55 protein-coding genes and 1 riboswitch (1 of these 56 running past the window's edge) are annotated in these 57,671 nt (G+C 35.1%); of the genes, 23 read left to right on the top strand and 32 right to left on the bottom strand.

Going from position 1 to position 57,671, the window contains the following annotated elements:
• From ACEN2H_RS11150 to ACEN2H_RS11135, 4 genes are all read right to left on the bottom strand, one after another.
• Nucleotides 1-95 carry the start of an ABC transporter ATP-binding protein gene (locus tag ACEN2H_RS11150; RefSeq protein ID WP_441732429.1) on the bottom strand. The gene continues 1,735 nt to the left of window position 1, outside the view, so the window shows 95 of its 1,830 coding nt (coding positions 1-95); the start codon lies at nucleotides 93-95; its stop codon lies beyond the left edge, outside the window.
• Nucleotides 96-99: 4 nt separating this feature from the next.
• A complete protein-coding gene (locus tag ACEN2H_RS11145) occupies nucleotides 100-1,827 on the bottom strand; it encodes a phospho-sugar mutase (RefSeq protein WP_441732428.1) in 1,728 nt (575 codons plus the stop codon).
• Nucleotides 1,828-1,957: 130 nt separating this feature from the next.
• Complete coding sequence (locus ACEN2H_RS11140; protein WP_441732427.1) at nucleotides 1,958-2,914, bottom strand: glycosyltransferase family 2 protein; 957 nt, start codon at nucleotides 2,912-2,914, stop codon at nucleotides 1,958-1,960.
• Nucleotides 2,915-2,920: 6 nt separating this feature from the next.
• Complete coding sequence (locus tag ACEN2H_RS11135; RefSeq protein WP_441732426.1) at nucleotides 2,921-3,454, bottom strand: DUF4199 domain-containing protein; 534 nt, start codon at nucleotides 3,452-3,454, stop codon at nucleotides 2,921-2,923.
• Nucleotides 3,455-3,688: 234 nt separating this feature from the next.
• Here ACEN2H_RS11135 and ACEN2H_RS11130 point away from each other — a divergent pair, with 234 nt between their 5' ends.
• From ACEN2H_RS11130 to ACEN2H_RS11120, 3 genes are all read left to right on the top strand, one after another.
• Nucleotides 3,689-3,940 carry a type B 50S ribosomal protein L31 gene (locus tag ACEN2H_RS11130; RefSeq protein ID WP_007136285.1) on the top strand — a complete coding sequence of 84 codons (252 nt, stop codon included), beginning with the start codon at nucleotides 3,689-3,691 and terminating at the stop codon, nucleotides 3,938-3,940.
• A gap of 149 nt (nucleotides 3,941-4,089) precedes the next feature.
• Nucleotides 4,090-5,265 carry a GlmU family protein gene (locus ACEN2H_RS11125; RefSeq protein ID WP_441732425.1) on the top strand — a complete coding sequence of 392 codons (1,176 nt, stop codon included), beginning with the start codon at nucleotides 4,090-4,092 and terminating at the stop codon, nucleotides 5,263-5,265.
• Nucleotides 5,266-5,582: 317 nt separating this feature from the next.
• Nucleotides 5,583-7,046: an alanine/glycine:cation symporter family protein gene (locus tag ACEN2H_RS11120; RefSeq protein WP_441732424.1), complete on the top strand. Its 1,464-nt coding sequence runs from the start codon at nucleotides 5,583-5,585 to the stop codon at nucleotides 7,044-7,046.
• Between the two features lie 249 nt (nucleotides 7,047-7,295).
• On the opposite strand, the gene ACEN2H_RS11115 is transcribed toward ACEN2H_RS11120, so the two are convergent.
• Nucleotides 7,296-8,684 (bottom strand): hypothetical protein, encoded by a 1,389-nt coding sequence (locus tag ACEN2H_RS11115; RefSeq protein ID WP_441732423.1) that lies wholly within the window; start codon nucleotides 8,682-8,684, stop codon nucleotides 7,296-7,298.
• 462 nt (nucleotides 8,685-9,146) lie between these two features.
• A complete protein-coding gene (locus ACEN2H_RS11110; RefSeq protein ID WP_441732422.1) occupies nucleotides 9,147-9,338 on the bottom strand; it encodes a hypothetical protein in 192 nt (63 codons plus the stop codon).
• A gap of 590 nt (nucleotides 9,339-9,928) precedes the next feature.
• Here ACEN2H_RS11110 and ACEN2H_RS11105 point away from each other — a divergent pair.
• Together ACEN2H_RS11105 and ACEN2H_RS11100 are read left to right on the top strand one after the other, a co-directional pair.
• Complete coding sequence (locus tag ACEN2H_RS11105; protein WP_441732421.1) at nucleotides 9,929-11,563, top strand: ABC-F family ATP-binding cassette domain-containing protein; 1,635 nt, start codon at nucleotides 9,929-9,931, stop codon at nucleotides 11,561-11,563.
• A 266-nt stretch (nucleotides 11,564-11,829) separates the two neighbouring features.
• Nucleotides 11,830-12,963: a hypothetical protein gene (locus tag ACEN2H_RS11100; RefSeq protein ID WP_441732420.1), complete on the top strand. Its 1,134-nt coding sequence runs from the start codon at nucleotides 11,830-11,832 to the stop codon at nucleotides 12,961-12,963.
• 109 nt (nucleotides 12,964-13,072) lie between these two features.
• Here the strand turns inward: ACEN2H_RS11100 and ACEN2H_RS11095 are convergent, their stop codons facing one another.
• The gene (locus tag ACEN2H_RS11095; protein ID WP_441732419.1) at nucleotides 13,073-13,357 is read right to left on the bottom strand and encodes a GNAT family N-acetyltransferase; all 285 of its coding nucleotides are present in this window, start codon (nucleotides 13,355-13,357) and stop codon (nucleotides 13,073-13,075) included.
• 685 nt (nucleotides 13,358-14,042) lie between these two features.
• Between ACEN2H_RS11095 and ACEN2H_RS11090 the strand changes: the two genes are divergently transcribed.
• Both ACEN2H_RS11090 and ACEN2H_RS11085 read left to right on the top strand, forming a co-directional pair.
• Nucleotides 14,043-14,717, top strand: coding sequence for an alpha/beta hydrolase (locus ACEN2H_RS11090; RefSeq protein WP_441732418.1), 675 nt, complete (start codon nucleotides 14,043-14,045; stop codon nucleotides 14,715-14,717).
• Nucleotides 14,718-15,042: 325 nt separating this feature from the next.
• Nucleotides 15,043-15,408 carry a sulfite exporter TauE/SafE family protein gene (locus tag ACEN2H_RS11085; protein WP_441732417.1) on the top strand — a complete coding sequence of 122 codons (366 nt, stop codon included), beginning with the start codon at nucleotides 15,043-15,045 and terminating at the stop codon, nucleotides 15,406-15,408.
• Between the two features lie 53 nt (nucleotides 15,409-15,461).
• On the opposite strand, the gene ACEN2H_RS11080 is transcribed toward ACEN2H_RS11085, so the two are convergent.
• Complete coding sequence (locus ACEN2H_RS11080; protein ID WP_441732416.1) at nucleotides 15,462-15,977, bottom strand: DUF2892 domain-containing protein; 516 nt, start codon at nucleotides 15,975-15,977, stop codon at nucleotides 15,462-15,464.
• A gap of 163 nt (nucleotides 15,978-16,140) precedes the next feature.
• Here ACEN2H_RS11080 and rpmH point away from each other — a divergent pair, with 163 nt between their 5' ends.
• Together rpmH and carB are read left to right on the top strand one after the other, a co-directional pair.
• Nucleotides 16,141-16,302 (top strand): 50S ribosomal protein L34, encoded by a 162-nt coding sequence (rpmH, locus tag ACEN2H_RS11075; RefSeq protein WP_074723512.1) that lies wholly within the window; start codon nucleotides 16,141-16,143, stop codon nucleotides 16,300-16,302.
• 157 nt (nucleotides 16,303-16,459) lie between these two features.
• Complete coding sequence (gene carB / locus ACEN2H_RS11070) at nucleotides 16,460-19,312, top strand: carbamoyl-phosphate synthase large subunit (protein WP_441732415.1); 2,853 nt, start codon at nucleotides 16,460-16,462, stop codon at nucleotides 19,310-19,312.
• A gap of 68 nt (nucleotides 19,313-19,380) precedes the next feature.
• Here the strand turns inward: carB and ACEN2H_RS11065 are convergent, their stop codons facing one another.
• The 7 genes from ACEN2H_RS11065 to ACEN2H_RS11035 all read right to left on the bottom strand — a co-directional run bounded on the left by ACEN2H_RS11065 (nucleotide 19,381) and on the right by ACEN2H_RS11035 (nucleotide 26,594).
• Entirely contained in the window at nucleotides 19,381-21,816 is a 2,436-nt protein-coding gene (locus tag ACEN2H_RS11065; protein ID WP_441732414.1) for a zinc-dependent metalloprotease, read from the bottom strand.
• A gap of 143 nt (nucleotides 21,817-21,959) precedes the next feature.
• Nucleotides 21,960-22,850: a dienelactone hydrolase family protein gene (locus ACEN2H_RS11060; protein WP_441732413.1), complete on the bottom strand. Its 891-nt coding sequence runs from the start codon at nucleotides 22,848-22,850 to the stop codon at nucleotides 21,960-21,962.
• 49 nt (nucleotides 22,851-22,899) lie between these two features.
• Complete coding sequence (locus tag ACEN2H_RS11055; RefSeq protein ID WP_441732412.1) at nucleotides 22,900-23,334, bottom strand: GNAT family N-acetyltransferase; 435 nt, start codon at nucleotides 23,332-23,334, stop codon at nucleotides 22,900-22,902.
• A 9-nt stretch (nucleotides 23,335-23,343) separates the two neighbouring features.
• Nucleotides 23,344-24,210 (bottom strand): DUF808 domain-containing protein, encoded by an 867-nt coding sequence (locus ACEN2H_RS11050; RefSeq protein ID WP_441732411.1) that lies wholly within the window; start codon nucleotides 24,208-24,210, stop codon nucleotides 23,344-23,346.
• A gap of 64 nt (nucleotides 24,211-24,274) precedes the next feature.
• On the bottom strand, nucleotides 24,275-24,958 hold the full coding sequence (locus ACEN2H_RS11045) for a nitroreductase family protein (RefSeq protein ID WP_441732410.1): 684 nt from the start codon (nucleotides 24,956-24,958) through the stop codon (nucleotides 24,275-24,277).
• Between the two features lie 323 nt (nucleotides 24,959-25,281).
• Nucleotides 25,282-25,932: a dienelactone hydrolase family protein gene (locus ACEN2H_RS11040; RefSeq protein ID WP_441732409.1), complete on the bottom strand. Its 651-nt coding sequence runs from the start codon at nucleotides 25,930-25,932 to the stop codon at nucleotides 25,282-25,284.
• A gap of 26 nt (nucleotides 25,933-25,958) precedes the next feature.
• Nucleotides 25,959-26,594, bottom strand: coding sequence for a phosphoribosyltransferase (locus tag ACEN2H_RS11035; protein WP_441732408.1), 636 nt, complete (start codon nucleotides 26,592-26,594; stop codon nucleotides 25,959-25,961).
• 529 nt (nucleotides 26,595-27,123) lie between these two features.
• Between ACEN2H_RS11035 and ACEN2H_RS11030 the strand changes: the two genes are divergently transcribed.
• The 9 genes from ACEN2H_RS11030 (at nucleotide 27,124) to ACEN2H_RS10990 (ending at nucleotide 33,927) form a co-directional block, all read left to right on the top strand.
• Complete coding sequence (locus ACEN2H_RS11030; protein ID WP_441732407.1) at nucleotides 27,124-27,312, top strand: hypothetical protein; 189 nt, start codon at nucleotides 27,124-27,126, stop codon at nucleotides 27,310-27,312.
• A gap of 3 nt (nucleotides 27,313-27,315) precedes the next feature.
• Complete coding sequence (locus tag ACEN2H_RS11025) at nucleotides 27,316-27,675, top strand: ion channel (protein WP_441732406.1); 360 nt, start codon at nucleotides 27,316-27,318, stop codon at nucleotides 27,673-27,675.
• A gap of 54 nt (nucleotides 27,676-27,729) precedes the next feature.
• The gene (locus ACEN2H_RS11020; protein WP_441732405.1) at nucleotides 27,730-28,083 is read left to right on the top strand and encodes a hypothetical protein; all 354 of its coding nucleotides are present in this window, start codon (nucleotides 27,730-27,732) and stop codon (nucleotides 28,081-28,083) included.
• 195 nt (nucleotides 28,084-28,278) lie between these two features.
• Nucleotides 28,279-29,175, top strand: coding sequence for a MerR family transcriptional regulator (locus ACEN2H_RS11015; protein WP_441732404.1), 897 nt, complete (start codon nucleotides 28,279-28,281; stop codon nucleotides 29,173-29,175).
• A gap of 35 nt (nucleotides 29,176-29,210) precedes the next feature.
• Entirely contained in the window at nucleotides 29,211-30,680 is a 1,470-nt protein-coding gene (locus ACEN2H_RS11010; protein WP_441732403.1) for a phytoene desaturase family protein, read from the top strand.
• Nucleotides 30,681-30,682: 2 nt separating this feature from the next.
• Nucleotides 30,683-31,522, top strand: a complete 840-nt coding sequence (locus ACEN2H_RS11005) for a phytoene/squalene synthase family protein (protein WP_441732402.1) — start codon at nucleotides 30,683-30,685, stop codon at nucleotides 31,520-31,522.
• A gap of 43 nt (nucleotides 31,523-31,565) precedes the next feature.
• Nucleotides 31,566-32,006, top strand: a complete 441-nt coding sequence (locus ACEN2H_RS11000; protein ID WP_441732401.1) for a sterol desaturase family protein — start codon at nucleotides 31,566-31,568, stop codon at nucleotides 32,004-32,006.
• A 164-nt stretch (nucleotides 32,007-32,170) separates the two neighbouring features.
• Nucleotides 32,171-32,632 (top strand): SRPBCC family protein, encoded by a 462-nt coding sequence (locus ACEN2H_RS10995; RefSeq protein WP_441732400.1) that lies wholly within the window; start codon nucleotides 32,171-32,173, stop codon nucleotides 32,630-32,632.
• Nucleotides 32,632-33,927, top strand: coding sequence for a cryptochrome/photolyase family protein (locus ACEN2H_RS10990; RefSeq protein WP_441732399.1), 1,296 nt, complete (start codon nucleotides 32,632-32,634; stop codon nucleotides 33,925-33,927). Before ACEN2H_RS10995 ends, ACEN2H_RS10990 begins: the two co-directional genes overlap by 1 nt.
• A gap of 147 nt (nucleotides 33,928-34,074) precedes the next feature.
• On the opposite strand, the gene ACEN2H_RS10985 is transcribed toward ACEN2H_RS10990, so the two are convergent.
• The 6 genes from ACEN2H_RS10985 to ACEN2H_RS10960 are packed head-to-tail and all read right to left on the bottom strand — an operon-like array spanning nucleotide 34,075 to nucleotide 39,118.
• A complete protein-coding gene (locus ACEN2H_RS10985; RefSeq protein WP_441732398.1) occupies nucleotides 34,075-35,493 on the bottom strand; it encodes an SDR family oxidoreductase in 1,419 nt (472 codons plus the stop codon).
• 26 nt (nucleotides 35,494-35,519) lie between these two features.
• Complete coding sequence (folE, locus tag ACEN2H_RS10980) at nucleotides 35,520-36,134, bottom strand: GTP cyclohydrolase I FolE (protein ID WP_441732397.1); 615 nt, start codon at nucleotides 36,132-36,134, stop codon at nucleotides 35,520-35,522.
• A gap of 24 nt (nucleotides 36,135-36,158) precedes the next feature.
• A complete protein-coding gene (locus ACEN2H_RS10975) occupies nucleotides 36,159-36,842 on the bottom strand; it encodes an SDR family NAD(P)-dependent oxidoreductase (protein ID WP_441732396.1) in 684 nt (227 codons plus the stop codon).
• Between the two features lie 27 nt (nucleotides 36,843-36,869).
• Nucleotides 36,870-37,148, bottom strand: a complete 279-nt coding sequence (locus tag ACEN2H_RS10970; protein ID WP_441732395.1) for a TIGR03643 family protein — start codon at nucleotides 37,146-37,148, stop codon at nucleotides 36,870-36,872.
• Entirely contained in the window at nucleotides 37,149-38,459 is a 1,311-nt protein-coding gene (locus ACEN2H_RS10965; RefSeq protein WP_441732394.1) for an ABC1 kinase family protein, read from the bottom strand.
• On the bottom strand, nucleotides 38,459-39,118 hold the full coding sequence (locus tag ACEN2H_RS10960; RefSeq protein WP_441732393.1) for a TetR family transcriptional regulator C-terminal domain-containing protein: 660 nt from the start codon (nucleotides 39,116-39,118) through the stop codon (nucleotides 38,459-38,461). The genes ACEN2H_RS10965 and ACEN2H_RS10960 overlap by 1 nt, the downstream gene beginning before the upstream one ends.
• Nucleotides 39,119-39,240: 122 nt before the next feature.
• Between ACEN2H_RS10960 and ACEN2H_RS10955 the strand changes: the two genes are divergently transcribed.
• A complete protein-coding gene (locus ACEN2H_RS10955; RefSeq protein ID WP_441732392.1) occupies nucleotides 39,241-40,155 on the top strand; it encodes a TIGR01777 family oxidoreductase in 915 nt (304 codons plus the stop codon).
• Between the two features lie 2 nt (nucleotides 40,156-40,157).
• Here the strand turns inward: ACEN2H_RS10955 and ACEN2H_RS10950 are convergent, their stop codons facing one another.
• The 4 genes from ACEN2H_RS10950 to rmuC all read right to left on the bottom strand — a co-directional run bounded on the left by ACEN2H_RS10950 (nucleotide 40,158) and on the right by rmuC (nucleotide 43,144).
• A complete protein-coding gene (locus ACEN2H_RS10950) occupies nucleotides 40,158-40,697 on the bottom strand; it encodes a YceI family protein (protein ID WP_441732391.1) in 540 nt (179 codons plus the stop codon).
• A gap of 151 nt (nucleotides 40,698-40,848) precedes the next feature.
• Nucleotides 40,849-41,397 carry an acyl-CoA thioesterase gene (locus tag ACEN2H_RS10945; protein ID WP_441732390.1) on the bottom strand — a complete coding sequence of 183 codons (549 nt, stop codon included), beginning with the start codon at nucleotides 41,395-41,397 and terminating at the stop codon, nucleotides 40,849-40,851.
• A 2-nt stretch (nucleotides 41,398-41,399) separates the two neighbouring features.
• On the bottom strand, nucleotides 41,400-41,765 hold the full coding sequence (locus ACEN2H_RS10940) for a 6-phosphogluconate dehydrogenase (protein WP_441732389.1): 366 nt from the start codon (nucleotides 41,763-41,765) through the stop codon (nucleotides 41,400-41,402).
• Nucleotides 41,766-41,773: 8 nt separating this feature from the next.
• Nucleotides 41,774-43,144 carry a DNA recombination protein RmuC gene (gene rmuC / locus ACEN2H_RS10935; RefSeq protein WP_441732388.1) on the bottom strand — a complete coding sequence of 457 codons (1,371 nt, stop codon included), beginning with the start codon at nucleotides 43,142-43,144 and terminating at the stop codon, nucleotides 41,774-41,776.
• Between the two features lie 109 nt (nucleotides 43,145-43,253).
• Between rmuC and ACEN2H_RS10930 the strand changes: the two genes are divergently transcribed.
• Entirely contained in the window at nucleotides 43,254-43,829 is a 576-nt protein-coding gene (locus tag ACEN2H_RS10930) for a pseudouridine synthase (RefSeq protein WP_441732387.1), read from the top strand.
• A 48-nt stretch (nucleotides 43,830-43,877) separates the two neighbouring features.
• Nucleotides 43,878-44,378: a tRNA (cytidine(34)-2'-O)-methyltransferase gene (locus ACEN2H_RS10925; protein ID WP_441732386.1), complete on the top strand. Its 501-nt coding sequence runs from the start codon at nucleotides 43,878-43,880 to the stop codon at nucleotides 44,376-44,378.
• On the opposite strand, the gene ACEN2H_RS10920 is transcribed toward ACEN2H_RS10925, so the two are convergent.
• Genes ACEN2H_RS10920 through ACEN2H_RS10910 form a run of 3 tightly spaced genes read right to left on the bottom strand, consistent with a single transcriptional unit; the run spans nucleotide 44,365 to nucleotide 47,322 of the window.
• On the bottom strand, nucleotides 44,365-45,147 hold the full coding sequence (locus ACEN2H_RS10920) for an ABC transporter ATP-binding protein (RefSeq protein ID WP_441732385.1): 783 nt from the start codon (nucleotides 45,145-45,147) through the stop codon (nucleotides 44,365-44,367). The genes ACEN2H_RS10925 and ACEN2H_RS10920 overlap by 14 nt on opposite strands.
• Nucleotides 45,147-46,178 (bottom strand): iron chelate uptake ABC transporter family permease subunit, encoded by a 1,032-nt coding sequence (locus ACEN2H_RS10915; RefSeq protein WP_441732384.1) that lies wholly within the window; start codon nucleotides 46,176-46,178, stop codon nucleotides 45,147-45,149. The genes ACEN2H_RS10920 and ACEN2H_RS10915 overlap by 1 nt, the downstream gene beginning before the upstream one ends.
• Before the next feature lies 1 nt (nucleotide 46,179).
• Complete coding sequence (locus ACEN2H_RS10910; RefSeq protein WP_441732383.1) at nucleotides 46,180-47,322, bottom strand: ABC transporter substrate-binding protein; 1,143 nt, start codon at nucleotides 47,320-47,322, stop codon at nucleotides 46,180-46,182.
• A gap of 82 nt (nucleotides 47,323-47,404) precedes the next feature.
• Nucleotides 47,405-47,638, top strand: a riboswitch (cobalamin riboswitch).
• 102 nt (nucleotides 47,639-47,740) lie between these two features.
• Here ACEN2H_RS10910 and ACEN2H_RS10905 point away from each other — a divergent pair.
• The gene (locus ACEN2H_RS10905; protein WP_441732382.1) at nucleotides 47,741-49,693 is read left to right on the top strand and encodes a TonB-dependent receptor plug domain-containing protein; all 1,953 of its coding nucleotides are present in this window, start codon (nucleotides 47,741-47,743) and stop codon (nucleotides 49,691-49,693) included.
• A gap of 71 nt (nucleotides 49,694-49,764) precedes the next feature.
• Here ACEN2H_RS10905 and ACEN2H_RS10900 read toward each other — a convergent pair whose 3' ends face one another.
• Entirely contained in the window at nucleotides 49,765-51,216 is a 1,452-nt protein-coding gene (locus ACEN2H_RS10900) for a S41 family peptidase (RefSeq protein ID WP_441732381.1), read from the bottom strand.
• A gap of 228 nt (nucleotides 51,217-51,444) precedes the next feature.
• On the opposite strand from ACEN2H_RS10900, the gene ACEN2H_RS10895 reads away from it, so the two are divergent.
• Nucleotides 51,445-52,020 (top strand): DUF4252 domain-containing protein, encoded by a 576-nt coding sequence (locus tag ACEN2H_RS10895; protein WP_441732380.1) that lies wholly within the window; start codon nucleotides 51,445-51,447, stop codon nucleotides 52,018-52,020.
• Nucleotides 52,021-52,681: 661 nt separating this feature from the next.
• On the opposite strand, the gene ACEN2H_RS10890 is transcribed toward ACEN2H_RS10895, so the two are convergent.
• From ACEN2H_RS10890 to ACEN2H_RS10880, 3 genes are all read right to left on the bottom strand, one after another.
• The gene (locus ACEN2H_RS10890; RefSeq protein ID WP_441732379.1) at nucleotides 52,682-54,568 is read right to left on the bottom strand and encodes an OmpA family protein; all 1,887 of its coding nucleotides are present in this window, start codon (nucleotides 54,566-54,568) and stop codon (nucleotides 52,682-52,684) included.
• A 10-nt stretch (nucleotides 54,569-54,578) separates the two neighbouring features.
• Nucleotides 54,579-55,493 (bottom strand): PorP/SprF family type IX secretion system membrane protein, encoded by a 915-nt coding sequence (locus ACEN2H_RS10885; RefSeq protein WP_441732378.1) that lies wholly within the window; start codon nucleotides 55,491-55,493, stop codon nucleotides 54,579-54,581.
• Nucleotides 55,494-55,541: 48 nt separating this feature from the next.
• Nucleotides 55,542-57,671 (bottom strand): gliding motility-associated C-terminal domain-containing protein (locus tag ACEN2H_RS10880; RefSeq protein WP_441732377.1); only part of this gene is annotated, 2,130 nt, incomplete at its 5' end.

Raw genomic sequence — 57,671 nt, 5'->3', positions numbered from 1 at the left:
AAAAAAGCATACAAAATGTTATATATCACGTTCCAGACAATATGAGACTTGTATGGTTTTGTATAGGGAAGAAGTTTTATTAAATTTTTGTCCATTCGTTTAGTTCAATTGCATTGCAATAATAATGTTTTTAATCTTTTCGTTCAAAATGCGCTCCACTTCTGTGAAATTTTCAACAGAATCCAGTTCCGCATTTACGCTGATATAGAATTTTATTTTTGGTTCCGTTCCGCTTGGTCTGGCACAAATTTTAGATCCGTCTTCAGTATAGTAAATTAGTACGTTGGATTTTGGTATGTCCATTGCTGTAACGGAATCATCCAGTAAGTTTGTTGCTGTAGATGATTGATAATCTTCGACCATAATAACTCTTTGTCCGTTGATTTCCTTTAAAGGATTTTCACGTAAGTCAACCATCATCTGGCTAATTTCTTGTAGTCCTTCGATTCCTTTTTTGGTCAGCGAAACTAGGTGTTCTTTGTAGAATCCGTTTTCCACATATAGTTGTAATAACTCTTTATAAACCGTGCTTCCTTTTGCTTTTGCCTGAGCTGCAACTTCGCATATCAATAAAGTGGCTGCAACGGCATCTTTATCGCGAACGGCGTCACCTACCATAAATCCAAAACTTTCTTCTCCGCCACCTATGAATTCCAATTCGGGAAAATCCTTAATCATTTTAGCAATCCATTTAAAACCAGTCAATCCTACTTTGCATTCTACGTTGTAGTTGGTTGCCAGTTCCATCATCATTGGAGTGGATACGATGGTAGATCCCACAAATTGTTTCCCATTAATTTTTCCTGCTTTTTTCCATTGTTCTAATAGAAATGCAGTCATCAAAATCATAGTTTGGTTTCCATTTAACAAAGTCATTTGCCCCTCGTTATTACGAACAGCAACCCCTAAACGGTCGCAATCAGGATCAGTTCCTACTACGATATCGGATTGGGTTTTGTCTGCCAATGCAATTGCCATTGCTAACGCTTCAGGCTCTTCAGGATTTGGAGATTTCACTGTAGGAAAATCACCGTTTGGAACTCTTTGTTCTTCAACAATATGTACATTGGTGTAACCAGCTTGTGATAAAGTCTCAGGAACCAGCGTTATGGAAGTCCCATGCAATGAGGTGAACACTACATTCAAGTTCTCCTTTGCTATAGCAGGAGTGCTAAAGCTTGCGTTTGCAATTGAGGATTTTATAAAAGCCTGATCCACATCAGTATCGATATAGTGAATTAAATCTTCGTTTGCATTAAACTTGATTTGGTCGAAGTTTAAGTTTTCAATGGTGTTAATAATTCTTTCGTCTTCTGGCGGTACGATTTGGCCACCATCTTCCCAATACACTTTATAGCCATTATATTCTGGAGGATTGTGCGAAGCAGTAAGTACAATTCCACATTGGCAGCCCAAATGTTTAACAGCAAATGACAATTCAGGTGTCGGTCTTAATTCTGAAAACAAATAGACTTCAATGCCATTTGCAGAGAAAACATCAGCAACTAATTTTGCCAAAGTATCGCTATTATGACGACAGTCATAAGCAATTGCAGCTTTTATAGGCTGGTTAGGGAAGGCAACATGCAAATAATCACATAATCCCTGAGTACTTTTTCCAAGAGTGTATTTATTGATTCTGTTATTTCCTACTCCCATTATTCCGCGCATTCCGCCGGTGCCAAATTCTAAATCTTTATAAAAACTTTCCTCTAGTTCTTTAGGGGATGTGGTCATCAATTCTTTAACGGCTTCATGAGTTGCTTTATCAAATGTTGGCGTGAGCCATTCATTTACTGCTTCCAAAATGTTTTGTTTGATTTCCATTTTATATGTTTTTAGTTTAAGTTTTAAAGTATTCCTTATCTATGAGGAGCTATTTCCTGCTATTCATTGCAATCTTATAGTCCAAACACTGGCCTATAAGGATTTTCATTACTATCAGGGCTAGAGTGTATTAAAAATTAACGGCACTCGAAATTTTATAACGTTCCTCGTTATTTTTAGTACGCAAAATAATTTCACCTAGAAAACCAGCCAAAAACAGTTGGGTTCCTATAATCATTGTGGTTAACGCAATGAAAAACCAGGGGTTGTCCGTAACTAAACTATAGCGCATGTTGTTATACATATAATATAGTTTTGAAATCCCAATGTATCCTGCAAGCATGAAACCAATGATGAACATTAATGAACCCATGGCTCCAAAGAGATGCATCGGTCTTTTGCCAAATCGGGAAAGAAACCAAATGGTAATTAAGTCCAGAAAACCATTGATAAAACGTTCCATTCCAAACTTAGTTTCCCCGTATTTTCTGGCTTGATGTTGTACTACTTTTTCACCAATTTTTCCAAAACCAGCATTTTTTGCCAAAACAGGTATGTATCGGTGCATTTCACCCGAAACTTCAATGTTTTTTACGACAATATTTTTGTATGCTTTTAACCCGCAATTGAAATCGTTCAGTTCCACTCCAGACGTTTTCCTGGCAGCCCAATTGAATAATTTAGAAGGTAGGTTTTTAGTAACTACTGAATCGTATCGTTTCTTTTTCCAGCCAGAAACTAAATCAAAATCTTGACTCGTAATCATATTGTACAATCCAGGAATTTCCTCGGGACTGTCTTGTAAATCGGCATCCATGGTGATAATAACATCTCCTTGAGCTTTTGCGAAGCCGGCGTGCAATGCTTGCGATTTACCAAAGTTCCTCATGAAACGAATTCCTTTGACATTCGGGTCTTCTGCAGCAAAACCTTCGATAATTGGCCATGAATTATCCGTGCTTCCGTCATCTAGAAAGATAATTTCATAAGTATAATTATTCTTTTGCATCACTTTAATGATCCAAGTATACAATTCTTTAAGTGATTCCTCTTCATTAAGAAGCGGTATGAGTATGGATAAATTCATTATCGTTTAGTCTTGGGGTAAAGATTTGCTTTTGAAAAATACGGCCATGATCAATCCTAATATAGCGCAGAAAAAAAGGCTAACGACGGATCCTTTTATTTGTTCAATGACTGAAAAAGGGTCGGTTTTTCTTAAATTTTGTATCATCTCATTCAAGGAAGATGTTGGAACATTAAATTTTTCAGATGTGCTTTTCAAGTAGTTTATCGTCATATCTAAGAGCGAGTCTTTCATTGATGGATCGATAAAATTGAATAAAATAATTTTAAAACTTACTGAAATTAATAATCCAATTAGAGCACAGATAAAATAAGTAGTAAACGCATCTTTAAACGGAAAAACACCATTTAGGTCTGATTTAGTCTTAATAAGTAGCAGTATTGGTACAATAATGAATATTGAAAAAGTTAAAAGTGTCGTCCACCAAGCAATAAATAATTTTATGTCTGTAGCATACATAACAGCAGTAATTAATGACAAGCTTACACCTGTTATTACACCATATGTTGTTGCATTCTTTTTTATGACTTCATTAATCATTGCTGCCTGTTTTAAAATTAATTGACAAATATAGCAATTCCCAATTTATTGGACTACAAAAAACAGTTTTTACGATTTAATAAAAAAAATGAAACAAAGATTTGTTTATTGGAAAATAATTGTAAATTTGCAAACTCAAAATAATAGTGTAAAAACAAAAAGTTATAGCGAGTTTATACCTTTTCCGTTAAACGAGAAGCCGCAAAATAAGTTATAGCCAAATAAATAAACAAGATGAAAAAAGGAACTCACCCAGAGAATTACAGATTAGTTGCATTTAAAGACATGTCGAATGAAGACGTTTTTATCACTAAATCTACAGCAGATACAAGAGAAACAATTACAGTTGACGGTGTTGAATACCCAGTTGTGAAAATGGAGATCTCTAGAACTTCTCATCCTTTTTACACAGGTAAAAACAAACTTATTGATACTGCAGGACGTATTGATAAATTCAAAACTAAATACGCTAAACACGTTAAGTAATCTTAGCTTGTTTTTATATATAGTAAAGCCTTCCTTTTTGGGAGGCTTTTTTTTGTTGATTAAAGTCGGGATTGTTACGAAGTAAACTTGTTGATAGGACAAATAAAACTTTGTAACTTTGACCCTTTGTAACTTTGAAATTTTATAAAATGAATTATATACTTTTTGATGGCCCTGCTCGTAATGCCTTATTGCCTTTTACGTTCACGCGTCCTGTTGCAGACATTCTTATTGGAATTATGTCGATTCGCCAAAAGTGGGAGATGCATTTGGGTTCTACCACTACCACTTTGACCGAGGAATATTTGTCTGATAAATTTCCAATGGTAGAAATGGAAGATAATGTCATGATTAACGCTTCTTTTTTGCCCAATGCAATTTTGGTCGAAATGATTGAAAACCTAGAGCCAAACCAAGTTATATTTAAAGGAGAGGAAGTAGTTGCTTTTTATACTCAGGAAGACCAAGAAGAAGTCGATTTTGATTCTTATGAAATTATAGAGTATAACGAAGACTGCCTGACCGTACAGAATACTTGGGACATTTTCTCAAAGAATGATGCTGCTATTCGTGAAGATTTTGAGTTTTTAACCGAAGGCAGAAAATCGCAATCAATACCAAAGAGTGTTAATGTAATTGCGCCAGAAAATATATTTATCGAAGAAGGAGCTAAGTTAGAGTTCGTAACGCTGAATGCGGCTACCGGTCCTATATATATAGGAAAACATACAGAGATCATGGAAGGTTCTGTAATACGTGGCCCATTTGCCTTGTGTGAGGGTGCTGTGGTTAAGTTGGCGGCCAAGATATATGGGGCGACAACTGTTGGTCCACATTCCAGAATTGGGGGGGAGGTAAATAATTCGGTTATTTCGGCATATTCTAATAAAGGCCATGACGGCTTTTTAGGAAATTCGGTTTTGGGTGAATGGTGCAATATTGGCGCCGACAGTAACAATTCGAATCTAAAAAATAATTACGAAGAAGTCAGGTTATGGAGTTATGAAACCGAAGGCTTTGCTAGAACGGGACTTCAGTTTTGCGGCTTGATGATGGGGGACCACAGTAAATGTGGAATCAATACTATGTTTAATACCGGAACTGTTATTGGTGTATGTGCTAATATATTTGGTAGCGGATTTCCCCGTAATTTTGTGCCTAGTTTTTCTTGGGGAGGTGCTTCAGGATTTTCCACTTACATCACTAAAAAAGCTTTCGAAACTGCCAGACTGGTCATGAGCCGCAGGAATGTAGATTTTGATGAAAAAGAAGAGGCCATTTTGGAACATGTCTTCGAAGAATCAAAAAAGTGGAGAAAAGAGTAGTCTTTTTGACAATCAATTAATAAGTAATAAAAAATGCTTTACTGCCCTATTTGAAAGAATAGGGCATTTTTTATACTTAAAAGTGATGCGGTTGATAGGCTGATTTACAGATAGTGAATTAAATTTAACATAATTTTTCCTTTTTTGTAAAAACAGAAAAAATAGTTTAATTACTGATAAATAGAATGTTAACTTATTGTTTTGGTTTTATGTCTCTCTTGGCTAGTTTTTTTTGGCTTAATGTTATAGTTTTATAAAAATTAATTCAAAAAATTTAAAGATTCGTTTTTTGGAGTTTATTAATGTAAAAAAATTATATGGAAGAGATTATTGGGGTATTGAATGATATTGTTTGGAGTGACGCATTAATCGTTTTGTGTTTAGGTAGCGGACTTTATTTTTCGTACCGTACCCGTTTTTTGCAAGTGCGCCACATCAAAGAAATGTTTCGTTTGCTGTTTGATGGGAAAAGTTCTGAATCAGGAGTTTCTTCTTTTCAAGCCTTGTCTATGTCCCTAGCGGGAAGAGTAGGTACGGGAAATATCGCAGGTGTTGCTACAGCTATCGCTTTTGGTGGGCCTGGAGCTATGTTTTGGATGTGGACGGTTGCTTTTTTAGGTGCAAGTACCGCCTTTGTAGAAGCGACTTTGGCACAAATTTATAAAGAGAAGCATTTGGGGCAGTTTCGCGGAGGCCCAGCATTTTATATAGAACGGGGATTAGGAGTAAAATGGTTTGCAGTTTTGTTCGCCATAGTTTCTATAATCTCAGCAGGTCTTTTATTGCCTGGAGTGCAAGCAAATTCTGTTGCTGACGGAATAGAGAATGCTTTTAATATTGATACTTGGATGTCTGGAGTTGCTGTTGCAGTAATATTTGGGGCCATTGTATTTGGCGGTGTAAAAAGGATAGCTAAGTTCACTGAATTCGTAGTACCGATAATGGCTATCGCTTATATTTTGATTGTATTAGTGATTATAGCTGTAGATATTGATCAACTGCCAGGAGTTATTTCTTTAGTGTTTAGAAGCGCTTTTAATATGGAAGCCGGTTTTGGCGCTGTTTTTGGTCTAGCTGTTCAATGGGGTGTAAAACGAGGGATTTATTCTAATGAAGCAGGACAAGGAACGGCCCCTCATATTGCTGCAGCAGCAAATGTTTCACATCCTGCCAAACAAGGTTTAGTTCAGTCATTCTCAGTTTATATTGATACTTTATTGGTTTGTTCTGCTACTGGGTTTATGTTGTTAATAACAGGAAAATATAATGTTCAGAACCCAGGTTTTGGAACTGAAGGTGCATCTAGATTTTTGTATGAAGGAGCCAAAAATGTTACCGTAGGGCCAGGGTATACCCAAAGTGCCATGGATAGTGTTTTACCAGGTTTCGGATCATACTTTGTCGCTATTGCTTTGTTTTTCTTTGCTTTTACTACAATCTTGGCGTATTATTATATTGCCGAAACAAATATTTCTTATTTGACTAGGAATGTAAAATCACCAATTTATACTCACTTGTTGAAAGTGGTGATGATGTTGGTTATCATGTATGGTTCCATCAATCAGGCTAAGTTAGCTTGGAACATAGGTGATTTAGGGGTAGGAATTATGGCGTGGTTTAATATTATAGCAATTATTCTATTACAAAAACCAGCTTTGGCCGCATTAAGAGATTATGAGAAACAGCGAAAAGAAGGCAAAGATCCGACGTTTCATCCCGAAGATATTGGGGTTTCAAATGCGCAAATATGGAATACCATAAATAAAAAAGATAAGGAATAAGTTCCAAGAAAATATTTTTTTAAGAAGCTTCCGAAAACAGGATTATTATCGTCTGGTTTCGGAAGCTTTTATTTTATCCAAGGGCTTAATTAATCTATCCTTTGCATTTAAAAAAAGAACCGTATTACAACAATGTAAATCATAAGGAAGCATAAAAGCTATTGTAATATGGGTAAAGTTGCAGGCCTATATTCTAATTATACTTGAGACATTTTTAAGGGCCTAGTGAAGCTGTATTTCAAAGACTGTTTATTTTATTTTTAAAAATGAAGTGGAGATTTTAATTTCTTTGATTCTTTTATCTTCAGGGTTTTTACGGTCTAGAAATATTTCTTTTTCAGGCACGCTTGATAGAGTACTTAGCTTTTTTGATAAGCTCGCTAATGACAATTGTCTCTTTTTAACTATTAACATATAGTTTTCTGAATTATTTTTGTTTTCAAATAAATGATTTAGCTCAACTAGCGGAACGAACTGTATTTCATTTTCTATGAGGTACAGCAAGACGCGGAGCTCTAGTTCATCAAGGCTATCTATCAATCTATTTTTATAGTAACACTTTCCCATTTCTTTGTTAAAGACGATCCCATTAAAACGTAGTTGACCATTTTTGTTGTGTTTCTTAATGTAGAATGCGATAATAAATAGTATTAATAAAATCCCGATACCAATTCCTACAGATGCCCCGTTGATTTCTTTATAGAAAGGAAGTACAAACTCAGCTTGTTGCAATGGTTTGCCTAAAAAAGCGGTCAGATTAGCTTGAAACAACTTGTATCTGTGATTAGAATTAGAAATTTCATTTATGCATACCAATTCATTTTTCTTCGGGTCATAATATGCTTGCGTAGGGATAATGAGGTTTTTACCGATAAATTTTCGTACGGTATTTTGCTCAATATCAATTTCTAAAATATAACTATATTTATTCTGGGCCATCAAATACAGTTTACCATTAGCAGGAAAAGAGGTAAACTTTGTTTCGCTTAGAATACTAGAATCAAATTGGCCCATTTTATGCCATGTCATTGTGGGAAGATGTAATCTCCAAATGGTATTGTCGCACTTTTTATAATTTGGGAAATCATCAGGATCAGCTTCGTCTCCCGCAAAAACATATAGATTACTATTTACTTGATAACTGTAGAAACGGGCTCTAGGTTCTGGGGAATGGTCACCAAAAGTTTCTATTTGAGTCCAGTCTTTGTTTTTAGCATCGTATTTTGTTAGAATATTCTTGTAGGTAAAAAGGCCGTAGCCACCAAATAAATAAAGTTCGTTTTCATAAACAAATTTGGCAGACTGAAATTGATTTTGGAACAAAGGGGATGAATTACATGCTACGATGGAATCATTCCTAAATTCCACAACAGGACCTGAGCCATCATGCACTAAAAAAGTGCTTCCTTGCATCGAATAAGGTATGTATCTCGATAATTTTCCAGGATAGCGTGTGTGCTTGTATTCGCCCTTTGTCAGCGGAGATCCCATATATATTAGGGAGTCTTGTAAAATCAGGACTGATTTTCCCGTGTTAGCGTCTTGAAATAAAAGAGAATTTCCATCAAACTCAAGGTCCTGTGCTTGACAATAATTTGATACTATAAACAGGAAAGTAAAGTGTAGAAATCGCCGCATAAATAATTTTGAAAACAAATTGTGCTATCTAATTTTGTATTAGATGTGATACTAATAGGTCTTTAAGATACTGTATTAATGAATTACTTCTAACTTTATTTTAGATTAATTCGAAAGGAATATTTAATTATTTGTCTGACTCCATTTTAAAGTTAAATATCTCTTTTTTAATTTCTTGTACCATGTCAATATATTCTTTTTTTGATTCCTTGGAAAAGGGTATCGCAATTGGAGTTCTTCCTTTTAAAAATATTTTTATTTCATAACTTTTTTCATAATTGTGTCTTATTAATATTTAGTTTTCTAGTTTAATCATGTTTACTACTCATCAAAAACGAACTATAGATGCGTCATCTTTTTTTATATGTATTGATGTAGAATTAATAGTGAAACAGCGTTTCCGTTATATCCAGCAATTATCAAATCTATTTTTTCGGATAGTCATAAAAATTTATAAATTAGTTACATTTCAGCTTCTGTATTGTTGCCAAAATTTTCTTCAATCTGTTCTTTGTAATCTTTTACACTTTTACCCATTCCTATAGGAATTTCTAAATCTAAAGGGTTGTAAAAAATAAATTTTGTGTTTTCATAAATTGGGTAATGATAGATGTTTTCTTCTATCGTGTACCCCCTGTATTGCTCTTTTGACATCGTAATATTTTCTATTTATTTGTTAGTGAATAAAAAGCCGATAATATAATAACAGGAAAACAATAGTAGCCGAAGTTTTTTTCGTGGTAGTCTAACATCGTGTAGCAATTCCGATAGGCTGCATGGTGTATTTGATTCTATTTTTATTTCGATAAAATTCAATAAAATTTATCTGGCTGCTCAAAAAAATATGCGAAACCATAGTTTCGGGTGTTTTATAAAGTGTAAAATATTGATTATGTGAATTTTATAATAATTTAAAAAATTAGATTTTCTTATTGTAGTTCGTTAGTTTATAGCCGCTTGACTACTGTCTTAAGGTAAAACAATATAGGTTTTATACTGCTGTAGTCAATGTGAAGATTTTTTATAAAAAAGTAGGTTCAGTTTTTTAGAGTTTTAATTCTTAATTCTGCGTCAGTCTCCGCAATAGGTGCTATTTTGAGGATGTGTTTTTTTTGTGCCTTTTCGTGTATCCTAAATCATTGTTTTTAAAACTGCCTAAGTGCTTAATTAATTTATATTTGCATTTTTTTAAACAACTTGGTTTTCAAATAGGCGAATGACCGAAACCACAAAACAATACTACAATGATTACAGTTAACGATGTTTCAGTACAATTTGGTGGCACAACGCTTTTTAGTGATGTTTCCTTTGCTATCAATGAGAATGATAAAATTGCCATGATGGGTAAAAATGGAGCGGGAAAATCAACGCTTTTGAAGATAATAGCGGGACAAAGCAAACCTTCGACAGGAAATGTTTCTGCACCCAAAGATGCAGTAGTAGCTTATTTGCCACAGCATTTATTGACCACTGACGGAGCAACTGTTGTTGAAGAAGCCTCTAAAGCATTTGGGGAAATTTTTAGTATGAAATCGGAGATTGATGAAATCAATGAACAGCTTACGATTCGCACTGATTATGAAAGTGATGGATATATGAAATTGATAGAAAGGGTTTCTGACTTGAGCGAGAAATTTTATGCCATTGAAGAAGTGAATTATGAAGCCGAAATCGAAAAGATATTAATAGGTTTAGGTTTTGCACGTGAGGATTTTACGCGTCAAACATCTGAGTTTTCTGGTGGTTGGAGAATGCGAATTGAATTAGCAAAAATTCTTTTGCGAAAACCAGATTTAATTTTACTCGATGAGCCTACCAATCACATGGATATTGAAAGTATCCAATGGCTGGAAGACTTCTTAATCAATTCAGCAAAGGCAGTTGTGGTAATTTCCCATGATAGAGCTTTTGTTGATAATATTACAAATCGTACCATAGAAGTAACAATGGGCCGAATTTATGACTATAAAGCTAAATATTCTCATTATTTAGAACTGAGAAAAGACCGTCGCATGCACCAGCAAAAAGCATATGACGAGCAGCAAAAAATGATTGCAGACAATAGAGTTTTTATTGATCGTTTTAAAGGAACATTCTCTAAAACAGATGCCGTTCAATCTCGAGTTAAGATGTTAGATAAACTAGTAATAGTTGAAGTGGATGAAGTAGACACCTCAGCTTTAAAATTGAAATTTCCTGCTGCAATTCGTTCGGGACAATATCCTGTAATTGTTAAGGACCTTTCAAAAGCCTATGGTGATCATGTGGTTTTTAAGGATGCTAATATAGTTATCGAAAGAGGGCAAAAAGTAGCTTTCGTTGGGAAAAATGGGGAAGGTAAATCTACAATGATTAAAGCCATCATGAAACAAATCGAAATCAATGGCGGAAGTTTAGAAATTGGGCATAATGCCCAAATTGGTTATTTTGCTCAAAATCAAGCATCATTGTTAGATGAAAATGCTACAATATTTGAAACTATAGATGATATTGCTGTTGGTGATGTACGGACCAAAATCAAAGACATTTTAGGCGCTTTCATGTTTCACGGAGATGATGTGACTAAAAAGGTAAAAGTACTTTCAGGCGGAGAGAAAACACGTCTGGCAATGATTAAATTGTTGTTGGAGCCAGTTAACTTATTGATTCTGGATGAGCCTTCAAATCATCTAGACATGAAAACTAAGGATATTATCAAAGATGCTTTGCGTGATTTTGATGGCACTTTAATATTGGTTTCCCATGATAGGGATTTCTTAGACGGATTAGCAACTAAGGTTTTTGAATTTGGAAACAAGCGTGTAGTAGAGCATTTTGAAGATATTACAGGCTTCTTGGCAAACAAGAAAATGGAGAGTATGAGAGAGATTGAGAAATAGCAAGTTATAGTGTTTCAACTTTAATTGGAAGGAATTGATAAAAGAATAAAAAAGGCATATGCACTGAGCATATGTCTTTTTTGTTATTTTGCGGATTTTTTAAAAATTTAAGGTTTTGAAATATGTTTTTGTAAGTGTTTAGCGGTCTTTTCTAGGACTATTTATAACTGATATAAAATAGCTAAAGTGTTGTATGTAAATAAATTAAGTAGTTTAATTTCGTATCTTGTATTAAGATTTAAGTACAACAATTTAAATTATAAACCATGAAAAAGATAGTTATAAGCTTTTTGCTGCTAATGATAGGCTTATGGAGTTCTCCTGTATTTTCCCAAGTTGAGAACGAAGTTGTAGCTTTAGGTTTGCCAGGAGACAACCTCAATCTTTATGCTGTTTTGGATATTTTTCAAAATTCAAAGACAATAGAGGAATTTGAAAGACAACTGAACTTGCGAGATTCTAATGTAAATAATCTGGATTTGAATAATGACAATGCCGTAGATTATATTTCTGTGATTTCATATAATCAGGGACGTTTTCATTCTATCGTGCTTAGGGTTTCTGTTAATAGCAATCAATTTCAAGATGTTGCGGTTATAGAAGTAAGTAAGAATAGTGGTGGAAATGTTATTGTCCAGGTTATTGGAGACGAAGCTTTGTATGGAAAAGATTATGTTGTGGAGCCCTCTATACGTGAAGTTTCTGAAACCCCGAACCCAGCTTACCGCGGTAACCGCACAATTATCGTAAATAATAATGTCTACGGGAATGGGATCGTTTACGTATCAGACTGGCCTATTATCGGACTTTTGTTCTCCCCGTCATTTTCAATTTATGTTTCTCCATGGCATTGGGGGTATTATCCTGTGTATTGGAATCCGTGGAGACCAATTTTATATTATAATTATTGGACTTATCATAATCACTATTATACAAGTAATCGCTATCGCAGGACTTCTTACATACGATTCCCTTCGCACCACTCTTATTATTTAAATAGAAGGATTTCCTCAGCAGTTGTGATTAGAAATCGAAGAGACGGCACGTATAGAAGCACATACGGAGGTAGAGATTTTAGACGTCCCACCGTACCGCCTAGAGTTTCAAGAAGAGAAATAAGAAGGGAAAATAGTGAAACGAGAATGCAACAACAAGTACAGCCGTCAAGAAACCAAGATCGACAGCCTGCCAGACAACGAGTTCAGCCATCAACAAGAAATCAAGAGAGACAACGGGTACAACCGTCAACAAGTAGGCAAGAGAATCCATCGCCGAGACAACGACCGCAGTCTTCAAAAACACAGACGGCTCCACCACCGGCGCGGCAAACGAATCGTCAAATAAGGCAGTCCGCAAGACAGTCAACTAGGGAAACGAGGCAGTCTAATCGTTCTAATTAAAAAGAATGTCTTTTAGAAAAAATCGGGCTTGAGAAGATCAAACTATGCACTGTGTAAAGGGTGAATGCTTAGAGGTCAAAAAAAAATTACATCGTGGAGGCAGCTTTTTTTATATTCGAATTCCAGGAGGAAGTAATTCTTTATAAACTGGGTTTTTTTTAAAAAAGAGTACAATTTTTGGCAGTATCGGAACTACCTTTAATTTTCCTTCAATAGCAATTGACATAATTTCAGATAATAGGCAAGAAATAAATTCTTCATCGTCAAATTGATCGGGAGTATTAATTCTGGTTAAAAATATTTTTTTTTCCTGAAAAGAATATTCAACCGAAACTAATCCCTCTTCTACAGTAGTTTCAAACTGTCTTGCGAAAGTGTTGTCTGTGATTTCCATGTTGATAGATTATTCCACACAGGATATTTAAAATAGCTTTAATCTTGGTGGTAGTTATATGTAATTTTTATTATTGCGATCCATGTTATTTAGAACAATATTAACTAGTCTTATAAAATCTCTTTCTTTTCAATCTATGATCATCATTTTCCAATTTAGCGTCGATAAGAAATAGAGGACCACCGTTCCTTGAGTCAGTATTTTTGTTGATTGTAGTTGTCTTACTTTCCAAGGTTTCTAAAAAAAATCTTTTTAAACGAACCCTTAGTGCATTGTAATTGCTGTTTTCTGTCGACGAAACGACTTAGCAAATGTACGAATTTGATTTTCAATAGCAAATGAACTTTGGTACTGTCTCGATGTAACATCTAATTTATTAGTAAAGATCAGTCGATTGGTATGAAAACGAGCTGCTAATTTAGCGTTAAATATTCTTGCTAAGTCCTATAAATAAATCAAATCGGATGCGGTTCCGAGGTTGATATAGTTTCTAATAGAAAAAATAAAAGATCCTGTAAGACAGTCAAAAGTGGTTTTACTTCTACCTTGTGTCCTGTAGATAGTAATAATCATAATTTATTGGTAATATAAATTAGTAAACGAAGTTAGTGTCAATAAAAAAATTAATTTTATACGAAATTCAGTATACTAGGCAGGAAGCTGTTGTTAAATAGTTATAATAATTATGAGTAAAATAGCAGTTTATTTTATGCCGGGATTAGCAGCCAGTGCTACAATATTTGAGAGAATTGCATTGCCCGAAGATATTTTTGAAATTCATCTCCTGGAATGGGAAATTCCCTTGGCAAATGAATCGTTGGCTGATTATGCTCAGCGCATCGCGAAAAAGATCAGACACGAAAGCCCTGTTTTGATAGGAGTTTCGTTTGGCGGTATACTGGTGCAGGAAATGGCAAAGTACATTGATGCCAGAAAAGTAATTATCATTTCAAGCGTAAAAAGCAATTTGGAATTCCCCAGAAGACTGAAGATTGCCAAAGTGACTAAGGCATACAAGCTGATTCCGATGAGCTTAATTTTAAATTTGGAAAATTTGGCCAAATTTTCTTTCGGGGAAAAAATAAATCACCGATTGAAATTGTACGAAAAGTTTTTATCAGTTCGAGATATTGGCTATTTGCAATGGGCAGTAGAAAAAGTGGTTCTTTGGGATAGAGCTATTGCTGATGAAAGCGTTATTCACATTCATGGCGACATGGATGATGTTTTTCCGATGAGGTCTGTCAATGGTTGCATTGTTGTAAAAGGAGGTACCCACATTATGATTTTGAATAAGTACAAGTGGCTAAACGCCAACTTGCCTACTATTATATTGGACTCCAAAGAAACTGTGGACTAATTAGTGAGGATTATTATTAGTTAAAAATAATGAAAAAATATAAAAAACAATTTTAATTCTTGTGCTAGAACAAATTGTAAAAAACCCTGAAAATTTTCTGTTTTGGTTGAGGAACGATTAGTTAGACAATAGTTTACTAATTAAAAAAATTGACGAGGACAGTTCTTTTTCTCATTAGGCTGATGCCGTAAAAGCACAAGGAATTAACTATAAGATCTTAAAAATTCAGAACCCGTGTCTTAAAATGAAAAGTTGAATAACAACTGCAGTAAAAAATATTCAATAGAGATTTCTTTGAGCAGGTATTAATTTAAAAAGTATGAAAATGTCTATTCAAACAATAATTTTATTGATGTCTATAGGGCTAATTGCAGGAGTTCTGAGCGGATTAATAGGAATAGGAGGGGGAATAATAATGGTTCCACTTTTGTTGCTTATGGGATTTACGCAGCAGCAAGCTCAGGGAACAAGTTTAGCGGCTTTGTTACCTCCCGTTACTCTGTTGGCTGTAATCAATTATCATAAAGCAGGATTTGTCGATTGGCGTTATGCTATCATAATTTCTTTAGTTTTCATTGTTGGTGGCTTTTTTGGAAGTAAAATAGCTATTCATGTGGACCAGAAAACCTTAAAGAATATTTTTGCTGGCATTCTTGTAGTTATAGCCGGCTATTTGTTTCTGGAGAAATAGTTTTTGATCAAAAAAAATCCGCAATAGCGGATTTTTTTTTTTGGACTATGAAATTATATTTTTTTCATCTGACCTTTCATCATGGTGATCTGTTCTTTTAACATGCCTTGTTTGTCTAGTCTTTTTGCTTCATTCAATAAGGTTGTCGCTTCCAACTTTCTTCTTCTTGACATGGCTACTCCAGCAAGGTTCAATTTGGCAACAGCCAGATCCATATCCATGGATAAGCCTAATTCGATCGCTTTCTTGAAATATTTTTCAGCTTGATTGATGTTGGTTTGCGAAAGCATTATTCCGTGTAAGTAATTGAAGTATCCCTGTTGTTTTCTTACTAGCGCGGACTCTGGGTTTTTAATCCATGTCAACCATTTTTTTGCACCTTCAAAATCTTGTTTTCTTAGCTTTAAGAAAGCAAGTAGGATAAATTCGTTTTTAAAGTATAGGAAAATAGGAATGGAGGTTAATAATAAAAGGAAGATCCCATTACCAATATTGTTTTCCGTAAATTGCCAAATGCCAGTAAGTACTAAAAGTCCGGCGATAATAAGTTTGATATTCTTGTGGAACATAATGTGTGTGTATTTAAGATTGCAAAGATAGTAAAAGGAATTAAAAATATTTTTATAAAACTGCTTGCCAGAAAAAAAACTCTTTGTATATTTGCACTCGGTTTTAGAATAACAGTATTCAAAACAGAAAGACAATTAAATAAGATTTTAAAGATAAGAACCAATGAGCAAAAGAACGTTTCAACCATCGAAAAGGAAAAGAAGAAATAAGCACGGATTCATGGACAGAATGGAGACTCCGAATGGAAGAAAAGTTCTTGCTAGAAGAAGAGCTAAAGGAAGACATAAATTGACTGTTTCTTGCGAACCAAGACACAAAAAATAATGTTTGTATAAACATAAATAAGGCGTTACTTTTTTTAGTATCGCCTTTTTTTATATCTAATCGTTAAAAAAATAATTAATCATTAAAGCCAAAGGTTTAAAGTTCAGTAACTTTGGCCTTCTTGAAAGCAACTACACAACACAATAACTACTATAAAATGCCAAAAGATACCTCCATTAAATCAGTACTAATAATAGGCTCAGGTCCTATTGTTATTGGTCAAGCATGTGAATTTGATTATGCCGGATCACAATCTGCACGTTCCATTCGTGAAGAAGGAATTGAAGTTATTTTGATAAATTCAAATCCTGCTACAATAATGACCGACCCTTCAATGGCTGATCATATTTATTTGAAACCATTGACAACTAAATCGATAATTGAAATCCTAAAAGCACATCCTCAAATTGACGCGGTCCTGCCAACTATGGGTGGACAAACGGCTTTGAACTTGTGTCTAGAGGCTGATGAAAAAGGGATTTGGCAAGATTTTGGGGTAAAAATGATTGGTGTAGATGTTAATGCCATTAATATTACTGAAGACAGAGAGCAGTTCAAGCAATTGCTTAAGAAAATCGGAGTGCCCTCTGCGCCTGCAGAAATATGTACTTCTTACCTAAGAGGTAAAGAAATTGCACAGGAATTTGGTTTCCCGCTAGTAATCCGTCCTTCATTTACCTTAGGTGGAACTGGAGCTGCTATTGTATATAAAAAAGAAGATTTTGATACACTTTTAACCAGAGGTTTAGAAGCGTCGCCTATTCATGAAGTTTTGATTGATAAAGCTTTAATGGGTTGGAAAGAATACGAGTTGGAACTTTTGAGAGATAAAAATGATAATGTTGTTATTATTTGTTCTATCGAAAACATGGACCCAATGGGCATTCATACTGGGGATTCCATTACGGTGGCGCCCGCAATGACCTTGTCGGATACGACTTTCCAAAAAATGCGTGATATGGCGATTTTGATGATGCGTAGCATCGGAAATTTTGCTGGAGGTTGTAATGTACAGTTTGCGGTTTCGCCGGATGAAAAAGAAGATATCGTAGCGATTGAAATCAATCCTCGTGTGTCTCGTTCTTCTGCACTAGCATCTAAAGCAACGGGGTATCCAATCGCTAAGATCGCTACAAAATTGGCTTTAGGATATAACTTGGATGAATTGCAAAACCAAATTACCAAATCAACTTCTGCCTTATTCGAACCAACTTTGGATTATGTGATTGTGAAAATCCCGCGTTGGAACTTTGATAAATTTGAAGGGGCTGATAGAACGTTAGGTCTTCAAATGAAATCAGTAGGTGAGGTGATGGGAATTGGACGTTCGTTCCAAGAAGCCCTTCATAAAGCTACGCAGTCATTAGAAATAAAAAGAAATGGTCTGGGTGCTGATGGAAAAGGATATACAAACTACGAACAAATTATAGAGAAACTGACTTTTGCGAGTTGGGATCGTGTTTTTGTGATTTATGATGCGATTGCAATGGGAATTCCATTAAGCCGCATCCATGAAATTACTAAAATTGATATGTGGTTCTTGAAGCAGTATGAAGAACTTTATACTTTAGAGAAAGAAATATCCACTTATAAAGTAGATACTTTACCAAGAGAACTGTTGCTTGAAGCGAAACAAAAAGGATTTGCTGACAGACAAATTGCACACATGGTGGGTTGTTTAGAAAGTCAAGTGCATACTTTGCGTGTGGATATGAATATCAACCGGGTATTTAAATTAGTGGATACTTGTGCGGCGGAGTTCAAAGCTAAGACACCTTATTACTACTCTACTTTTGAAGCTGAAATTGAAAAAGCTGACGGAACTCGTTACGTAGATAACGAAAGTATTGTTACTGATAAAAAGAAAATAATTGTTCTTGGGTCAGGCCCAAATAGAATTGGTCAAGGTATCGAATTTGATTACTCCTGTGTTCACGGGGTGCTTGCCGCAAAAGAATGTGGTTATGAAACAATCATGATCAACTGTAATCCTGAAACGGTTTCTACTGATTTTGATACAGCTGATAAATTATACTTCGAACCTGTTTTTTGGGAGCATATCTACGATATTATCAAACATGAAAAACCAGAAGGTGTTATTGTACAATTAGGTGGTCAAACCGCTTTGAAATTAGCTGAAAAATTATCTAAATACGGTATAAAAATTATTGGAACTAGCTTTGACGCATTGGATTTAGCCGAAGACAGAGGGCGTTTCTCTGAGTTACTAACCGACTTAAAAATTCCTTTCCCACAGTTTGGAATTGCCGAAACTGCCGATGAAGCTTCTGCTTTGGCTGACACTTTAGACTTTCCTTTATTGATTCGTCCTTCCTATGTGTTGGGTGGTCAGGGAATGAAAATCGTAATCAACAAGCAAGAACTCGAAGAGCATGTTGTGAATCTATTAAAAACGATTCCTGGAAATAAATTACTTTTAGACCACTATCTTGATGGTGCGATAGAAGCAGAAGCTGATGCCATTTGCGACGGTGAAAATGTGTATATCATAGGGATTATGGAACACATCGAGCCTTGTGGAGTGCACTCTGGAGATAGTAATGCACTCTTGCCTCCTTTTAATTTAGGGGAACTAGTAATGCAGCAAATAAAAGATCACACTAAGAAAATCGCACTGGGTTTAAGAACTGTAGGTTTAATCAACGTTCAATTTGCTATTAAAGATGAGATTGTGTACATCATCGAAGCGAACCCTAGAGCTTCTAGAACAGTTCCTTTTATTGCGAAAGCGTACGGAGAACCTTATGTAAACTACGCTACGAAAGTAATGTTAGGTCACAATAAAGTAACTGACTTTAAATTCAATCCGCAATTAAAGGGATATGCTATTAAACAACCGGTTTTCTCTTTCAGTAAGTTCCACAATGTAAATAAAGCATTAGGACCAGAAATGAAATCAACAGGAGAAAGTATCTTGTTTATTGATGACTTGAAAGACGACCAATTCTATGAATTGTACTCTAGAAGAAAAATGTATTTGAGTAAGTAAAACTTGAATTTTATATTGAAAAAGCCCCGTTTGGGGCTTTTTTTGTTATGTTGTATTCAATAAAGAAACTAATTTTCATCTTCGCTACATCCTATCGGTGAGCCTGGTGGTGGTATTTTATGTAAAGTTGGCTTTGCTTTTTCTGGTGATTTCATTCTTTCTAAGGTGAGTAATAAATGTCCTTTGTAAGCAGTGTCCTTCGTCTTTTTTAATTGAGCGTTTGAATATTTTTGTAAATCATCTATTGCTTTAAGTAATTCAGATTTAGTAGCAAAAGAAGCGTCATCATTAACAGAAGCTGAGAGTAAATAAGTGAGCAGAAGCTGTTCGTTTTGCTGTTGGATCAGTTTTTGGAATCCTTCCAAACGCGGCGCTTTCCATGTTTTAGAGCTAAGTACATTGATCATATTATCAATCCCTAATCCATTATTTTTTGCTTGGAATTCTACTAATCTATTTAAACGATTAATATTAAATAAAAAGGACAATGGGATATCGGCTGCTGCTTCCGCTGCTGCTAGTGGATCGAATAAAAGTCCAGTTCTACGATTAAATAATTCCCTATTATAATCATAACCTGCAGGACGAGGAGGAATTAATTTTAAGATGTTTTCCGATATTTCCAATACTTTTGGATTTATACAATCTGTGATTGCAAGTAGTGCATTTAGTTCTTCTTCTTTAGTAACTGCGCGAGTTATCATTTGTCCATCTCCCTTGATGGCATAAGAATAATACAAGCCCCCTACTATTTTTGATACAGCTTCAATTTGGTAGCGATGAAGTAAATAAATGGGAACTAATACATCTTCTAACATTGCCATTGGTGCGCCTTTCCGGATATTTTTTTCTCCAAATTGTGATAATGCTTTTTCGCGAACTTTCATTGTATTTTTCAGTTCGGTTACAGGGTCTTTCCCGTTATCCCACAGATGTGCATTTGGATGCATACTGCCAGGATCACGTGCATCTCTATCTGAGATAAAAGTGAGCCCGTTTTTTGAGGCATCAGTAAGTAACTTATCAAGAGCGTTTGCTTCATCTGTTTCCTTTGGGAATTGTTGGTAGCCATACTGGATACTTATTTTGTCCCAATCACCAATTTCGTTAGTATATGCATTGCTAAGGTCAATTTCATTATTACTGTTTAAAGTAATCATCGGTGATGGATAGTCCATTACACTGGCTCGATCCTGTGAGCTTGCGATATAATTATGCATTATTCCGATTGTATGTCCCACTTCATGCGCTGCTAATTGCTTCAATCGTTGTAAAGCCATTTCTAGCATTTTATTATCACTAGTTAAGTCCCCATTTTCAAAAGGGGCAAGTAGTCCTTGTGCAATTAGATAATCTTGGCGAACCCTTAAGGAACCTAGACTTACATTGCCTTTTAAGATTTCACCGGTTCGGGGATCAACAACAGCATAGCCAAAACTCCAGCCCCTAGTAGCGCGATGTACCCAGTTTATCATATTGAAACGAAGATCCATGGGATCTGCATCTTCAGGTAAAATTTTGACCTGAAAAGCATTAATAAAACCCGCCGATTCAAAAGCCTGATTCCACCAACTTGCACCTTCCAATAAAGCACTTCGTATTGGTTCGGGTGTACCATTATCTAAATAATAAATGAGGGGTTTTATTGCTTCACTTTTTGCAGCAGATGGGTATTTCTTTTGTAATCGATGGCGAATAATGTATTTTTTTTCAATAGGTTCAGTAACGGGTGTACTATAATCAAAATAAGAATTGGTAATGTATGGAGAGCGAGCATCATATAATCTTGTCTTAAAATTATTGTCGGGCAATTGGACAAAAGAATGGTGCATTCGCAATGTAATTGCTTCGGGTACTGGTGTAACAGCAGTTACATAATTACCTGGCGTGCCATCTTTATTTACAAAAGTAACAGTTGTTTCGAATTCGGTATTTAGAGGGAAGTTTTTGGTGCGTTCAAGGTACATTGCGCTTCGTGTTGCATCAATCCCATAACTGCCTTGCTTAGTCTTTTGTAAAACATTGGAAACTTGCAAAGCATCCCGCAATAAAAAGTCAGTGGCATCAACTAAAACACTTCCATTACTTTCTGCTGCAACAGTAAATCCCCAAATAGTTGATTGGGCAAAGGATTGTTCAACGGCTCTTTTTTCCGCAGCATCACCAGCGACTGCACGAAAGGAATAATTAGGTTCGATCATTAGAACCTTGTTCCCCACTCGATTAAATTTCACAATGTACGTTGTACCCATTATCCCTCTGTCCAAACTGACGTCATTTGATCCCAAGCCAGCAGACAATGAAGTTTGATAAAGAATTTCTTCATTAAGTTTGTCTATTTGTAACCAAATTTTCCCAGTGCTTTCTTCCCAGAAAAAATTTAAAAAACCAATATTGGCTTTCATGCTTTTTGTCTTTTCCGGAATTGAATTTACGTTTTGTGCCTTTCCAAAAAATGGCAATAGGAGGAGGATTAAAATGAAACGTTGCATGAAAATTTTCATAAGAGTTAAGTTTTGATTTTGTAGTAATTCAAATTTGTTAAAGTTTCTTTTTGTTTTGAGACTCATTAAGTAATTTCTTTAAAACTGTTCAAGTTAGCCATTAAAAAAAGTCTAAATCGTGGGGCTTATCAATATCAAAATTATTACTTCTTAAGTTTTTCTTTAAAGAAATCGATAGTGCGGTTCCAAGATAAAGTTGCGGCTGCCTCATCGTATCTGGGAGTTGTATTGTTGTGAAAACCATGATTTACTGCGGGATAGAAAAAAGCGACATGTTCCACTTCGTTCTTTTTGAGTAAGTCTTCAAAAGCGGGCCAACCTTCATTTACTCGAGTGTCTAAACCGGCATAGTGTGCCATTATGGGCGTTTTTATTTGTTCGGCTTCCTCAGTAGTAGGTTGTCCGCCGTAATAGGGAACTGCTGCGCATAAATCAGGGATTCTGACCGTCATCATATTTGCAATCCAACCGCCAAAACAAAATCCCACTACACCAATGTGTCCATTACAATCTTTGTGTGATTTCAAGTATTCATAGGCTGCAATATAATCTTCGAGCATTTCTTCACGGCTGCGTTTTCTTTGTAATTCTCTTCCTGCATCATCATTTCCGGGATAACCGCCCAGCGGTGATAAAGCATCGGGTGCCAAAGTGATGAATCCTTCTACGGCGCCTCTTCGACCCACATCTTCAATATAGGGATTCAATCCACGGTTCTCATGTACCACGATTATTCCAGGTAGTTTCTTTTTGGTTCCCGTGGGTAGCGATAGAAGCCCTTTAATTTGTCCACCGCCTTTAGGGGAATCGTATGTAATATATTCTGATTTTAGCCTTGGATCCCCGGGTTTTATTAAAATGGAGTCCAGGTAATTAGGAGTCATAAAGCTAAGAAGTGATGGAAGCGTGAGTGTTCCTACTGCAAACAGCGATAACTTCTCGATGAATTGCCTTCTTTCAATTTTATTATGCGCGTAGTCATCATATAAGTCAAATACTTCCTGACTGATATCTTCTTTGGTTAGTTTTTTCATATTGGTTATTTCTGATTATATAATGTCTATCAAATATAAGTCTTTAGCCTTAAAAATTTATTCTCATATGGGAATGTTTAATTCCGACTTCCACAAAAGGGGCATCGTATATTTCGAATCCTAAGTTTAAATAAAAGGGCACGGCATTCTCTCTAGAGTGACAAACAACCTTTTCAATCCCTTTGGACTTACAGAAAGACAATAATTCATTGACCAGTAATGTACCTATTCCTATTCCCTGCTGTTTGGTCTCGACCGCCATTTGCATTAATTGAGTATTTGTTTGTTCCGGGTTCAATGGAACCAAAACCACACAGCCAATTACAATATCGTTTTCAAGGGCTACAAAGTGCCAAGATTTTTCATCGTGCATTTCCCAAGCATGATCTGGAATGCCTATAGGGTGCAATAAAATTTTGTTGCGCAATTCCCTTTCCATTTCGTAGAGGGGACTCTTTGTGTCAATTAATTGTATCGAGATCATTAGTTTTTTTTATTTCTTCTTAATAATTTTTTTGAAAAGTGAAACGATAGCCAAGGCTACTGTACCGCCAATTAGGCCTACTATAAATTCTTTTAGTACATCACCTAAGCTTATGCCGTTGAGAAAATGATGCAATGGTTCGATATTATGAACAAATATTCCACCAGCTACTAATAATAAAGCTATTGTCCCAACAAAGGCTAAAACTTTAATGACCTTTGGTAAAGCCTGAATTAATACTCCTCCTATAAATTTCGTTGTAGTATTGTTTCTTTTTCTTAGTGCCAATCCTAGATCGTCCATTCTTACAATAATAGCTACGATTCCGTAGACGCCTATAGTTGCTATAAAAGCAATAAATGTTACTACAATAACTTGGTTTAAAATGGGTTTGCCTAAAACGGTACCTAATGCTATTATCACGATTTCTACAGATAATATAAAGTCAGTTACAACAGCTGATTTTATTTTTTCTTTTTCAAGTAGTAAGACTTCCGCTTCTGTCAGAGGTTTTGTATCTATTCTCTTTTCTGAGTGATGATGTGGGACTAAGTATTCGTGTATCTTTTCAGCACCTTCATAGGCAAGATAAATAGCGCCAACCACAAGTATAAATGTGATAACCAAAGGTGCAATGGCACTTAATAGAAATGCTAATGGCAGAATCATTAATTTATTTAACAAGGAGCCTTTCGTAATTGCCCATAAAACTGGGATTTCTCTTGAAGAAACAAATCCAGAAGCTTTCTCAGCATTAACAGCTAAGTCATCACCTAAGATTCCGGCTGTTTTTTTTGTGGCAACTTTACTCATAACAGCAACGTCATCCATAAGTGCTGCAATATCATCTAATAGGGCAAAAAATCCTGAGGCCATGTATTTATTTCTTTTTTTGTTTGTAATTCTTTTTTCGAATGCTATCTAAGTAAGCCGAGTTTCTTTAATAAAAAACACAAATGTCTGACAGTTCTTTTCTTTTTATATCTGGAACCCAACATTGATCGGCAGGATAACCCACAGGAATCAATAAAAACGGTTTTTCATTTTCGGGACGACTTAAGATTTTGCTTATGAAGTTCATTGGGCTAGGAGTATGGGTCAATGCTACTAATCCCGCATTGTGAATCGCTGCCAGTAAAATTCCTGTCGCCAAGCCTACGCTTTCCTGAACGTAGTAATTGTTTTTCTTTTTTCCTTCGGCACTAAATTCATATATGCATCTAAAGACGATTATCAAATATGGAGCAGTTTCTAAAAAGGGTTTTTGCCAGTCTGTCCCCAATGGTTTCAAATCTTCTAGCCAATCATTCGACATGCGGGAATTGTAACTTTCCAGTTCCTCTTCTTCGGCAGCGATGCGTATTTGTTTTTTGACCTCTGGGTTTGAAACCACACAAAAAGTCCAGGGTTGTTTGTGAGCGCCAGAAGGAGCTGTGGATGCCGTTTTTATCAAGTTCTCGATTACTTCGCGCGGAATCGCTATATCAGAAAATTCTCGAACAGAGCGGCGGTTGTCCATAAAATCATAAAAGAATTTGGAACGTTGTAGTAGATCCTCATCAGTCAATATAGGTTTGCTATAAGCGATATATGGATAGTCTTCGATGTATTTTTTGTTTGGCATTTCGAATCAATTTTAGTACTATTCGTAAAACCAAATGTAATTAAAATTTTTCTTGTTAATGCTAACTTTTGTGCGACCGAATATAAGATTGCAGAAGAAGTGTTATTAGTGACTTTACATTAGGGTAATTGAGTCTTCCTGAAATTGAAATTGTATTTTAGGAATAAGTGCTTTTGCGCGTATAGTAGACAAAAAATGAGATAAGCAAAAAAAATCCTTTGAGCATGATTTTTTGATTTAGATATAATAAGTATTTTTTTTTAGTTTCCATTCGCGAAAGTTTTTTATATTATCTATGATTAGTGGGACGCGATAGTTTAGAATCACGACGAGATGTTTTCAGCGGCCAAATGTCTTTTGTACCAATTAGTAGCTAAATCAGCAACTTCCATCAACTTTCCGGGCTCCTCAAAAAGATGGCTTGCTCCGGGAACAATTTTCATCTCTTTCACTGAGCGCAATTCGTCAAAGGCCATTTTGTTCATTTCTATTACGGGAACGTCCATCCCGCCGACAATTAATAAAGTGGGTGAGGTTACCTGATGCAAGGCGCTTAATGCCAAGTCGGGTCTGCCACCGCGCGATACCACAGCTTTTATTGTGTCTCTGAAATAGGCCGCCGCCCGAAGTGCCGATGCCGCTCCAGTGCTCGCTCCGAAGTATCCAATAGGCAAACCTTTCACTTCATCATAACTCATAAGCCATTCGGTAGTTTCTATCAATCGACTAACTAATAAATCAATGTTGAATCTGTTTTCGAAAATTTGGTCCTCTTTCTCTGTAAGGAGATCGAATAATAGGGTGCCAATGTTTTGCTTTTGAATTAATTCGGCAACCATTCTGTTTCTAGTGCTGAATCTGCTGCTACCGCTTCCATGGGAAAAAACAACAATGCCGGTTGCGTTTTCTGGAATTACTAGATCTCCTTTCAAAGTGACGGAAGTTAACGGGATTTCTATTTCTAATTTCTTCATCTTGGAAGGGCTTAAATAATTATGTTTTATTCAATTGGGTCGGTGACGCTCAGCATCTCCATTACTTCATCATCTTGCACCTGATAAAAATGCTCGTAAAAGCCACCCACCCCCCTAAAACTTTTGGAGGCAATCAGATAGATAAATTCATCGGTATTTCGCTCGAATTTCTTCAGGCTGTCATAGGGTAAAACAGGAACTGCAACAATAATTTTAGCAGGATTTTTTTTTCGCAATATCGCGATGCTTAAAAGTAGTGTGTTTCCAGTTGCTATTCCATCATCTACAATGATGACATTCTTGCCTTCAATAGCAATGGGTTTGCTGTTGCCTCTATATAGCTTGTATTTTTCCTGTAGCAATTCTCTTAGCCTAATGGTTTCCTTTTCTATGTATTCTTTTGGCACATCGGGGTGTTCGTCAACTATATTAAATTCTAAGGATACTGCACCAATAGCAAACTCTTTATTAGAAGGATGACCTATTTTTTTAGAGAGGACAATATCTAAGGGAAGATGCAGTCTTTTTGCAATTTCATGACCAATAGGCACGCCCCCTCTGGGTATGGCAAGAATAACAGTATTACTGTCTTGATATTTCTTTAATTTCTCAGAAAGCAGATAACCGGCTTCCATTCTATCCTTTAAGATTTCGTTATACATGACTCTAAGTTTGTTTAATAATAAACCAAATATTACCACAAATATACTGATTAACAATTACTTACAAAATAAATGTCTGGAAAAAGTTAGAGTCTTTTATACAATATATGTTTTATACAAAGCAGAAGTTATTCTTACAAAGTATGATTTTGCTGTTCCAATATTTTTTTAACATCCGCAGTTACAATATAAGTCGCCACGATAACTAGATTGTAGCAAGAGGGGGAAAAGGCAAGGAGGGCTAGAATCTTATTTTTTAGAAAAATTATGTAAGGAAGTTTCATGTTAAATTGAAAAAGAACCGGAAAAAAACATTTGTTGCTGACATTTTATAATAAATAATTGGTTCTAAAGATAGTAGGAACGACCAATTTTGAAGGAGCGATCGTTTGAATCACCTGACATAAAAAAAGCTGTTCTATCCCTTTTAAACTAAAAAATAATATTAGAAAGGGCGTTCCTGAAGGAATAATTGTTTCGATCGTTTGTGATTTTTATGTAATTTTACTTTTCTTCTAATAATCAATAAATGGCATTGTTAAGAAAAATAAATCAAAAGGCAAAAGCAGACGAAAATACCGGTTTCGGCACAAATGCTAATAGTTATGGCGGGCGTTTCATCAATAAAAACGGTACAGCCAACATCGAAAAACGGGAGATGCATGTGTTGCATCGCATCAGCTGCTATCATACAATGATAGATATGCCAATCTTGTGATTCATGTTAATTATTTTATGTTTTTATGTGGGAATCAATTTTGTATTTGCCAGTATTTATTATGGAATAGGAATAGAGCATCTTGATGGAATTGCAAGTTCCGACAGTGAATGGAGCAAATTTGGACAGGCCTATTTTTTTAGTACCCAAACCTTTACCACTGTTGGGTATGGGCACATCAGCCCTACCGGCTTTTTAACTAGTTCACTCTTGTCCGCTGAGGCTTTGATAGGGTTGTTGAGTTTTGCAATCGCAACGGGTTTGTTCTTCGGAAGGTTCAGCAGACCTACCGCATTTTTGAAATTTTCACATAATGCGGTCGTTGGGCCTTATGGCGATATCAGCGGTCTAATGATCCGATAGACCCCATTCACAAACACTAATTTTACAGATGCCGAGGCTAAAATTACTCTTGGTATGAGCGTTGAGGAAAACGGTAAATTGGTAAATAAATTTTATACCTTAGAATTAGAATTAGAGAAAATTAATGCTCTTTCACTAAGTTGGACTTTGGTACACCCCATTACAGAAGACAGCCCACTATTTCAATTCACCAAAGATGATTTTGCCAATAACAATGGAGAAATTATCGTTTTTGTAAAAACCTTTGATGACATGTTCAGTAATAGCGTTGCTATTCGTGCTTCTTATACTTTTGATGAGGTTATTTATGGCGCTAAATTTGAGCCGATGCACACAAGAAGTTTTGACAATTCCAAAACTATTTTAAATTTGGATAAATTGAATCCATATGACGAGGTCTCCTTATAAGAGTTTGATATTTTTGTTCTTTTTTGTTGTAGCGTAAAATACACGAAATGAGTTGTTTATTTAAAATATTGAATTGTTTTAACATCCTAAGTCTCTTTAATTTTGTTTTAATTAAGGATAACAACAATCACCTTCAATTATTTCAACTTTATACGTTAATTTAATTTACATTTGTTTAATAAATTATTACAAAATATGAACAATGTAAAAAATGTGTTTAGCATAAAAGATCTTGAAAATCTTTCAGGCATAAAAGCACATACAATACGAATATGGGAGAAGAGATACAATGTACTGCAGCCCATGCGTACAGATACCAATATTAGATTGTATGATTTAGCTAGCTTGCAAAAACTTTTAAACATCACATTATTACATGAATATGGATATAAGATTTCTAAAATAGCATCCTATTCTGAAGATAAAATACCTTTACTTGTTAGAGAAATAATATCCTCAAAAAACGCCAAAAGTCACGCTATTAGTGCTTTTAAAATGGCAATGATGAATTATGATGAGGAATTGTTTCTCAGTACTTACAATTGGTTAATTGCTGAAAAGTCTTTTAAGGAGATCTTCTATCAGGTCTTTATTCCTCTGCTAGAAGAGTTGGGTTTGTTATGGCAAACAGATACGATTACGCCGGCGCACGAGCATTTCATGAGTTGCTTAATTAAGCAGAAGTTATTGACAAATACGGAAAAACTCCAGATGTTAAAGCGTACAAAGTTTGATACGGTGTTTGTTCTTTCGCTTCCCATGAACGAAATACATGAATTAGGCTTAATGTATTTGAATTATGAGATTTTATTACATGGCTACAAGACCATATATCTTGGTGAAAGTATGCCAATTGATAATTTGAAAGATTTAAAAAAACATTTCCCTTCTATAGTATTTGTTTCATATCTTACCGTTCAACCAGAAAAAGACATGGTTAACTATTACGTAGGGCAAATGGCAGAAGAGCTTCTTGATGATAACACTGAATTGTGGTATTTAGGGAGGTTAACCGAGTTTATTGAAAGAGAAGGTCTATCAGATAAAATCTCCGTTTTTGATTCTGTTTCAGAATTAGTGGGAAAACTATAGCTTTTGTTTAAACAATTATTATATTTGCTAGACAAATGAAAAATAAAATTACAATCATAGGTTCAGGGTTTTCAGCATTGTCTGCTTCATGCTATTTAGCAAAAAGTGGTTATGAGGTAAGCGTTTTCGAGAAGAATGGATCGATAGGAGGAAGAGCCCGTCAACTGAAGAAAGAAGGGTTCACATTCGATATGGGGCCCAGCTGGTACTGGATGCCAGATGTTTTTGATCGGTTTTTTGCTGATTTCGGTAAGAAAACATCCGACTATTATGAGCTTATTAAATTATCGCCAGCCTACAGGGTTTATTTTGGTGAGAATGAATTTATTTCTATTGCTGATAATTTGGCAGAAATTGAAGCAACCTTTGAATCGATAGAAAAAGGAAGCGGTAAGGTGCTGAATGAGTTCATAACGGAGGCCAAAAGTAATTATGATATTGCTATTAAAGATTTAGTTTATCGCCCTGGCGTCTCTCCATTAGAGCTTGTAACTTTAGAAACAACCAAAAAAATAGGACAGTTTTTTAGTAATATAAGTCGTGACGTTCGAAAAAAGTTTAAAAACGAAAAGCTAATCCAGATTTTGGAATTTCCTGTATTGTTTCTAGGAGCAAAACCTTCAGATACTCCTTCGTTTTATAGTTTTATGAATTATGCTGATTTTGGTTTAGGCACTTGGCATCCCAAAACGGGGATGTTTGATGTAGTTCATGCAATGGAAAGTCTAGCGAGAGAATTGGGTGTCGTTTTTCATACGAATTCAAATATTGAGAAGATAATTGTTGAAAATAATACAGCAAAGGCTATTGTCGTTAATGGAGAAACCATATTCTCTGATATAATTTTAAGTGGGGCTGATTATCATCATACAGAAACTTTATTAGATGTGAAACACCGAGTATATTCTGAAGAATACTGGGACAGCCGCGTATTTGCTCCTTCATCATTATTGTTTTACGTAGGTTTTGACAAAAAAATAGAAAATATCTCGCATCATGCTTTGTTTTTTGATGTTGATTTTTATCAGCACGCTAAAGATATTTATGATGTTCCGCAATGGCCTAAGGAGCCTTTGTTTTACGCTAATTTTCCTTCTTTAACTGATAAAACGGCAGCTCCAGAAGGTATGGAGTCTGGATTTTTTCTTATTCCGTTAGCTCCTGGAATAAATGATACTGAGGAGTTGCGGGAAGAGTATTTCAATAAAATAATTGATCGATTTGAAAGCTTAACGCAACAAAGCATCAAAAATAATATTATCTTTAAAGAATCGTTTTGTAAAAATGATTTTGTGGAAGAATATAATTCTTACAAAGGAAATGCATATGGAATGGCAAATACTTTAATGCAAACTGCTTTTTTAAGACCTAAATTAAAAAGTAAAAAAGTGGAAAATTTATATTTTACAGGGCAATTAACTGTCCCTGGACCAGGAGTTCCGCCTGCATTAATATCAGGAAAATTAGTGTCAGATTTGATAAAAAAGCAATTTTTAGAACAATAACTATGAAGCAATTATTCGACGACGTATCTTTCAAATGCAGTAAAATAGTCACTAAAAACTATAGCACTTCGTTCTCGTTGGCAGTGTATATGCTTTCGCCAACTATTAGAGATGCCATTTATAGTATATATGGTTTTGTGCGTTTCGCAGATGAAATTGTTGATTCATTTCATGGATACGACAAAGAAAATTTAATAAATGATTTCGAAAAAGAGTATTATAAAGGTATAGATAGAGGTATAAGTTTGAATCCTATTTTGAATTCGTTCCAGCAAACGGTAAAAAAATATAACATTAGCGATGATATGGTTCAATCTTTTTTGAAAAGCATGAAGCTAGATTTAATTAAATCAGATTACGACAGTAAAGCCGAATATGACGATTATATTTATGGCTCAGCCGATGTTGTAGGTTTGATGTGTCTCAAGGTTTTTGTGAATGGAAATGATCAACAATATAACCTGTTAAAAGCAGAAGCTATGCGTTTAGGGTCAGCTTTTCAGAAGGTTAATTTTTTGCGTGATCTTAAGGATGATAATTTGATCTTAAACAGGAATTATTTTCCAGGAGTAGACCTTAACTCATTTGATGAAAGTGCTAAAGATAAGATCATAACTGAAATTGAAGAAGACTTTAGAGTGGCATATCAGGGAATATTGAAACTTCCTATCGAAGCCAAATTTGGTGTCTATACCGCATTTGTATACTATAAAAAGCTTTTGAAAAAACTAGAAGACACTCCTTGTCATGAAATTGGAAATGAAAGGATTCGCGTTTCTAATTATACCAAAGCAGGATTGCTAGCTCAGTCTTTCGTAACCTACAAGTTGAGGTTAGTATAAAAGCAGCACTTATTTTTAGAATGTATTTTTATAAATAAATTAAATGATTTCCTTTTTAATATTTTTAAGCGTTTTCCTTACGATGGAATGTGTGACTTGGATTACACATAAATATTTAATGCATGGATCGATGTGGTATTTTCATGCTGATCACCACCAACCAAAGTATGACAACGTTTTTGAAAGAAACGATATCTTTTTTGTCATTTTTGCACTACCAAGTATCGTGCTTTTTTACTTTGGAGCACAAGGGGGAATGAGCTATCTGTTTTTCATTGGACTTGGCATCACATTCTACGGTTTTTGTTATTTCATAATACATGATGTCTTGATTCATCAGCGATTTAAGTGGTTTAAAAAAACCAATAATAAGTACTTAATAGGATTGCGTAAAGCACATAAGGTGCATCATAAACATATGGGCAAAGAGGACGGAGAGTGTTTCGGGATGTTATTTGTTCCTTTTAAATATTATAAAATATAAACAGTACTTCATGTGATGCCCGGACAAAAGGCGGCGCGGAAGATGCTCTTACGCTTTTTTATTTCTGAAAAAAGGTAATCCTCTACTAAAGAGGTCTCCACTATTATCCTTCAAGTAATCATAAGTGCGCAGCCACTTACGTTAAAAAATAAAATATAAGAAAAATGAAAATATACAAAAAAGAAAGCGTGCAACACGTAAATGCTAGTTTAGAGGAATGTTGGACATTTTTTTCCAATCCAAAGAATTTACAGAAAATTACACCCGAAGAAATGGGTTTCGAAATCACTGATTTCGATGAAAAATCGATGTATGCAGGGCAAATTATACAGTACAGGGTTTCACCTCTTTTAGGCTTGAAATTATCGTGGGTAAGCGAAATCACTTTTGTGAAGGACAAAAGTTATTTTGTCGATGAACAACTTTCCGGACCTTATGCTCTGTGGCACCACAAACACTTTTTTGAAGCCACTGCGACCGGCACTAAAATGACCGATGTAGTGCACTACGCCTTACCTTTGGGCTTCATCGGACAAATAATGAATACGCTGGTTGTTAAAAATAAATTAAAAAGTATTTTTGAACACAGACGTGTCACAGTGGATAAAATGTTTAATACTAAATAATGATCAAACAAGAAGTAACTTTTTTTTGGTTCAGACGCGATTTACGACTCGATGATAATGTAGGGTTATTTCGAGCTTTGCAGTCACAGTATCCAGTGATACCCGTGTTTGTTTTTGATGATCTGATTTTAGATAGTTTGGCAAAAAATGACCCTAGAGTCAGTTTTATCTATGAATCCCTTTCGAAAATAAATAGCAAACTACAAGAGACAGGAAATTCTCTTTTGATAAAAAAGGGGAAAACTATTGACGTTTGGGAGTTACTTATTCAAGAATACGATGTTAAGGAGGTATTCTTCAATAAAGATTACGAGCCATATGCAGTGCATCGTGACACAGCGATTTGTGAATTACTGAAAGTAAAGAACATTAGCTGTCATACTTTTAAAGACCAAGTCGTCTTTGAAGAAAAAGAAATAACTAAAGCAGACGGGCTACCGTACACTGTCTATACGCCCTATAAAAACAAATGGTTAGATAAATATAAGTCAGTTATGCCAGTGGAGGAATTTGATAATAAAGCTGTCTCTTCTAATTTCTATAAAAGCGATTTTGATTTTCCAACTTTGAAGCAAATAGGTTTTGAAGAAAGTCTTATCAAAGTAAAGGCGCACAACTTAAAACATATTTCTGACTATCAGGATGTAAGAGATTATCCTGCTTTGGATCAAACCTCTTATCTTTCACCGCATCTTCGTTTTGGAACAGTCAGCATTCGAAAATTAGTCAACTGGGCATTTCATAAGAATGATGTTTTTTTAAGCGAATTGATTTGGAAAGAGTTTTTTATGCAAATTTTGTTTAGCTTCCCCAAAGTCCTTACTAACAACTTTAAATCAGCATACGACGGAATTCAGTGGCGAAATGATGAGGAAGATTTCAAGCGTTGGTGTAGTGGAACTACTGGATATCCCATGGTTGACGCGGGAATGCGACAGCTTAATGAGACGGGTTATATGCACAATAGAGTGCGTATGGTAGTTGCTAGCTTCCTCTGCAAGCATTTATTAATACAGTGGCAGTGGGGTGAAGCTTATTTTGCCGAAAAATTACTAGATTACGACATGTCAGCAAATGTAGGGAACTGGCAGTGGGCAGCAGGCACTGGCTGTGATGCGGCACCCTATTTTAGGGTTTTTAATCCAGAGATCCAGCAGAAGAAATTTGATAAAAATGGTATCTATATTAGGCAGTGGATCAAGGAGTTTGATTTGGGTTACGGAGAGCCTATGGTAGAACACGCTATGGCTAGAAACAGAGCAATTGCAACTTACAAAGAAGGAATAATAAAATGAATCTAGTAAAAATAGTGAGGCTGCGTACTCTCTTTTTAATGTTGTAGTATTTTAGTGTAGATACATGCCTGAGGTGTAATTGGTTTCGATCTAGTGGATGTTACTTGCTAGGTTGCTTAATAAAGTGGATGTATGTTTTTAAATAAACTAGTTTATCAATCTATGCAACATTCCCTTAAAAAGGAAACCATGAAAAGGAAGGACAGAGTACCAATAAAGTTTGCCCCAAATGCCCCTTGGTTTGAAAGTTGCGGATTGGTATAAGACGTTGTTGATAATTTTAAATTCCAGCCAAGCCTCTCCAGGTAATTTCATCTCGGCGAACAAAATCAATTTTCCCTCTTCTTTATTAGCATATAATACACGCCAGAAATCTAAAGCATCACCTGCATGGATATCTTTTTTATTGGTTCGCCCTCTGCGAGAGCCTACACCACCGGAAAGTTTGTCTATAAAGCCCCGTAATTCCCACAGCCAATCTCCGTAATACCAACCTGTATCGCCGCCAATCGACCAGATTTTGTTTAAAGTATGTTCACGGTCTATTATTCCCATTTTTCTTCTGTCTATGAAGCAATCCTTTTTCGGGATTTTTAGATATTCAGACATATTGGTATTAAAGCGTCCGCTAACTAGGGAATCTTTCCAGCTAGATGCTACTTTATCTTCACTCACCTTAATTAAAGCTCGTGATAAAGCTTTTTCGTAAGTCATGGGTTTTACTTGTAATAACTCATTTATTCGAGGGTCTCTACAGACCACTTCAACTTTCATGCTGCTAACCAGTGCAGTTGCTAATTTATAAGATGTTGAAGTTACAAAATACAACCAATAAGAAGATAATTTAGGTGTCATGATAGGAACTGTAAAAATCCACCGTTTTAGGTTTTTTGCTTTTGCATAACCTAATAACATTTCCTTGTAGCTGAGAATGTCAGGTCCGCCAATGTCGAAGTTTTGATTGTACGTAAGTGGGTTAAGTAATGATTTAGACAAAAAATCCAACACATCGTTTATAGCGATTGGTTGGCATTTTGTATTTAACCATTTTGGAGTAATCATTAGAGGGAGTTTGTTGACTAAGTCCCTAATGATTTCAAACGAAGCACTTCCCGATCCAACTATGATACCTGCTCTAAGTGCGGTCATAGCGTAGTTTCCTGAGTTTAGGATATCCTCTACTTTTTTTCTAGATGACAAATGTTTTGAAAGAGATTTGTCATTTACAATGCCGGTCAGATAGATTACTTGTTTTGCTTTAGTTTCATTTATTCGCTGAACAAAATTATTCGCTGAACTGCTTTCTAATTTATCATAGTTGCCTGATGAGCTAGACATAGAATGAATTAGGTAGTAAGCGGCATCAATATCTACCGGTATGGCTGGCATGCTTTCTTGATCAAGAAAATCGACTTCTATTACTTCAATATGTTTTTCAAATTCTTTTGGGATGTAAAATCTATTCTTATCCCTTACACAACAGATGACTTCGTGACCTTGCGCTACCAAAATAGGTAGCAGCCGTTTCCCGATGTAACCTGTTGCGCCTGTTAAGAGAATTTTCATAGTTAGCTTTTAGTAAATCCTTAAAGTTAGCTAAATTTATTTGAAATTAGACTGATAAATTCTTTTCTAGTTGTGTCTTTTTCGAATGCACCGTTAAAAGAAGAAGTGGTAGTCACTGAATTTTGTTTTTGAATTCCTCGCATTTGCATACACATATGTTGCGCTTCAATAACAACTGCAACGCCGAGGGGGTTAAGTGCTTCTTGAATACAGTCCTTTATTTGATCCGTTAATCTTTCTTGTACTTGCATTCTTCTTGCAAAAGCATCTACTATTCGGGGAATTTTGCTTAGTCCTACTATTTGGCCATTTGGAATGTATGCTACATGTGCTTTTCCAAAGAAAGGCAACATATGATGTTCACACATAGAGTATACCTCGATATCCTTTACTACTATCATTTGTTTATGATCCTCTGTAAACAGAGCTGATTTTAGTATTTCTAATGGATCTAATCCGTATCCATGGGTGAGGTATTGCATTGCTTTGGCGACCCTTTCTGGAGTTTTCTCCAGTCCTTCTCTATTAACATCTTCTCCTAAATCAGCTATTATTGTTTTATAGTTGTCTGCAAGTGAGGCCGTTAATTCTTCGTCATATTGTTCGATTTTTTCGTAACTTCTTGTTTCTCTGGTTATCATTTGAATTTGGATTATATTTTGTTTTTAAATCTTAAATGAAACTATACCGTAGTCCATTTCAAAAACTTGTCCAGATATGGATTTTGCTTTTTCTGAAATTAAGAAATTAGCCATCTCTGCTACTTCTTGAGGTTTTAGGTAGTTTTTCATTGGGTGGCGTTCCACCATGTTTTCTTTCATTCTATCATTTCTCAAAATACCTGCCGAGAGTGAGGTCTCAGTAATTGTGGGTGCAATTGCATTTACACGCACTACTGATGCTAATTCTGCTCCTAACGACTTCACTAAGCCTTCTATACCTGCTTTTGCTGTAGCAATACTTGCGTGAAACGGCATTCCTAACTTTACTGCCACTGTACTAAACAATACAATAGAAGGGTCAGTTCCTTTTTTTAGAACAGCTAAGTATTTCTGAATCGTTTTAACCGCACCTATAACATTGATTTCAAAATCATTTCTAAAATCCTCAATGCTTAAACTTCCAATGGGTTTTAAGTTAATTGAGCCTGGGCAGTAAATTAACGTATCAATGTATTCTATTGTAGGAAGTTCATCCTTTAAAACATCTAATTGATAGTGGGTTAAATTGGGATGAGAAACCTCTGGAGCATTTCTACTTATATTGTGAACTAAGTTGTTCTCTAATTGCTGTAACAAAATCGCATTTCCTATTCCTTTGCTTCCGCCAATAATTACAATGTTTTTCATGTTTTTTATTTAATCGGTTTATATAATCTATCGTTTCGAAATTTTATTGTTGTTGATTTGTCTTTGCATGCTGCATTTAAATCTTCCTTCTGCAAAATTCCTTAACTTTTCGTGTTTTGTTTTTCTTCCCTGAACTCGTTTACGCCACATTCTGAAGCTCGATGGTTTCATTTCTGTACGCATTAGGTCAATAACTTCCTGTTCTTTTAAACCAAACTGTAATGCTATCGCTTCGAATGTGGTCCTGTCTTCCCAGGCCATTTCTATAATTCTATCTTTGTCTAAATCTGTTAGTTCTTTTTTCAATTAGGTATGGTATTTTTTATATTCGTTGACCACAATTTTGGCTTTCAAATCAAACATTAGATTATACAATCCAAAAAAGGTTCTGTTCATATAGATGAAATGCTTTGAACCACGATTTCCATTCATTTTTCTTAGATTGGTATCTTTTGTAAAACGCTCTCCTAATTTGGCTATGTCTTCAAAAAACGTCTCGTCAGAAAAATCGAAGGACTCCTCCTGAAAAGGTTTGGTAAATAGCGAAAGCAAGTCATAGAATAACTCCGTGAAGTAGCTAATTTCTTGTTTTGTATCATCAGTACGTAAAATTTCTAATTCAAATAATTTTGAATTAAATATTTTTGGGTCATTAATTACTTTTTTGTCAATCAACTCAAAATAGGGTTTGTAAAAATCGTTTGGAATCTGCTTCATGCAGCCAAAATCCAAGGCTACTAATTTGTCCTCTTTATCAACCAAGAAGTTTCCGGGATGTGGATCAGCGTGAACTTTTTTAAGAACATGGATTTGGTACATATAAAAGTCCCAAAGTGCTTGGCCAACTTTGCGAGCCTTTTCCTGATCAGTATTGATTTTTGTAAATTCTGAAAGATGTACTCCTGTCATCCAATCCATCGTGATAATCTTTTCAGATGAAAACTCGGGATAGTATTCTGGAAACACCAGATTTTCTATTTTTTTGCATGCAGTGACAACTTCGATACTTTGCTTCATTTCGAGCAAATAATCGGTCTCTTCAATTAATTTGTCTTCTACTTCTTTGAAATATTTATCAGAATCTTGCCCTTGAAGATTAAACATTCTGATAGCGATTGGCTTAACCATTGCTAAGTCAGATGAAATGCTGTCGGCAACTCCGGGATACTGGATTTTTACAGCCAGTTTTTTATTGTTTTTTACAGCAAGGTGTACTTGACCTATGCTGGCTGCATTTACAGAATTGGCGTTAAATTCGTCAAACACTTCATAAGGAGTTTTTCCTAAGTTTGTTTTAAAAGTTTTCAGCACTAATGGTGCTGAAAGAGGTGGGACTGAAAACTGTGAAAGAGAAAATTTTTCTACGTAAGCTTGAGGCAAAAAGCTTTTGTCCATACTTAACATTTGTGCCACCTTTAATGCACTTCCCTTGAGGCTGCTTAGTCCGTCATAAATATCTTCTGCATTGTCTACGTCTAGTTTATCACGAGTCAAGTCTGAATTGACCATTTTTCCTCCATAATATTTAATATAATTGACGCCAATCTTCGCACCAGTTTGCACCAGTTTGCTAGCCCTTTCAATTTTAGATGTTGGTATATAATCTATTGTTTTCATTATTTTTTTTGTGTTTTTTCTTTAAAGAGAAATTTTCCGAAGTCGATTAAACTATTAATAGGTGCTGCACTTATTAATTCGAAACTTAGCTTTACTGACTTCTCAATATAAATATCAGTTTTTTCAAAAGCGGGAGATTCGTCATCTAACCAAAATTTTAGTGTAAATAAAAATTGTATCCAAGCGCTTTCTTGAATTGCTTTTTCTTGAATTTCTTGTGCTTGCTCTTGACTGATACGGTAGTCATCTGTTAAGATTTCTCCTATATAATCCTTAAAGTTTTTTCTGAATCCAGTGAGTTGTTTTAAATTCTTCAGTTGATCACTAAATTGCTGTACGTGCATTGAAACATAGCTTCTATTAGCGGTTAGTAGTTCGAAAAATGTAAAATAAAAACTCAACAATTTGCTTTTCATGTCATAGTTGGCATAGTTGTCGTCTTTATTAAGTAACGCGATGGTTTTTTCAAAAAACATCTTGAAGATTTCTTTCTCGATACTTTCAATCGTTCCAAAGAAAGTATAAAATTCTACTTCCGTAAAATCGTTTAATTTTGCAAAGAGATATACTGATTTTGGCTTTTCACCATTTTCTAATGTATAATTCATATACATAGAGACTATATTTTCCTTGGTAATTTTATTTTTCTTAGTCGCCATTTTTAGTACTTTTAATATTAGAGTGTAAAGGTAGTGAATGTTTAACAAAACATCTGTAATGTTAAACAAAAATTTAAGTAGTATATTTGTATAAGTATGCACAATGAAAAAAGCGAAGTATCATGAAAAAAAATGTCTTAATAACTGGAGGTTCCGGTTTCGTAGGGAAACACCTAACCCGAGTATTGATAGATAGCGGTTATACCGTTTCCATTTTGAGTAGAAGCAAACGAGCGGATACCGCTGATATCTTTTATTACACTTGGGATATACAAAATCAGCTTATCGAAGAGGAGGCTGTACTGAAAGCGGATTACGTTATTCATCTTGCGGGTGCTAATATAGCGGAAGAACGATGGTCCAAAAAAAGGAAAGAGATCGTTATTAATAGTAGAAAACAATCAACTGAATTGATCTTATCCGTCGTTAAAAAGCATAATAAAAAATTAGAAGCTTTTATTTCTGCATCAGGAATCGGTATCTACGGAGCAGTAAACGGAGAAGCAGTTTGTAATGAAAACTCAAGGCCTGCTAGTGATTTTTTGGGTACGGTTTGTCAAATGTGGGAGGCTGCTGCAGACCAATTTGCTCAAGTAGGAATCCGCACTGTAAAAGTTCGTACCGGTTTAGTACTAGGTAAGAATGACGGTTTTTTGAATAAACTGACACCTATTTTTAAGTTACGACTAGGCTCTGCAATAGGTTCAGGCAAGCAATACATGCCTTGGATCTACGTTGAAGACTTATGTGGTATTTACCTTGAAGCACTAAAGAATCCAAATATGAGTGGTGCCTTTAACGCGGCAATCAATGACAATACTACTAATGATAGTTTTTCTAAAACATTAGCTAAGGTTTACGGCTATTCTATATGGCTGCCTAACGTACCTTCCTTTTTATTGAAATTAGTGATGGGGGAAATGTCTAAGTTGGTTCTGAGTGGAAGGAGAGTCTCTTCGGAAAAGATTCAAGGTGTAGGATTTCATTTTAAGCATACAGATTTAGAGGATACGCTCAAAATTTGTTTATCAAAATAGCATTATTGAAAAATTGAGTAAACGGTCACAGTTACTTTTTTAGATATTTTGCTTCTTACAATAAATGGTACTTCGATATTAAAATCATCAGTATTCAGTGTAAAATTTGTTATAAGTTCCAATCCTTTGGGATCTTTTTTAATTTTCGCAGCCACACGTATGTTTTTTGACTTTCCGTGGATAGTTATTTTTCCTCTGATGTAGTAATTCTTGGAGCTGAGTTCTAAATCTTTTAAATCAAAATTTTCAATTATACCTTTGAATGTTGCCTTAGGATACTGATCACTTTCGAGATAATGTTTATTAAAATGCTCTTCCATCAACTCTCGTTTAAAGCGAAATTGCTTAATCGAAGTCATGAATGAGATTGTTCCTTTTTTCGAGTTCAAAATACAGTTTAGTCTTTCATTTTTGGCCTCTACGGGTTCAAAAAAGGGGATGGACGCTTCAAAATTAATAATGCCATTTGTGGTCATCATTTTTTCTTGTGCGTCAATTGTAATTGAAAGAAATAATAAAAGTAAGAGTAGAATACGTTTCATATGCAATCTGAATTGTACTATTTAAAGTTACGATAATTATTTCAATACGTATTGATTGATAAGAAATTATACATAAATAAACTAAGATCAAAAGTGATGTTTTTCAGTCCTTTTGATTTCTATCGAGTATTTTTAATCTGATAGACAGTAATTAACTTATCTGGACTAATACATTATATTTTTTCAAGATTTCTAAAGTTTCTTTCGAGCTGTAATTGAAGTTTTCTTCGTGGCGGTCTTTCTCTTTTTTCAGTGAAATCTGTTTTATACAGTTAATAAAGCGGCGTAGTTCCTCTGAGTCGGATAGTACAAGTCCTGGCACTCTTGCATTTGTTCCGTCCTTGTCTTTTGAAACCATCGTGAAATAAGAAGAATTGCAATGGTTTATTCTTCCAGTTTGTATATTTTCGGATTCAACACGAATACCTATAATCATGGAACTTTTCCCCACATAATTCACGCTTGCTTTCATGGTAACTAATTCTCCTACTTCAATAGGTCTTAAAAAGTCTACCGTATCAACAGATGCAGTTACACAGTAATTCCCTGAAAACTTTGAACCGCAGGCGAAAGCAATCTGGTCCATTAAGGAAAGAATATAACCACCATGTATTTTACCACTGAAATTGGTATGAGAGGGTAACATCAACTCTGAGATAGTGATATTTGAGGATGCAACTGTTTTGTATATAGCATTCATGCTTACTTTTTTTGAAATGGTGAGTCTTCTTTTTTTACTCCAATTATGTAATATTTGGTGTCGCCCCACCAAGGAAATGTCTTGTAGCGTTCAATATAAGATAATTTTACATAGCGTCCTTCTAATTCTTTCAGGTCTGAGGTTACTTTTTTGTCCTTGTCCAATACAGAAAACGCGAAAATTTGGGCACCTGAAATTCCTTGACTTAATTCCCCTTCCCAAGTTTTGAAAACCACACCTTTATAACTAAATTTTATTAATTGTCCAGAGCGAACCCCTTCGCTATAAGTGGCATAATAAACAAAAACGAAATAACAGGTTGTCGACAATATGATAACAGTAGCTAGAATTCCTAAAAATTTTCTCATCAGCTATTTTAATTTAGTAGTTGGTTTTCGTCTTTTTCAGCTCTAGATAGTATTTTTTCAGGCAGTGACTTTTTTGCCTTAGCGCCCATTTTTTTTAATTTTTCGACGCTTGTAATTAAATTCCCTTTTCCTTCTACTAGTTTATTCATAGCGGCACTGTATTCTGTTTTGCTTTCGTCAATTTTCTTTCCTATTTTTATTAGGTCAGAGACGAAACCTTCAAATTTATCGTACAAAGCACCTGCTTGGCGGGCTATTTCAAATGCGTTTTCTTGTTGTTTTTGGTTTGCCCACATGCTGTCAATGGTTCGTAAGGTGGCTAATAAAGTAGCTGGAGTAACAATTACAATGTTTTTTTCGAATGCTTTGTTGTACAAGGAAGTGTCTTCATTTAGTGCCATTGCAAAGGCCGGTTCGATAGGAATAAAAAGCAATACAAAATCAGGACTTTCTATTTGGTACAAATCCTGATAATTTTTATTTCCTAACTGCTCTACATGACGTTTTATAGAATTCACATGTTCTTTTAGATAACCGTTTTTCAGGTCGTCGTCTTCCTCGTTGATGTATTTTTCATAGGCAGTCAAAGACACTTTTGAATCGACAATCATTTTTTTGCCATCAGGTAAGTTGATGACTACATCTGGAAAAACACGGTTTCCTTCCTCTGTTGTGAAGCTTTGTTGTACTTCATATTCTCGGCCTTTTTCCAAACCAGATTTTTCAAGTACGCGCTCTAGGACTAGTTCACCCCAATTTCCTTGCATCTTACTATCTCCTTTTAGTGCTTTCGTTAGATTAAGAGTTTCCTTGCTCATCTGGATGTTCATTTCACGTAATCCTAGAATCTGTTGGCGCAAAGCCGCATGATAATCAATACTTTCCTTATGGGTGTCTTCGACTTTCTTTTCGAACAAATGAATCTTATCTTGCAAAGGTGTCAAGATGTTTTTCATGTTTTCTTTGTTCTGTTCAGTGAATTTATTTGACTTTTCGTCTAAAATCTTGTTAGCTAAATTTTCGAATTCTTTGGTAAATTTCTCTTGAAGTTTTTCTACTTCGCCTTTTTGTTCCTTGTTGCGTTCCCAGAGATTTTCAAAGTCAACCTCTTTTTTTGAAAGTTGAATTGCTAGGCTTTCTTTTTCATTCCGGATAATTTCTTTATCTGAATTAATGTTGTCCAATTGTTTTTCGAAAACTGTTTTATCATTTAAAAATTGCTCTTTCAGTTGATTAAATTGGTAGTTTAGAGCAATTATCTTTTCTTCGAGACTAATTTTTTCGGATTGAAAGCGAGCAGCAAAAAGCAGTTTTCCAATAAAAGCACCTATGGCAAGGGCGGTGATAAAAAGGAATAAAAACGGAAGCATGTTCGACATGAAGTAGATTTTTTACGAGTAGTAAAAGTAACAAAAGATGGCTGAGATTCCTAAAAAATGATATCCGACAATTTAAAAATGTATTTTTGCACAAAACTGTATAATTAGTATGTCCCATCAGCACTTTATCCTCCACAAACCATACGGTTATCTAAGCCAATTTATTTACGAATTGAAAAGGAAAAAGAAACTACTAGGTGAATTGTACGATTTTCCGATAGGGACAATGGCTATTGGACGTCTAGACGAAGACTCAGAAGGCTTATTGCTGTTGACCACAGATGGAATGATGAGCGAAATCATTCGTTCTAAAAAAGTGGATAAAGAATATTATGTTCAGGTAGACGGTGTCATTAACCAGGAAGCAATTGATAGATTGAAAATGGGAGTGGAAATAGGTTTTAACGGCAGCAAATACATTACTAAGCGCTGTGCAGCATCTCTAATTGACGGAGTCCCAAATTTTGGGCTAAGAGGTAAAAAAATTCGTGATGAACGTCATGGTCCAACTTCCTGGGCATCGATTACGGTTAATGAAGGCAAGTTTAGGCAAATCAGGAAAATGACTGCTGCGGTTGGTTTCCCAACCCTAAGGTTAGTTCGTGTACGAATAGGAAGTGTATTGTTAGATAATTTGAAATCAGGGGAAGTGATGGAAGTTCGTAATTTTCAAGTCGAAATTTAATGGACTGTATTCAGTCTATTTTTCTCTCAATCTTTAAATAAATAAAAAATGTTGAACATTGTTTTGGTTGAGCCAGAAATACCAAATAATACTGGGAATATAGGTCGATTGTGTGTAGGCACCGAAAGCCGACTGCACCTAGTACATCCCTTTGGGTTTGTGATTAATGATAAAAATTTGAAACGTTCTGGCTTGGATTATTGGGTACATCTGGATGTTACGGAGTATCAAAATGTTGCCGAGTGGGTTGAACAAATTCCAGATACTTCAAGAGTTTTTCTTATGAGCTCCCATGCAGATAAGTCCTATTTAGAAATTGAATTTCAAGATGAAGATTGGTTAGTTTTTGGAAAAGAAAGTAAAGGATTAAGTGAGGTTGTATTATCTCAATTTGAGAATCATTTAAAGATTCCAATGTCAGCCAACATCCGTAGTTTCAACATAGCTAATTCTGTCGCTTTTGTTATTGGCGAAGCCAAAAGACAGATTGCGGTAAAAAGCACCTTAAAAAAGGGGGAGTTGCTGAACTTTGAAGTTAAGAAATTATAAACTTTCCTTTTTGACTATCAAAGACAATATGTTCATCCTTGAATAAAGTATTGAAACTTCCCTTAGAAATAAAATTACAAGGTTCGTCTTGAACGACAGCTTCTGGAGTCATTATGATCATTTCGTCGCTAAGCTGGATCGCCATGTCGATGTCATGCGTTGAAAACAGAATGCATTTTTGCGTTTCTTGAGTGAGTTTTTTTAAGAGTTTAAACAAGGCTACTTTGTGTAATAAATCCAAATGGGTAGTGGGTTCATCCAAAATAATAAGCGGAGTGTCTTGAGCTAGAGCTCTTGCAACCAAAACCTTTTGTAATTGTCCATCACTGATTTCATAATGTTTTTTGGTAGCCAGATTACTTATTTGAGTCAGTTCCATAGCTTCGTTAATTTTTGTAATATCCAATTCTGTCAACTTCCCGAGCCAGTTTGTATAAGGTTGTCGTCCTAATGCAATGAGCTCAAAAACGGTTAGGTTACTTGGAGGTAATTTTTCGGTTAGAACGACACTAAGATTTTGTGCTAAGCTTAGGGAATCCATTTTATGAATGTTTTGGCCATCAAGTAAAACGGTTCCAGCCAGTGTTTTTTGGATTCCCGTTAAGGTTCTCAGCAAAGTTGACTTTCCTATTCCGTTCGCACCAATCAAAGAAATGAGTTTTCCTTTTTCTAGGGTTAAATTAATACCCGAAGAAATAAGGATGTTCTCTTTTTTATTGGAATAACCAATACTAATATCAGAAGCTTTTAAGATTATCTTTTCCCCCATTATCCTATCATTTTCTTTTTTCGAATTAACAACCAAATGACTATTGGTGCTCCAAAAATGGAGGTTACGGCATTGATGGGTAATGTTATATCACCACCTGGAACTTGTGAAATACTATCACAGATCAACATGATGCTCGCTCCAAAAAGTAAGGTACTCCAAAATAATACAAGGTGATTACTAGTCTGGAAAATTAATTTAGCTATGTGGGGAACTGCAAGACCTATAAATGCGATTGGGCCCGCAAATGCGGTAATGCTTCCCGCTAAAATACTGGTAGCAAATATGATGATAAGCCTCGATTTTTTATAGTTCAAACCCAGACTACGAGCGTAATTTTCTCCGAGTAACAAAGCGTTCAAAGGCTTTATACTAAAAAGGCTCAAAAGCAAACCTATCAGTACATAGATAAATAAAATCAGTATCGATGTCCACGATAAATTACCTAAATTACCTAATGACCAGAAAGTGAATTTTTGTAGTTGTTCTGCGGTGCTGAAATAGCTTAAAGTCCCCACGATAGCACTTGTTAAACTCCCAAACATAAGGCCTACAATCAAGATAGCCATAGTGTCGCGTAATCGGTAGGAAACCACTAAAACAGCCATTAAAACTAAAAAGCTGCCTAAACTCGAAGCCAAAACTACTCCGTAAGATGATAATAGAAGGGAAGCTACTGATTCTGGAAGGAATGCTGCTCCTAGAATAATCATTGCAACACCGAGACTGGCGCCTGAACTTAGCCCCAGAACATAAGGCCCCGCCAATGGGTTCCTGAATAAAGTTTGCATTAATAAACCACTAATTGATAGTCCCATTCCCACTAAAACTGCGGCAATTGCCTTGGGCAATCTGTAATTAACGATGATGTATTGCCAAGTTTCTTTGCTAGAAGTTCCGCCAGTAAGGCTGCTAAGTACTTCTTTTGTGGGAATTGAAACGGACCCTAAGCTGATATTTACTAAAAACAAAAAAATCACTCCAATGGTTAGGATTATGAAAAGAACGGTATTTCGTTTAGTATGATTCAATTTATTGTAATTTCTGAAAGAAAAAAAGCTTGTGATTTGGTAATAACTCGGGATGAAATATTTTAATCAAATCTTTCAACACCCAGTCGGGACGGGTTGGCGACCACTCAAAATATAAAATCCCTCCCTTTGCCCCTTTGTTTAAGGCATACGAATATACTTTTTTATTTTTAAATGAATCAAATTGCGCATAATGTGGGTTGCTATCACTCATTTGCTTCAATGAAGAGAAATCTCCGGGGGCAATCCAGAATTCTGCTTTCTGTGCCTTTTCCAATACTACCTCAAATGGAAGAGAAAGCCCGCCAGTTCCCTTGGTATCTGCCCATAAATAATGGGCATGGGCGTCTTTTAAAAATAGGGATGCCCAACTTTCGCCTTGTGGGACATACCACTGGTCTTGAAACATAGCTCCACTGAGTATTGTGGGTTTTTCCGTAGCCTTTTTGGCTAAAGCCAAAGTAATCTTGTATTCTTTTTCGATTTCAGAAAAAATCGAATTTGCTTTATAATCTAAACCATATAATGCGCCGAAAAACTTAATCCATTCCGCTTTTCCAAGTGGAGATTGTTCTGTCCAATCGCCATTAAAGATCACTTTTAAACCACTTTTTTGTAAGATGTCTAAAGAGGGATTGCTGTTGCTTAGGCCAAAGCCTACAATCGCGTCGGGTTCCATGTCTATTAAAACTTCGGTGTTGAGGTTTTCGTTTTTCCCGACTTCTCTAACTTTTCCTGCCTCAATTCTTTTTCTGGTTTCCTCGGATGAAATATAATCAGTATTCGGAAAGCCGATCAAAGTGTTTTCGACGCCTAACATTTCCAACGAGGGAATATGAGTAGTGGAGGTTACCACAATCGTTTTTATTGGAATGGGAATAATAGTGAAATGCATTAAACTGTCCGGAATGATTGCGTTTTTTTGTTTCAAAACATAACTGAAAGTTTCTTTTGCCTCGGGCCAAGGATTGGTAATTTTAACGATGGAATAGCCTTTATGCTTGTAAATCTCAAAACCTGTTGCATACTGGATTTCATTTTTGGAAGAAGTTGCATTGGCAGTAGAAACTTCTTTTTTCTGTTTGCACCCAAATGCAAAAAGGATATATAATAGTAGGGTGAATTTTAAAGATGCTGATTTCATAAAATGATTTTCAAGTCTTGCAAAGGTATATTTAATCCTTTTTAAAAATCAAATATTATTTTTTATTCGCAGGATAAAGTTATATTTGCATCCGTATTAAGGTTGCTGTTTTTGATATTAAAGACAAGCATTAAAAGGGAAGTGAGTGATTGAAATAGGAAGATTTAAAATCTTTCAGAAATCAAAAATCTTGCGCTGTACCCGCAACTGTAAGCTAAGAAGCTTGTTGTTATCTACAAACCATTGTCTGCTGCAGCAGATGAGAAGGTAAACAACAAGACGCAAGCCAGGAGACCTGCCTACTACGATGTATATCAAACTTTCGGGAAAAAAGGTTTGGGTATGGGCTATTTCATACTTTTCTCCCATTTTTAGTCATGTGACAATAAACAATTGTTACTAAAAATGTTTTATTAAAATGAACAACAAAATCGTTCGTATTAGTGCGTTATGCGTGCTAATGACTTCTTGTGCTTTTGCGCAACAAAAAGAAAAAAAATCTACTCTCAATGAGTTGAGTGAGGTGGTGATTTCTGATTCTAAATTTGCTTTGAAAAAAGAAAAATCAGGGAAAATTATCGTAAAAATTACTGCTGAGGAATTAGCTAAAAGATCAGGACAATCTCTTGCCACTGTTTTGAATTCAGTTGCTGGGATGGAAATTAACGGGAATCAAAGTAGTGCTGGTAAAAACTTAGGATATTATATCCGCGGTGGGCGTAATCGTCAAACATTGATCATTATTGATGGAATTCCAGTTAATGATGCTTCGGGAATTAATATCGAATATGATTTGCGCTTGATTCCTGTGGAGCAAGTCGAAAGTATTGAGATTATGAAAGGTGCAGCTAGCACTTTATATGGTTCAGGTGCAGCCGCAGGAGTCATTAACATCAACTTGAAAAATGCCGGAAAGAAAGCAATTGCTGGAAATGCGTACATGAGCATTGGTACACAAACTACCACTGACCGGGTAAATTATCTTCCACAGGATTATAACCAGGGACTTTCTATTAGCGGTAATGTCGAAAAATTTAATTATTATGCTTCTTTAAATAGTGCCGAAACAACTGGTATATCGGAAGCTATTGTTCCAAAATCTACTGCATTTGAAGCGGATCGTTTTTCCCGAATTAATTCATTAGTTAAACTGGGCTTTATCCCAACAAAAAAGTTGAGCCTTGATTTCTTCGCTAATTACGATAAGCTTAAAAATGATTTTGATGGTACATTTGATAACTTCAATAATCCTGACACGCCATTAAACACTTCAAGTTCGGAGCAATTGCGTTTAGGTTTTTCACCTAAGTATAAATATAATAAAGGAGAATTTATATTGAATTTAAGCTTGAACAATGTCCAAAGAAATTATAATATGTTCAATATTTATTCGGATGCTGTAGACGTAAGCGATTATAAATCAAGAAATGTAAATGTAGATGGTTTTAATAAATATTCGTTCAGTAAGCAGTTTTTCATAGTAGTAGGAACTCAATTCCAGTTTCAAGAGATGGAGTCAAAAACTCCTTATGATGCTATTGCTCCCGAAAATGCCAAATTTAACACTGTTGACCCTTATTTGACGGCTGTTTATAATTCTGATTTTGGTCTAAATCTTAATGTTGGTATTAGAGATAATTTACATAGTGTGTACGGTGATCATGTTGTGTATAATGTGAATCCGTCATTCTCTTTTTCTGAATTACCATTGAAAGTGATGGCTTCCTATAGTACGGCATACATCACACCAAGTTTATATCAATTGTATTCACCTTATGGGAATTTAGATTTAACACCTGAAGAAAATAGTACTGTAGAGGCTGGTTTTGAAGCGGCTTTATTAGATAAAAAATTAACTTTTAATGTAGTTGCTTTTCATAGAGAAGAGAAGAACTCAATAGGGTTTTACACTGATCCAATAACCTATGCATCAAATTATATTAATATAGAAGGGAATAATAACGCAAAGGGAGTTGAAACGATGGTTTCTTATGCTTTTTTAAAAGAATTAAAAGTGAATGGAAATTATACTTTTACGCAGGTTGAAGCTCCTTTGAGTCGTTTGATTCCAAAACATAAAGCCAACGTTTCATTGGATTATCAGCCTGTGTCCCGTGCTTTTTTCAACCTAAATTATCAATATGTGGACCAGAGAAAAGACGCTTTCTTTGATGGGGGGACTTTTGCCACCACATCTGTTGTCTTGGAATCTTATCAATTGTTTAATGCAACCGCTAAGTACGATTTAATCAAAAACAGAATGAGTATATTTCTAGCGGTTAACAATATCTTAAACGAAGCATTTGTAGAATCTGTAGGATACAGTACAAGAGGTAGAAACCTTAAAATTGGGTTGAACCTTAGTTTTTAAGCTATTAATTTATTCCATAAAAAAAGAGGCTTTCAGTGATGAAAGCCTCTTTTTTGTTTAGAAAAATTGAATTATTTCAATGCCTTTAAAAGCCCTTCGGGTGCTTTCTCAATATACATTTGGTTTTGTATTCCATTTATTTTCTTTGAATCATTCAGAAATTCAAGTTCAATTCCAGGAGTTGCCCGTGTCATTTTGCCTACTCCTGAAATTTTTCCAATAGCAGTATTTAACAAAGGTTCGTTAGTTTCTCCAAGTACTCCTAATGTGTTTATGTATTCTAGTTGTTTCTCTGTTGGGATTAATCCACTTTGATAATCTCCAAAACCATCTGAATTTACAATTTTTAGCACAAGAGGCTGCATAGCATAGCGATGGTTCGGATTGCGGTTATTTTTTTCAAAAGTAGGAGAGTCGTATAAGGTAACAGAACCCACGTTTTTCCCTACAGTCACATCTCCTATTTGTACCACGTTAATGTGTGGTTTTAATCCGTTTATCACTAATTCACTTGCTGATGCGGTATTGCTTGATGTTAAAATATAAACCGTGCTCATATTGACACTGTTGATACTTGTGCTTCCCATCTTGTCGGTAAATAAATTATTTAAGGAAGCGGGATTGTTGGCCTCGTAAAACGATTGTATTTTTTCATTCCATTGTTGTTTTGCAAAAACTTGTCCCGTAAAAGACCCTGTAATCATACTGGCTAATCGAGTAGCTGTTTGAACAGAACCACCACCATTGTATCTTAAATCAAGAACTAAATCGGTAATTCCTTGTGACTTGAAAGTCCCAAAAGCATCATTAAGTTGGGTGTCGTAATCAGAATAAAAGCCATTGTACATTAAATAACCAATTTTGTGCGAACCAGAGATGATTACTTTGTCAATTAAAATTGGGTTTTCTGCTAAGACTGTTTTTGTCAATGCGACTGATTTTCCATTAGGAGTAAAAGCTCCCCCGTCGATATCAGCTAGGTTTAAAGTGTAGTCGTTATTGGACCCTAACAATAAATCTACATAATTATAGCGGTCAAGTTGTTTCCCATTTACGCCATAAAAAACATCGCCACGATGAATGTCTTTAGTTGATGCATTTGAGTTTGGAACTATATAACGTACCCATCCAATTACTTCGTCAGAATTAGATGATTTAAGGCTTAGTTGAAACTCTACTCCATTATTATTTGTATTTCCTTGAAGTTGTCCTTCTAATTCTAAATAATCGGATACGATCCAGCTGAAACGGTCAATTGATTTGTCTACTCTCAATGCGTCAAACAAGTCTTCTGGAGCAGGATAACCGGTCAGGAAAACATTAAGTTGGTCTTGATTAGCGAAACGATCATCAGATAAATTGGGTACATCTGCTTGCCATAAATAGTATTGATTTAATCCTTTCCAGATAAAATCCTGGACTTCCAGATTTATCGGAGCCGCTAAGTCATCTTGATCTTGACAACTCTGAAAGCTTAAAGCAGCTAAAAATAATAAAAGAGTAAATTTGAATGTTGTTTTCATATTTGGGGTTTAATCTGTATATTAACGTAAAAATACTGCCTTTAGTTTTAATTTTTAATTTTTTAACAAAAAATATACTTGTTTGGATCGTTATTATAAAGTAAAAAGCTTCATATTGAAAAAGTTAATAATATAAATACAATGACAGATAATAAATATTGGCATAGAAAGTGCTACACAGATTAAAGAACAAAAAAAAATTCAAATTTATAATTAATAAAAAAGATAATGAAGTTAAAAATGCGACAAAACCTAAGAAAAAGTAAGTTCAGCTTGAGTAAAAAGCTTCTAATCACATTAGTAGCTGTCTTATTTTCTAGCCCGTTTTTTGCTCAAAACATTTTCGATAAATTCGATGGGGAAGACGATGTCACTTCCATAGTAGTCAATAAAAAAATGTTTGAGCTTATGAGTAAGCTTAAAGTTGACGCTTCGGATAAAGAAACGCAGCAATATATGAACCTGATAAAAAAGTTAGATGATTTAAAAGTTTTTACTTCTAGTAGTTCAAAGGTCACAAGTGAAATGAAATCTGCCGCCGATAAGTATGTGAAAACAGCTGGTTTAGAAGAGCTAACGAGCGTAAATGATAGTGGTAATAACATTAAGATATTGGTGAAGTCGGGTGCAAATGATTCTGAGATTAAAGAGCTTTTGATGTTTATTGAGCCGGTGAATAGTGGTAATCAAACGGTTTTAATGTCTTTGACCGGCAGCTTTGATTTGGATGAAATTTCGATTCTAACCGATAAGATGAGAATTCCAGGTGGGGAAGAGCTAAAGAAAGCGACCAAAAGAAAATAATAAAAGCTGTTTTTCTACTATAAAAATCAGTGCATCCTATTGCGGAATTTAGACAGTGCGTAAATTTGAAAGCGATTTTTTAGTGTGCGGTATTCTTTTGTGCGTGTGTTTTAAATCGAGACGAAATACGGTTGTCAATCAAGCAAAATACTGCTTTACATTTTTTTGATAAAGTGAATATTTTAGCTTTTAAGTTATCTAAAAAAAGATCAATTTGTATCAGAAGCTGCGAAAACGGATGCTATTCTAAAGAAGCTAAAGTACCAAAATCTAATGAAGCACAGGTCTGAAAAGCAGAGTGCATCGATTAGTTTAGAGTGTCCTGACTAGCATATTGATGCGATCATTTTACTTACTAGCAGAAAAGAAATTGGCTTTGTCGTCATGCGAGTTTGAGAAAAAGATAGGAACGCCACAAGCATCATGACTATGGTTTCTGTTTTAAGAGAATCTAAAATTGATTTAGGGAAGTTAAAGCCATTTATATTGGAACTAGACTGTTTTTTTTAGGCACTATCGTGTACTTAATATTTTAATTTACCAATATAATTAAGTTGTTATAGAAACATTTTAAAAAGATGTTTTTTAGATGAATTACTTTTTAAAATATATAGGATAGAAAATAGTGTCTCATTAAGTAATTAATGAGACACTAGTAATATTATCTTTTTACAATAAATGTACTCCTTCTATTTTTTTGGTACTCTGTATTACTACATTTTATAGGTCCGTTACAGTTGATAACTGGCTGTGATTCACCATATCCTTTAGCTGTTAATCTAGATTTTTCAATTCCTTTTGCTACTAAGTAATTTAATGTACTGTCAGCTCTACGTTGCGAAAGATTCATATTATATGATTTAGATTCTCTACTATCTGTATGGGATCCAATTTCTAGTTTTATCTGAGGATATTGATTCATAATTTCAACAATTTTATCTAATTCTTTTTTTGCATTTTGACGAATTAATGATTTATCAGTATCGAAATATATAATATTTAAATCTAACAGATTTGACAAATCAATTTCTGCTTCAATTTGTTTTATTTCTTTTTTAATCGTAACTGTTTCATTTATATCCTTCTTATAAAGCTGGTGTTTTTTTTCTGCAACTAAGTAGTTGTCTTTCGTAAATTTGAAAGTATAGTTCGAATCTTTTTTGAAGTTATTAAATATAAAACTACCGTTTATATCAGATTTCATAGTTGCGATAACAGTACCTTGTGGATCTAAAACAGTAATAGAGACATTTGGGACAGTTTCATTTGTTTCTTCATCAGTGATTGTTCCAGTAAATAGAATTGGTTTTATGGCTAAATCGAATGAATATATATCGTCATCACCCATACCTTCTGGCCGATTGCTCGTATAAAAGCCTTCATTCATTTCGCTGTTTATTGTCAAAGCAAAATCATCAAAAGGGCTGTTAACAGTGTTACCTAGATTAATAGCTAAAGCATTGGGGTCTAATAGATCATACGAGAATAGATCTAATCCGCCTAAACCCTTATGCCCATCAGAAGCAAAAATCAATGTGTTGTCTTGGGTTATAAAAGGAAATGTTTCTCTACCTTCAGTGTTTATTTTATTGCTTAAATGTTCCGTTTTTCCAAATGTTCCATCTGAATTTAGAGCGACTTTAAATAAATCGGAATTCCCATAACTTTCTTCAAAATCCGCTGTAAAATATAAATATTTACCATCGGGGCTCAATGCTGGATTTGCAATTCTTATGGAGTCACTTTCGTTGAATGATACTACTTTTTTGTTTTTCCATTTTCCATTAACATAAACTGATTTATAGATTTTGAATAAACCATTTACTAAATTGGTTTTAGAATTTTTTAAAAAATAGTTTTTGCCATAATACATGGTTTTACCATCTTTAGTAAATACAGGTGAGGCTTCATGATAAATAGAGTAGCTGCCTTTTGAAAACAACTTTGCCGTACTATATTCTCCAGATGCCATCTTGATGGACTGGTATAAACTAGTATAAGGTTGAGCTTTTCTTGCGAAGGTCTTGTTGTCGAGTACGTGATTACGAGCACTTGCAAACACTAGGGTATCACCTTTTATTGCGGTTCCGTAATCTGAATACTTAGAATTAATAGAGAGCAATTTAATGTTTGAGAATGTTAACATCGATTTTCCTGAAGAATCAAACTTATTGAAATTTGTTCGGATTTCATTAGGTCTTTTACTTTCGAAAATATTTAATTGAATTTTAGATTCTGCAAATAACCCAACAGACTTTAAGGTTTGTGCATATCTATAATGATTTTCAGTTTCCATTTCTGGAGCTAATTCATATAGTTTTGTATACCATTTATTTGCTTCAACGTAATTCGCGTTTAAATAGTTTGCATTTGCTAATTTTTCATAAATTGGAGCTGTCAAAACACCTTTATCAATAAGATTTTCAAATAACTTTATTGACTCAATGTAATGTTCGTCTTTAAATTTCTCTTCAGCCTTTTTAATCTGATTTTGTTGAGAAAAAACCAATATCGGAAATATAAATAATAATAGTAAATTTTTTTTCATGTCTTAAATTTTAAAAGAATCTAGGTGTTTCTACTTTTGAATTTTTCCCCAATAAATCAAATTGTAGAAATATTTCATGAGAACCCGAATTGTAATTAGATAGTTTTGTTGTTTCGGTGTCATAACCATAACCAATGTATAGATTGTGGCTTAACTGAAATCCTGCTAACATACTTACAGAAGCACTCCATCTATATGCTGCTCCGATAATGAATTTTTCATTGAACATGAAATTAGTTGATATGTCTAATTGCAGGGGAGCACCGCTAACTATTTTTGATACTAAAGCAGGTTTAAATTTTAAGCTATAAGTCAAGTCATATACTTTTCCCGCCATCAAATAAAGGTGATATCTTTGATTAATTTGAGTATTATTTAGATCATCATATTTTCGAGTATTTAATATCATAGGTACCGATGCACCAAAATAAGTTGTTTTATTGTAGTAGTATAGTCCAGCCCCAATATTTGGTGAGAAGTGGTTTGTTATATTATTTTGAATGACTTGTTCTCCAGGATTGTACTGATTCAATTTTGTATAATCTATATTCAATAAATTACCAGTCGCTTTTAAACCAAAAGCAAGGCGAGAATCATTTTCAAAAAACAGTGTATAAGATAAATCTGCGGCGATTTGAGTTTCGTCACTAACTCCGATTTTATCGCTTAAAACTGAAACTCCATATCCTAATTTACTTCCCTCAATTGGTTTGTTCATTGCGATGTTTGCGGTTTTTGGAGCTCCTTCTAAGCCAACCCATTGGGTACGGTATAATCCATAAATACGTGTATTGCCAGTAGAACCAACATAAGCAGGGTTTACAGTTGATGGGTTATACATATACTGTGTATACTGTGGTGCTTGTTGCCCATGGGCTAGTACACCAATTAAAAACAAAATATATATTATAAATTTTTTTTTCATGTTTTCTATTTATTTCTTTTTTCTGGGTTCTAGATTAGATCTATGTTCTTATTTGTTAATGTATAAATAACCAGAACGTTGTTTAGTTATCGCTTGTGAATTTTTATAGGTTATAACATAGAAGTATACTCCGCTAGGTAATTCTTCGTTTTTACTTATTGTTGACCTTCCTTCAGAAATTCCTCTGAAAAACTTATCATCTTGACCATAAGAGTTAACTTCATAAACAACAACTCCCCATCTGTTAAATATTGACACGGTGTTCTCTGGATAGGATTCAATATTTCGAATTACAAAAACATCGTTTTCACCATTTCCATTGGGAGTAACAGCATTAAAAATTTCTAAATCATCAATCGAATCAGAATGGTTGTTGATTTCTAAATAATCTGCTATTTTTGAGCCATTAGAATCATAAGGTTTTTTAGGGTTTAACCCAATTTCTTCTCTATTAGTCAAGCCATCATTATCACAATCACCATCCAAAAATGAATCGGATAGGGGTAAAGTAATATTTATAGCAATTGATTCACATGGGTTCAATGAATCTGTTCCGTCTGTTTTTTCTTGACCGTCGCTCACACCATCTCCATCCGTATCTGGATTATTAGGGTCAGTCCCATCAGATACTTCATCTGCGTTGGTAACACCATCATTATCGCAATCTTCTTTTTTCCAATCTAAACTTGGATTAACCGTTTGATTATCAACAACAAATTTGCAAGGATCTAAAGCATCAGTACCATCTGTTTTCTCTTTTCCATCGGTTACTCCATCACCATCCGTATCTGGATTTAAGGAATCGGTTCCGTCTGTAACTTCTTGTTTGTTCGTTACACCATCAGCATCACAATCGGCAGTTTCCCAAGCAGAACTTGGCGCTACAGTTTGACTCGCTAAAATAAATTGACAAGGATCTAAAGCATCAGTACCATCTGTTTTCTCTTTTCCATCGGTTACTCCATCACCATCAGTATCTGGATTTAATGGATCAGTTCCGTCTGTAACTTCTTGTTTGTTCGTTACGCCATCATTATCACAATCCGCTGTTTCCCATGCATTAGTAGGAGCTAGGCTTTGACTTGCAACAACAAATTCGCAAGGATCTAAAGCATCAGTTCTATCTGTTTTCTCTTTTCCATCGGTTACACCATCCCCATCGGTATCTGGGTTTAATGGATCAGTTCCGTCTGTAACTTCTTGTTTGTTCGTTACACCGTCAGCATCACAATCGTCATTTTCCCATGCTGAACTTGGTGCCGCAGTTTGACTCGCTAAAATAAATTGACAAGGATCTAAAGCATCAGTACCATCTGTTTTCTCTTTTCCATCGGTTACTCCATCACCATCAGTATCTGGATTTAATGGATCAGTTCCGTCTGTAACTTCTTGTTTGTTCGTTACGCCATCATTATCACAATCCGCTGTTTCCCATGCATTAGTAGGAGCTAGGCTTTGACTTGCAACAACAAATTCGCAAGGATCTAAAGCATCAGTTCTATCTGTTTTCTCTTTTCCATCTGTTACTCCATCACCATCAGTATCTGGATTTAATGGATCAGTTTTGTCTAATTTTTCTTGTTTGTTTGTTACGCCGTCGCCATCACAATCTGCAGTTTCCCAAGCAGAACTTGGCGCTACTGTTTGACTCGCTAGAATAAATTGACAAGGATCTAAAGCATCAGTTCCATCTGTTTTCTCTTTTCCATCTGTTACTCCATCACCATCAGTATCTGGATTTAATGGATCAGTTCCGTCTGTAACTTCTTGTTTGTTTGTTACACCGTCAGCATCACAATCGGCATTTTCCCATGCTGAACTTGGTGCCACAGTTTGACTCGCTAAAATAAATTTGCAAGGATCTAAAGCATCAGTTCCGTCTATTTTTTCATCACCATCGGTTACTCCATCACCATCGGTATCTGGATTTAAGGAATCAGTTCCGTCTGTAACTTCTTGTTTGTTTGTTACGCCATCACTATCACAATCCGCATTTTCCCATGCTGAACTTGGTGCTACAGTTTGACTCGCTAAAATAAATTTGCAAGGATCTAAAGCATCAGTACCATCTGTTTTCTCTTTTCCATCGGTTACACCATCCCCATCGGTATCTGGATTTAAGGAATCAGTTCCGTCTGTAACTTCTTGTTTGTTTGTTACGCCATCACTATCACAATC

This window comes from Flavobacterium sp. W22_SRS_FP1 (assembly GCF_052113685.1).
Lineage (GTDB): Bacteria > Bacteroidota > Bacteroidia > Flavobacteriales > Flavobacteriaceae > Flavobacterium.
Note: the sequence above shows the minus strand (reverse complement) of the source record. Positions and strands in the feature narration are given on the sequence as shown.

Coding starts and splice junctions, on each gene's coding strand:
- ACEN2H_RS11145 (WP_441732428.1), bottom strand. CDS start 1,827: ATGGAAATCAAACAAAACATTTTGGAAGCAGTAAATGAATGGCTCACG.
- ACEN2H_RS11140 (WP_441732427.1), bottom strand. CDS start 2,914: ATGAATTTATCCATACTCATACCGCTTCTTAATGAAGAGGAATCACTT.
- ACEN2H_RS11135 (WP_441732426.1), bottom strand. CDS start 3,454: ATGATTAATGAAGTCATAAAAAAGAATGCAACAACATATGGTGTAATA.
- ACEN2H_RS11130 (WP_007136285.1), top strand. CDS start 3,689: ATGAAAAAAGGAACTCACCCAGAGAATTACAGATTAGTTGCATTTAAA.
- ACEN2H_RS11125 (WP_441732425.1), top strand. CDS start 4,090: ATGAATTATATACTTTTTGATGGCCCTGCTCGTAATGCCTTATTGCCT.
- ACEN2H_RS11120 (WP_441732424.1), top strand. CDS start 5,583: ATGGAAGAGATTATTGGGGTATTGAATGATATTGTTTGGAGTGACGCA.
- ACEN2H_RS11115 (WP_441732423.1), bottom strand. CDS start 8,684: ATGCGGCGATTTCTACACTTTACTTTCCTGTTTATAGTATCAAATTAT.
- ACEN2H_RS11110 (WP_441732422.1), bottom strand. CDS start 9,338: ATGTCAAAAGAGCAATACAGGGGGTACACGATAGAAGAAAACATCTAT.
- ACEN2H_RS11105 (WP_441732421.1), top strand. CDS start 9,929: ATGATTACAGTTAACGATGTTTCAGTACAATTTGGTGGCACAACGCTT.
- ACEN2H_RS11100 (WP_441732420.1), top strand. CDS start 11,830: ATGAAAAAGATAGTTATAAGCTTTTTGCTGCTAATGATAGGCTTATGG.
- ACEN2H_RS11095 (WP_441732419.1), bottom strand. CDS start 13,357: ATGGAAATCACAGACAACACTTTCGCAAGACAGTTTGAAACTACTGTA.
- ACEN2H_RS11090 (WP_441732418.1), top strand. CDS start 14,043: ATGAGTAAAATAGCAGTTTATTTTATGCCGGGATTAGCAGCCAGTGCT.
- ACEN2H_RS11085 (WP_441732417.1), top strand. CDS start 15,043: ATGTCTATTCAAACAATAATTTTATTGATGTCTATAGGGCTAATTGCA.
- ACEN2H_RS11080 (WP_441732416.1), bottom strand. CDS start 15,977: ATGTTCCACAAGAATATCAAACTTATTATCGCCGGACTTTTAGTACTT.
- rpmH (WP_074723512.1), top strand. CDS start 16,141: ATGAGCAAAAGAACGTTTCAACCATCGAAAAGGAAAAGAAGAAATAAG.
- carB (WP_441732415.1), top strand. CDS start 16,460: ATGCCAAAAGATACCTCCATTAAATCAGTACTAATAATAGGCTCAGGT.
- ACEN2H_RS11065 (WP_441732414.1), bottom strand. CDS start 21,816: ATGAAAATTTTCATGCAACGTTTCATTTTAATCCTCCTCCTATTGCCA.
- ACEN2H_RS11060 (WP_441732413.1), bottom strand. CDS start 22,850: ATGAAAAAACTAACCAAAGAAGATATCAGTCAGGAAGTATTTGACTTA.
- ACEN2H_RS11055 (WP_441732412.1), bottom strand. CDS start 23,334: ATGATCTCGATACAATTAATTGACACAAAGAGTCCCCTCTACGAAATG.
- ACEN2H_RS11050 (WP_441732411.1), bottom strand. CDS start 24,210: ATGGCCTCAGGATTTTTTGCCCTATTAGATGATATTGCAGCACTTATG.
- ACEN2H_RS11045 (WP_441732410.1), bottom strand. CDS start 24,958: ATGCCAAACAAAAAATACATCGAAGACTATCCATATATCGCTTATAGC.
- ACEN2H_RS11040 (WP_441732409.1), bottom strand. CDS start 25,932: ATGAAGAAATTAGAAATAGAAATCCCGTTAACTTCCGTCACTTTGAAA.
- ACEN2H_RS11035 (WP_441732408.1), bottom strand. CDS start 26,594: ATGTATAACGAAATCTTAAAGGATAGAATGGAAGCCGGTTATCTGCTT.
- ACEN2H_RS11030 (WP_441732407.1), top strand. CDS start 27,124: ATGGCATTGTTAAGAAAAATAAATCAAAAGGCAAAAGCAGACGAAAAT.
- ACEN2H_RS11025 (WP_441732406.1), top strand. CDS start 27,316: ATGTTAATTATTTTATGTTTTTATGTGGGAATCAATTTTGTATTTGCC.
- ACEN2H_RS11020 (WP_441732405.1), top strand. CDS start 27,730: ATGAGCGTTGAGGAAAACGGTAAATTGGTAAATAAATTTTATACCTTA.
- ACEN2H_RS11015 (WP_441732404.1), top strand. CDS start 28,279: ATGAACAATGTAAAAAATGTGTTTAGCATAAAAGATCTTGAAAATCTT.
- ACEN2H_RS11010 (WP_441732403.1), top strand. CDS start 29,211: ATGAAAAATAAAATTACAATCATAGGTTCAGGGTTTTCAGCATTGTCT.
- ACEN2H_RS11005 (WP_441732402.1), top strand. CDS start 30,683: ATGAAGCAATTATTCGACGACGTATCTTTCAAATGCAGTAAAATAGTC.
- ACEN2H_RS11000 (WP_441732401.1), top strand. CDS start 31,566: ATGATTTCCTTTTTAATATTTTTAAGCGTTTTCCTTACGATGGAATGT.
- ACEN2H_RS10995 (WP_441732400.1), top strand. CDS start 32,171: ATGAAAATATACAAAAAAGAAAGCGTGCAACACGTAAATGCTAGTTTA.
- ACEN2H_RS10990 (WP_441732399.1), top strand. CDS start 32,632: ATGATCAAACAAGAAGTAACTTTTTTTTGGTTCAGACGCGATTTACGA.
- ACEN2H_RS10985 (WP_441732398.1), bottom strand. CDS start 35,493: ATGAAAATTCTCTTAACAGGCGCAACAGGTTACATCGGGAAACGGCTG.
- folE (WP_441732397.1), bottom strand. CDS start 36,134: ATGATAACCAGAGAAACAAGAAGTTACGAAAAAATCGAACAATATGAC.
- ACEN2H_RS10975 (WP_441732396.1), bottom strand. CDS start 36,842: ATGAAAAACATTGTAATTATTGGCGGAAGCAAAGGAATAGGAAATGCG.
- ACEN2H_RS10965 (WP_441732394.1), bottom strand. CDS start 38,459: ATGAAAACAATAGATTATATACCAACATCTAAAATTGAAAGGGCTAGC.
- ACEN2H_RS10960 (WP_441732393.1), bottom strand. CDS start 39,118: ATGGCGACTAAGAAAAATAAAATTACCAAGGAAAATATAGTCTCTATG.
- ACEN2H_RS10955 (WP_441732392.1), top strand. CDS start 39,241: ATGAAAAAAAATGTCTTAATAACTGGAGGTTCCGGTTTCGTAGGGAAA.
- ACEN2H_RS10950 (WP_441732391.1), bottom strand. CDS start 40,697: ATGAAACGTATTCTACTCTTACTTTTATTATTTCTTTCAATTACAATT.
- ACEN2H_RS10945 (WP_441732390.1), bottom strand. CDS start 41,397: ATGAATGCTATATACAAAACAGTTGCATCCTCAAATATCACTATCTCA.
- ACEN2H_RS10940 (WP_441732389.1), bottom strand. CDS start 41,765: ATGAGAAAATTTTTAGGAATTCTAGCTACTGTTATCATATTGTCGACA.
- rmuC (WP_441732388.1), bottom strand. CDS start 43,144: ATGTCGAACATGCTTCCGTTTTTATTCCTTTTTATCACCGCCCTTGCC.
- ACEN2H_RS10930 (WP_441732387.1), top strand. CDS start 43,254: ATGTCCCATCAGCACTTTATCCTCCACAAACCATACGGTTATCTAAGC.
- ACEN2H_RS10925 (WP_441732386.1), top strand. CDS start 43,878: ATGTTGAACATTGTTTTGGTTGAGCCAGAAATACCAAATAATACTGGG.
- ACEN2H_RS10920 (WP_441732385.1), bottom strand. CDS start 45,147: ATGGGGGAAAAGATAATCTTAAAAGCTTCTGATATTAGTATTGGTTAT.
- ACEN2H_RS10910 (WP_441732383.1), bottom strand. CDS start 47,322: ATGAAATCAGCATCTTTAAAATTCACCCTACTATTATATATCCTTTTT.
- ACEN2H_RS10905 (WP_441732382.1), top strand. CDS start 47,741: ATGAACAACAAAATCGTTCGTATTAGTGCGTTATGCGTGCTAATGACT.
- ACEN2H_RS10900 (WP_441732381.1), bottom strand. CDS start 51,216: ATGAAAACAACATTCAAATTTACTCTTTTATTATTTTTAGCTGCTTTA.
- ACEN2H_RS10895 (WP_441732380.1), top strand. CDS start 51,445: ATGAAGTTAAAAATGCGACAAAACCTAAGAAAAAGTAAGTTCAGCTTG.
- ACEN2H_RS10890 (WP_441732379.1), bottom strand. CDS start 54,568: ATGAAAAAAAATTTACTATTATTATTTATATTTCCGATATTGGTTTTT.
- ACEN2H_RS10885 (WP_441732378.1), bottom strand. CDS start 55,493: ATGAAAAAAAAATTTATAATATATATTTTGTTTTTAATTGGTGTACTA.